Origin of the sequence: Ralstonia mannitolilytica, assembly GCF_905397375.1 — a bacterium.
Classification (GTDB): domain Bacteria; phylum Pseudomonadota; class Gammaproteobacteria; order Burkholderiales; family Burkholderiaceae; genus Ralstonia; species Ralstonia mannitolilytica.
Window position 1 is genome coordinate 111,403 of record NZ_CAJPVG010000007.1, and the last position, 56,326, is coordinate 167,728.

At 66.1% G+C, this 56,326-nt stretch carries 54 protein-coding genes; 33 read left to right on the plus strand and 21 right to left on the minus strand.

Annotation, left to right across the window (positions count from 1 at the left end; translation table 11 throughout):
- Positions 1-561: 561 nt before the first annotated feature.
- From KHN96_RS14585 to KHN96_RS14600, 4 genes are all read left to right on the plus strand, one after another.
- Complete coding sequence (locus tag KHN96_RS14585; RefSeq protein ID WP_004628548.1) at positions 562-840, plus strand: HU family DNA-binding protein; 279 nt, start codon at positions 562-564, stop codon at positions 838-840.
- 143 nt (positions 841-983) lie between these two features.
- A complete protein-coding gene (locus KHN96_RS14590) occupies positions 984-1,931 on the plus strand; it encodes a DUF2272 domain-containing protein (RefSeq protein ID WP_062737676.1) in 948 nt (315 codons plus the stop codon).
- A gap of 112 nt (positions 1,932-2,043) precedes the next feature.
- Positions 2,044-2,868, plus strand: coding sequence for a class II aldolase/adducin family protein (locus KHN96_RS14595; RefSeq protein ID WP_062737675.1), 825 nt, complete (start codon positions 2,044-2,046; stop codon positions 2,866-2,868).
- A 4-nt stretch (positions 2,869-2,872) separates the two neighbouring features.
- Complete coding sequence (locus KHN96_RS14600) at positions 2,873-3,850, plus strand: 2-dehydropantoate 2-reductase (protein ID WP_062737674.1); 978 nt, start codon at positions 2,873-2,875, stop codon at positions 3,848-3,850.
- A 14-nt stretch (positions 3,851-3,864) separates the two neighbouring features.
- Here KHN96_RS14600 and KHN96_RS14605 read toward each other — a convergent pair whose 3' ends face one another.
- The 5 genes from KHN96_RS14605 to KHN96_RS14625 form a co-directional block, all read right to left on the minus strand.
- On the minus strand, positions 3,865-4,872 hold the full coding sequence (locus KHN96_RS14605; RefSeq protein ID WP_082062828.1) for a fimbrial protein: 1,008 nt from the start codon (positions 4,870-4,872) through the stop codon (positions 3,865-3,867).
- Positions 4,873-5,113: 241 nt separating this feature from the next.
- On the minus strand, positions 5,114-6,127 hold the full coding sequence (locus KHN96_RS14610; RefSeq protein WP_062737673.1) for a fimbrial protein: 1,014 nt from the start codon (positions 6,125-6,127) through the stop codon (positions 5,114-5,116).
- Between the two features lie 110 nt (positions 6,128-6,237).
- Positions 6,238-7,161, minus strand: coding sequence for a fimbrial protein (locus KHN96_RS14615; RefSeq protein ID WP_181817417.1), 924 nt, complete (start codon positions 7,159-7,161; stop codon positions 6,238-6,240).
- A gap of 310 nt (positions 7,162-7,471) precedes the next feature.
- Positions 7,472-8,275: a tetratricopeptide repeat protein gene (locus KHN96_RS14620; RefSeq protein WP_062737671.1), complete on the minus strand. Its 804-nt coding sequence runs from the start codon at positions 8,273-8,275 to the stop codon at positions 7,472-7,474.
- Positions 8,276-8,290: 15 nt separating this feature from the next.
- On the minus strand, positions 8,291-10,357 hold the full coding sequence (locus tag KHN96_RS14625; protein ID WP_062737704.1) for a bifunctional 2',3'-cyclic-nucleotide 2'-phosphodiesterase/3'-nucleotidase: 2,067 nt from the start codon (positions 10,355-10,357) through the stop codon (positions 8,291-8,293).
- Positions 10,358-10,666: 309 nt separating this feature from the next.
- On the opposite strand from KHN96_RS14625, the gene minC reads away from it, so the two are divergent.
- The 6 genes from minC (at position 10,667) to ppk2 (ending at position 15,916) form a co-directional block, all read left to right on the plus strand.
- A complete protein-coding gene (gene minC / locus KHN96_RS14630) occupies positions 10,667-11,425 on the plus strand; it encodes a septum site-determining protein MinC (protein WP_045785325.1) in 759 nt (252 codons plus the stop codon).
- A 31-nt stretch (positions 11,426-11,456) separates the two neighbouring features.
- Positions 11,457-12,275, plus strand: a complete 819-nt coding sequence (minD, locus tag KHN96_RS14635; RefSeq protein ID WP_045785326.1) for a septum site-determining protein MinD — start codon at positions 11,457-11,459, stop codon at positions 12,273-12,275.
- 14 nt (positions 12,276-12,289) lie between these two features.
- Positions 12,290-12,544: a cell division topological specificity factor MinE gene (gene minE, locus KHN96_RS14640; RefSeq protein ID WP_024977189.1), complete on the plus strand. Its 255-nt coding sequence runs from the start codon at positions 12,290-12,292 to the stop codon at positions 12,542-12,544.
- Positions 12,545-12,557: 13 nt separating this feature from the next.
- Complete coding sequence (locus KHN96_RS14645; RefSeq protein WP_062737670.1) at positions 12,558-13,955, plus strand: CoA transferase; 1,398 nt, start codon at positions 12,558-12,560, stop codon at positions 13,953-13,955.
- 60 nt (positions 13,956-14,015) lie between these two features.
- Positions 14,016-14,873 carry a 23S rRNA (adenine(2030)-N(6))-methyltransferase RlmJ gene (locus KHN96_RS14650; protein WP_045785328.1) on the plus strand — a complete coding sequence of 286 codons (858 nt, stop codon included), beginning with the start codon at positions 14,016-14,018 and terminating at the stop codon, positions 14,871-14,873.
- 140 nt (positions 14,874-15,013) lie between these two features.
- Positions 15,014-15,916: a polyphosphate kinase 2 gene (ppk2, locus tag KHN96_RS14655; protein ID WP_045785330.1), complete on the plus strand. Its 903-nt coding sequence runs from the start codon at positions 15,014-15,016 to the stop codon at positions 15,914-15,916.
- A gap of 33 nt (positions 15,917-15,949) precedes the next feature.
- Here ppk2 and KHN96_RS14660 read toward each other — a convergent pair whose 3' ends face one another.
- The gene (locus KHN96_RS14660; RefSeq protein ID WP_045785331.1) at positions 15,950-16,237 is read right to left on the minus strand and encodes an acylphosphatase; all 288 of its coding nucleotides are present in this window, start codon (positions 16,235-16,237) and stop codon (positions 15,950-15,952) included.
- Positions 16,238-16,520: 283 nt separating this feature from the next.
- Between KHN96_RS14660 and KHN96_RS14665 the strand changes: the two genes are divergently transcribed.
- From KHN96_RS14665 to KHN96_RS14710, 9 genes are all read left to right on the plus strand, one after another.
- Positions 16,521-18,290: an ABC transporter permease gene (locus KHN96_RS14665; RefSeq protein ID WP_062737669.1), complete on the plus strand. Its 1,770-nt coding sequence runs from the start codon at positions 16,521-16,523 to the stop codon at positions 18,288-18,290.
- An 88-nt stretch (positions 18,291-18,378) separates the two neighbouring features.
- Entirely contained in the window at positions 18,379-19,743 is a 1,365-nt protein-coding gene (locus tag KHN96_RS14670; RefSeq protein WP_045785333.1) for an ABC transporter ATP-binding protein, read from the plus strand.
- 712 nt (positions 19,744-20,455) lie between these two features.
- Positions 20,456-22,537, plus strand: a complete 2,082-nt coding sequence (locus KHN96_RS14680; RefSeq protein WP_238587540.1) for a TonB-dependent receptor — start codon at positions 20,456-20,458, stop codon at positions 22,535-22,537.
- Positions 22,538-22,611: 74 nt separating this feature from the next.
- Positions 22,612-23,667, plus strand: a complete 1,056-nt coding sequence (locus tag KHN96_RS14685) for a dienelactone hydrolase family protein (RefSeq protein ID WP_062737667.1) — start codon at positions 22,612-22,614, stop codon at positions 23,665-23,667.
- 54 nt (positions 23,668-23,721) lie between these two features.
- On the plus strand, positions 23,722-24,684 hold the full coding sequence (locus KHN96_RS14690) for a chromate resistance protein ChrB domain-containing protein (protein ID WP_062737703.1): 963 nt from the start codon (positions 23,722-23,724) through the stop codon (positions 24,682-24,684).
- A 38-nt stretch (positions 24,685-24,722) separates the two neighbouring features.
- Positions 24,723-25,895, plus strand: a complete 1,173-nt coding sequence (locus KHN96_RS14695) for a chromate transporter (protein WP_062737666.1) — start codon at positions 24,723-24,725, stop codon at positions 25,893-25,895.
- 317 nt (positions 25,896-26,212) lie between these two features.
- Positions 26,213-27,019 (plus strand): MetQ/NlpA family ABC transporter substrate-binding protein, encoded by an 807-nt coding sequence (locus KHN96_RS14700; RefSeq protein ID WP_045785337.1) that lies wholly within the window; start codon positions 26,213-26,215, stop codon positions 27,017-27,019.
- 895 nt (positions 27,020-27,914) lie between these two features.
- Positions 27,915-29,129: an EAL domain-containing response regulator gene (locus KHN96_RS14705; protein ID WP_045785338.1), complete on the plus strand. Its 1,215-nt coding sequence runs from the start codon at positions 27,915-27,917 to the stop codon at positions 29,127-29,129.
- Between the two features lie 299 nt (positions 29,130-29,428).
- The gene (locus KHN96_RS14710) at positions 29,429-30,076 is read left to right on the plus strand and encodes a response regulator (protein WP_045785339.1); all 648 of its coding nucleotides are present in this window, start codon (positions 29,429-29,431) and stop codon (positions 30,074-30,076) included.
- On the opposite strand, the gene KHN96_RS14715 is transcribed toward KHN96_RS14710, so the two are convergent.
- Together KHN96_RS14715 and KHN96_RS14720 are read right to left on the minus strand one after the other, a co-directional pair.
- Positions 30,073-30,867 carry an aquaporin gene (locus KHN96_RS14715; RefSeq protein WP_082062832.1) on the minus strand — a complete coding sequence of 265 codons (795 nt, stop codon included), beginning with the start codon at positions 30,865-30,867 and terminating at the stop codon, positions 30,073-30,075. The genes KHN96_RS14710 and KHN96_RS14715 overlap by 4 nt on opposite strands.
- 118 nt (positions 30,868-30,985) lie before the next feature.
- The gene (locus KHN96_RS14720; protein WP_062737665.1) at positions 30,986-32,446 is read right to left on the minus strand and encodes an MFS transporter; all 1,461 of its coding nucleotides are present in this window, start codon (positions 32,444-32,446) and stop codon (positions 30,986-30,988) included.
- A 125-nt stretch (positions 32,447-32,571) separates the two neighbouring features.
- Between KHN96_RS14720 and KHN96_RS14725 the strand changes: the two genes are divergently transcribed.
- Positions 32,572-33,408, plus strand: a complete 837-nt coding sequence (locus KHN96_RS14725) for a helix-turn-helix transcriptional regulator (protein WP_045785341.1) — start codon at positions 32,572-32,574, stop codon at positions 33,406-33,408.
- On the opposite strand, the gene KHN96_RS14730 is transcribed toward KHN96_RS14725, so the two are convergent.
- Together KHN96_RS14730 and KHN96_RS14735 are read right to left on the minus strand one after the other, a co-directional pair.
- A complete protein-coding gene (locus tag KHN96_RS14730) occupies positions 33,405-34,004 on the minus strand; it encodes a hydrolase (RefSeq protein WP_062737664.1) in 600 nt (199 codons plus the stop codon). The two genes, KHN96_RS14725 and KHN96_RS14730, sit on opposite strands and share 4 nt — an antisense overlap.
- A gap of 23 nt (positions 34,005-34,027) precedes the next feature.
- Complete coding sequence (locus KHN96_RS14735; protein WP_062737663.1) at positions 34,028-34,462, minus strand: PaaI family thioesterase; 435 nt, start codon at positions 34,460-34,462, stop codon at positions 34,028-34,030.
- A gap of 288 nt (positions 34,463-34,750) precedes the next feature.
- On the opposite strand from KHN96_RS14735, the gene KHN96_RS14740 reads away from it, so the two are divergent.
- Complete coding sequence (locus KHN96_RS14740) at positions 34,751-35,878, plus strand: porin (RefSeq protein WP_027678765.1); 1,128 nt, start codon at positions 34,751-34,753, stop codon at positions 35,876-35,878.
- A gap of 18 nt (positions 35,879-35,896) precedes the next feature.
- Here the strand turns inward: KHN96_RS14740 and KHN96_RS14745 are convergent, their stop codons facing one another.
- Complete coding sequence (locus KHN96_RS14745) at positions 35,897-36,946, minus strand: ABC transporter substrate-binding protein (RefSeq protein ID WP_062737662.1); 1,050 nt, start codon at positions 36,944-36,946, stop codon at positions 35,897-35,899.
- 147 nt (positions 36,947-37,093) lie between these two features.
- Between KHN96_RS14745 and KHN96_RS14750 the strand changes: the two genes are divergently transcribed.
- Positions 37,094-37,774 carry a response regulator gene (locus KHN96_RS14750; protein ID WP_062737661.1) on the plus strand — a complete coding sequence of 227 codons (681 nt, stop codon included), beginning with the start codon at positions 37,094-37,096 and terminating at the stop codon, positions 37,772-37,774.
- Positions 37,752-39,206 (plus strand): sensor histidine kinase, encoded by a 1,455-nt coding sequence (locus tag KHN96_RS14755; RefSeq protein ID WP_062737660.1) that lies wholly within the window; start codon positions 37,752-37,754, stop codon positions 39,204-39,206. The genes KHN96_RS14750 and KHN96_RS14755 overlap by 23 nt, the downstream gene beginning before the upstream one ends.
- Before the next feature lie 128 nt (positions 39,207-39,334).
- On the opposite strand, the gene KHN96_RS14760 is transcribed toward KHN96_RS14755, so the two are convergent.
- The 4 genes from KHN96_RS14760 to KHN96_RS14775 all read right to left on the minus strand — a co-directional run bounded on the left by KHN96_RS14760 (position 39,335) and on the right by KHN96_RS14775 (position 41,132).
- Entirely contained in the window at positions 39,335-39,541 is a 207-nt protein-coding gene (locus KHN96_RS14760; RefSeq protein WP_062737659.1) for a hypothetical protein, read from the minus strand.
- Positions 39,542-39,565: 24 nt separating this feature from the next.
- The gene (locus tag KHN96_RS14765) at positions 39,566-40,108 is read right to left on the minus strand and encodes a DUF4142 domain-containing protein (RefSeq protein WP_045785349.1); all 543 of its coding nucleotides are present in this window, start codon (positions 40,106-40,108) and stop codon (positions 39,566-39,568) included.
- A gap of 25 nt (positions 40,109-40,133) precedes the next feature.
- On the minus strand, positions 40,134-40,526 hold the full coding sequence (locus KHN96_RS14770; protein ID WP_045785350.1) for a DUF2795 domain-containing protein: 393 nt from the start codon (positions 40,524-40,526) through the stop codon (positions 40,134-40,136).
- 123 nt (positions 40,527-40,649) lie between these two features.
- Complete coding sequence (locus tag KHN96_RS14775) at positions 40,650-41,132, minus strand: RrF2 family transcriptional regulator (protein ID WP_062737658.1); 483 nt, start codon at positions 41,130-41,132, stop codon at positions 40,650-40,652.
- A gap of 213 nt (positions 41,133-41,345) precedes the next feature.
- Between KHN96_RS14775 and KHN96_RS14780 the strand changes: the two genes are divergently transcribed.
- From KHN96_RS14780 to KHN96_RS14800, 5 genes are all read left to right on the plus strand, one after another.
- Positions 41,346-42,551, plus strand: coding sequence for a globin domain-containing protein (locus KHN96_RS14780; protein ID WP_062737657.1), 1,206 nt, complete (start codon positions 41,346-41,348; stop codon positions 42,549-42,551).
- 21 nt (positions 42,552-42,572) lie between these two features.
- Entirely contained in the window at positions 42,573-43,793 is a 1,221-nt protein-coding gene (locus KHN96_RS14785; RefSeq protein WP_062737656.1) for an NnrS family protein, read from the plus strand.
- 45 nt (positions 43,794-43,838) lie between these two features.
- A complete protein-coding gene (gene pdxR / locus KHN96_RS14790) occupies positions 43,839-45,296 on the plus strand; it encodes a MocR-like pyridoxine biosynthesis transcription factor PdxR (protein WP_062737655.1) in 1,458 nt (485 codons plus the stop codon).
- 86 nt (positions 45,297-45,382) lie between these two features.
- A complete protein-coding gene (locus tag KHN96_RS14795) occupies positions 45,383-45,820 on the plus strand; it encodes a carboxymuconolactone decarboxylase family protein (protein WP_045785354.1) in 438 nt (145 codons plus the stop codon).
- A gap of 49 nt (positions 45,821-45,869) precedes the next feature.
- Positions 45,870-46,298, plus strand: coding sequence for a hypothetical protein (locus tag KHN96_RS14800; protein WP_045785355.1), 429 nt, complete (start codon positions 45,870-45,872; stop codon positions 46,296-46,298).
- Positions 46,299-46,301: 3 nt separating this feature from the next.
- Here the strand turns inward: KHN96_RS14800 and KHN96_RS14805 are convergent, their stop codons facing one another.
- Together KHN96_RS14805 and KHN96_RS14810 are read right to left on the minus strand one after the other, a co-directional pair.
- The gene (locus KHN96_RS14805; protein WP_062737654.1) at positions 46,302-47,594 is read right to left on the minus strand and encodes an MFS transporter; all 1,293 of its coding nucleotides are present in this window, start codon (positions 47,592-47,594) and stop codon (positions 46,302-46,304) included.
- Between the two features lie 168 nt (positions 47,595-47,762).
- Complete coding sequence (locus KHN96_RS14810) at positions 47,763-48,647, minus strand: LysR family transcriptional regulator (protein ID WP_045785357.1); 885 nt, start codon at positions 48,645-48,647, stop codon at positions 47,763-47,765.
- 113 nt (positions 48,648-48,760) lie between these two features.
- Between KHN96_RS14810 and argC the strand changes: the two genes are divergently transcribed.
- Together argC and KHN96_RS14820 are read left to right on the plus strand one after the other, a co-directional pair.
- The gene (gene argC / locus KHN96_RS14815) at positions 48,761-49,693 is read left to right on the plus strand and encodes an N-acetyl-gamma-glutamyl-phosphate reductase (RefSeq protein WP_062737653.1); all 933 of its coding nucleotides are present in this window, start codon (positions 48,761-48,763) and stop codon (positions 49,691-49,693) included.
- 138 nt (positions 49,694-49,831) lie between these two features.
- The gene (locus tag KHN96_RS14820; protein ID WP_062737652.1) at positions 49,832-50,668 is read left to right on the plus strand and encodes a bifunctional allantoicase/(S)-ureidoglycine aminohydrolase; all 837 of its coding nucleotides are present in this window, start codon (positions 49,832-49,834) and stop codon (positions 50,666-50,668) included.
- 86 nt (positions 50,669-50,754) lie between these two features.
- Here KHN96_RS14820 and tam read toward each other — a convergent pair whose 3' ends face one another.
- On the minus strand, positions 50,755-51,534 hold the full coding sequence (tam, locus tag KHN96_RS14825) for a trans-aconitate 2-methyltransferase (protein WP_062737651.1): 780 nt from the start codon (positions 51,532-51,534) through the stop codon (positions 50,755-50,757).
- A 101-nt stretch (positions 51,535-51,635) separates the two neighbouring features.
- Here tam and KHN96_RS14830 point away from each other — a divergent pair, with 101 nt between their 5' ends.
- Positions 51,636-52,532, plus strand: coding sequence for a LysR family transcriptional regulator (locus KHN96_RS14830; protein ID WP_062737650.1), 897 nt, complete (start codon positions 51,636-51,638; stop codon positions 52,530-52,532).
- A 53-nt stretch (positions 52,533-52,585) separates the two neighbouring features.
- On the opposite strand, the gene KHN96_RS14835 is transcribed toward KHN96_RS14830, so the two are convergent.
- Together KHN96_RS14835 and KHN96_RS14840 are read right to left on the minus strand one after the other, a co-directional pair.
- Positions 52,586-52,894: a hypothetical protein gene (locus KHN96_RS14835; RefSeq protein WP_062737701.1), complete on the minus strand. Its 309-nt coding sequence runs from the start codon at positions 52,892-52,894 to the stop codon at positions 52,586-52,588.
- Between the two features lie 217 nt (positions 52,895-53,111).
- Positions 53,112-54,221, minus strand: a complete 1,110-nt coding sequence (locus tag KHN96_RS14840) for a nickel/cobalt efflux protein RcnA (protein WP_062737649.1) — start codon at positions 54,219-54,221, stop codon at positions 53,112-53,114.
- 101 nt (positions 54,222-54,322) lie between these two features.
- Here KHN96_RS14840 and KHN96_RS14845 point away from each other — a divergent pair, with 101 nt between their 5' ends.
- Both KHN96_RS14845 and KHN96_RS14850 read left to right on the plus strand, forming a co-directional pair.
- Entirely contained in the window at positions 54,323-54,595 is a 273-nt protein-coding gene (locus KHN96_RS14845; RefSeq protein ID WP_062737648.1) for a metal/formaldehyde-sensitive transcriptional repressor, read from the plus strand.
- A gap of 373 nt (positions 54,596-54,968) precedes the next feature.
- A complete protein-coding gene (locus KHN96_RS14850; protein WP_062737647.1) occupies positions 54,969-55,832 on the plus strand; it encodes a DMT family transporter in 864 nt (287 codons plus the stop codon).
- A gap of 71 nt (positions 55,833-55,903) precedes the next feature.
- Here the strand turns inward: KHN96_RS14850 and KHN96_RS14855 are convergent, their stop codons facing one another.
- Positions 55,904-56,293, minus strand: coding sequence for a hypothetical protein (locus tag KHN96_RS14855; RefSeq protein ID WP_062737646.1), 390 nt, complete (start codon positions 56,291-56,293; stop codon positions 55,904-55,906).
- Between the last annotated feature and the right edge of the window lie 33 nt (positions 56,294-56,326).

Genomic DNA, 56,326 nt, shown 5'->3' on the forward strand with positions numbered 1-56,326 from the left:
CAACCCGACACGTGCCGCCGCCCTGTCTCGCCGCTCGATGTGGATAACCGGGCCTGCGGCTGTGGATAACTACCGGCAAAGCCTGTTGGCTGTCTGTGGCTGCCCTGTCGATGGTGTGGGCACAAGTGACGCAGCTGCCGATGGAGCGTGGATGCAAACCAGCGATCCATCCACGCCGGGGCACACGCTGTACCAGCGGTTTTGCTTTCAACAAGTGCTTGAACCGGAAGCGATTTTCCGAGTTATCCACAGAAAGGGCGCGGCTTTATTTACTACTACTATCTGTATACATAAAGAAAAAGGTAAACCCATCGATCGACTTGCGTCGATCCTATCGACGAGCGAACACATCAGGCACAAGCCGATGCCTTCAACAGCCTGCCGATGTGATGGGACCGCCTCGCAATGCAAGCCCGATGCGGGTTTACGGAACCCGCTCGCGATACGTCGTTACAAAGCTCACGTGCCGGCGCCAATCGCATGCCGGTATCATGTCGCCCTTGGAGCCGCCCCCCGGAGGCTCTGATGTGTGTGTTATCTACTCTTGAAGGGAGTCAAGCAATGACGAAAACCGAACTGATCGACGCCATCGCCAGCGGCGTAGACGGTCTGACCAAGGCCAAGGCCGAGCAGGCACTGAACGTGACCCTGCAGGCCATCATGGAATCCGTTGGCAAGGGCGATGCGGTCAGCCTCATCGGCTTTGGTACCTTCAGCCAAGGTGAACGTGCCGAGCGCATGGCCCGCAATCCGCGCACCGGCGAAGAAATCAAGGTCGAAGCTGCCAAGACCGTCAAGTTCAAGGCTGGCCAGAAGTTCAAGGACGCCGTCAACGCCTGACGCAATGACGATCCTGGCGTAGCCAGCCCTGTCTGCTGCGCCCACGACGTGGCATGCCATTGCATGCGTGAATCGACCGCAGCATTGGCGTACCACGTCGGAAGGCCTGCCTCCCCGTCAGGCCATCCCTTCCCTCCTCTTTCATGCCCCGCCCTCTTCTGCGCAATTCGCTCGTTTTGCGTATTGCCCTGCCGATCGTCCTGATCGCACCGGTCCTTTGGTTCGCCGGCTGCACCACGCCGCCCGCGCGTCCGCAGGCCGAACCGCTGCCCGACAACGAAGTCGTGCAGACGCGGCCGGGCGCCACGCCGCGCGAGAAGATGATCGAGATCGCCCTCACCGAATGGGACCGGTGGGGCCGTCAGGTCGTGCGGGTGGGTCGTGACGATACGTATTGCGTGACCGGCGGCGGCTTTCCCGATCAGCCCCAGGGCCGCTGGCTGACGGCTGACGACCCCACCCCTGCCCCGGTGGACGAAGAAGGGGGTGCCGACATGCCGCTGCCCAAAGCGGTTGCGACGCCCGCTGCTCCTGCTCCTGCCCCTTGCCTGCGCTATCCCGACGGCACGGGCGGTGAAGCCACCGCGCGCGGCTGCGTGCTGGCCAAGCGCTACTGGGCCATCGTCGGCAAGACGCCGAGCTGCCACCAGCTGACCACCGGCGGCTGGGCGTGGTCGGCCGTGTTCATCTCGTGGATCATGCGCAAGGCCGGCCTGCAGAACGACCAGTTCCTGACCGGCGCCACGCATGCGGAATACGTCACCGATGCGCGCGACCATCTGCTCAAGCATCCCGCCTTCGTGCTCGAACGCACGCCGGCCGTGCCGCGCCCGGGCGACCTCATCTGCACCGCACGCGGCGCCGATCGCTTCATGACGGACCCGGCCGAGATCCAGGCCGGCAGAACGCCCATGCACTGCGACCTCGTCGTTGAGGTGGACCCGGTGCGCCATGAAGTGAAATCGATTGGCGGCAACGTGCAGCAATCCGCGTCGATGAGCATCACCGAGTTGAATGACGCCAACCAGCTCGATCCGTACACGAATTCGGTCATGCAGTGGTTGGTGATCCTGCGCAACCAGTTGCCCTAGCAGACGGCAGATGTAACGTTGTTTGACGCCCGGCGCAAATTCATTAACATGTGAATCACTTAAGCGCCGGCAACCCGACCGGCGCATGGCCCCTGCGATCAGGAGACAGGTCATGACGGTGCTTTCGCTTTCACCCGACGCCGGATCGAGCATCCAGGCCCATCGCCCGGACTGGTGCGGCCCACATGAATGGGCCGCGCGCGTGAAGCTGGCGGTGTGCTACCGCATCTTTGCGCAGCTCGGCTGGACGGAGCTGATCTACAACCACATCACGCTGCGCCTGCCACCCGAAGATGGCCGCGCCGACGATGGCGGCCCGCATTTCCTCATCAACCCGTTTGGCCTGACGTATGCCGAAGTCTGCGCGTCGAACCTCGTGAAGATCGACCTGCAGGGCAATGCGCAGCGTGCGCCGGGTCAGCCGGACTGGCCCGTCAACCCCGCCGGTTTTACCGTGCACGCCGCCATTCACGCCGGCATTCCGGGTGCGCATTGCGTGATGCACACCCACACGACCGCCGGCATGGCCGTGGCCTGCGCGCGCGATGGTCTGTCGATCAGCAATTTCTATGCGGCGCAGCTGCACGGCAAGGTCGCGTATCACGACTTTGAAGGCATTACCGTGCATGCCGATGAAGGGCCGCGCCTGGTCAAGAACATCGGCGACAAGCCTGCCGTCATTCTGCGCAACCACGGGTTGCTGGCCTGGGGCGATTCGATTGCGCGGGCCTTTGCGGTGTTGTGGCTGCTCAACCGCGCGTGCGAGATCCAGCTGGCTTCCACGTCGATGGGCCCAGTGCTGGAGATTCCCGAAGCGATTGCGCGCAACTGCACGCGCGATTCGTTGCAGTTCAACCCGAATTTTGGCGCTGGCGAAGACGTGTTTGCCGCGCTCACCCGCACCATCGACCGCATCGACCCTTCCTACCGAACCTGATCACATGACACGCATTTGCATCGTGGGCGCCGGCGCGGTCGGCGGCTATCTTGGCGCGAAGCTCGCGCTGGCCGATCAACCCCTCAACGTGTTGGCACGGGGCGCGACGCTTCAGGCGCTGCAGGTCGAAGGGCTGCGACTGACCGAGGACGGCAACACACGCTCTGTGCCGGTGCACGCGAGTGACGATGCGCATGCGCTCGGTGTGCAGGATGTCGTGGTCGTGGCCGTGAAGGCGCCGGCCATGGAAAGCGTGGCGCAAACCATCGGCCCGCTCATCGGCCCGGAGACTTCCGTGGTGGTGGCAATGAACGGCGTGCCGTGGTGGTTCTTTGATCGACCTGGCCCGCTGGAAGGTCTGCGCCTGCAATCGGTGGATCCGCACGGCCGCATCGCGCAGGCCATTCCAACGAAGAGCGTGCTCGGCTGCGTGGTGCATCTGACCTGCTCGACCGCTGCGCCTGGCCACGTGCGCCACGGGTTCGGCAAGCGATTGATCATCGGCGAACCTGCGGGCGGCACCTCACCGCGCCTCGATGCAATCGGGGCGCTGCTTGAACGCGCCGGTTTGCAGATCGAACGCAGCGAAGCCATCCAGCGCGACATCTGGTTCAAGCTGTGGGGCAACATGACGATGAACCCGGTGTCGGTGCTGACCGGCGCGACGTGTGACCGCATTCTCGACGACCCGCAGGTCAGCGCGTTTTGCCTCGCCATCATGGAAGAAGCGAAAGCGATCGGCGCGCGCATCGGCTGCCCGATCGAACAGAGCGGTGAAGAACGCAGCGCCGTCACGCGGCAGCTTGGCGCGTTCAAGACGTCGATGCTGCAGGATGCGGAAGCCGGGCGCGGCCCGCTGGAGATCGATGCACTGGTGGCATCGGTGCGGGAGATCGGTCAGCACGTCGGCGTGCCGACGCCGCAGATTGATGCGTTGCTGGGCCTGGTGCGACTGCATGCCCAGACCCGTGGGCTCTATTGAGCGGCCAGGCCGCGTTACTGATACGTGAGCGTGAAGGTCGCGCTGCCGTTGGCAGCGCCGGGCGTGATGCTGCTGTCCGTCTGTACGTAGCGGGCCTTGAGCGGAATGGCGTACGTGCCGTCTTCGCTGGCCGTCTGCCACTTGAAGCTTTTCGCCAGCTCGACGGGCTGGTCGTCATACAGCAATTGAATGGCGACGCCCTTCGCTGTGTCGCTACCTTCTTCCAGCTTCAACATGCCGTTCTTCGCGTCATACGCTGTGCCGTCGAGCTTCAGGTTGATGCTGGCACCCTTGGAACAGGTGAGCGGAATGTCGAACGCCTTCGTCCGGGCGCTGTCGGGCCAGGTACCCACACCCTTGAATGCGCCAACCGGCACGTCGCCCATCTTCACATTGATCGCGGTGCTACCCAGCGTGCAAGACAGCGTGCTCACGCTAAACGAAGCAATGCTGATCTTGGGTTCCGGGGAGACCCACGTACTGCGGTTGTTTTCCAGGATGAAGGAACCCACCTGCTTCGCATCAACCGAGCCCACACCGGTGTTGCGTGCTGTCTTGAAGAACTTGATCACGGCTTTGGCCTTCATAGGCTGCGATGGGAGAATGCCGTTGTTTGAGCAGTACAGGTTCTGGTCGATGTTGTCTGGATTACCCCCCGTTACATAGAACGTTGCACCTGTAGCGCACCCGTTCATCGGCGTGATTCCAACGGCATAGCCAATGCCTTCGATGTTGGTCTTCCACACGCGTTTCCCATTGAAGTTGCCTGCGTACTCACCGTATCCCTTGATGCCTGCTTGCTGAAACTTCAAAGCTGGCGCCTCATTGGAACAATGGAAGGTGGTCACCACATCAGACACCACCTCGCTAATCAGCGACCCCACCGGCAAGTCGCGCTGGACAGCCAGGGCCTTGGGTTGAATGATGATGTCGCTCGTCACCGTCTGGCAGGTGTAAGCGCACGCCCCTTTTGCGGCTATCAACGTCAGGCCTGCCGCGAGGCTCGCAGTCCATACGCGCATGTCGTGCTCCGTTGTTATCGTCGGGCAACATAAAAACACATGCGTCAAACGCCGTGATTAGGAATCGTCTCATTCTGGCCGACGCAAAGGAAGCGGAGCACTCCGCTTCACGTGAAATGTCACCTCCGGTACATCGGGGTGCCCGGCTGTCAGCGGGAGAGCGTTGCGAAGGGACGCGCCGCCGCCTGGAACGGCGGCGCGAGCAGGGGGTGGCAGGCTTTATCGAGACCGCAAGTGCGAACTACCGGTATGTCAGCGTGAACGTCGCACTGCCGTTGGCGACGCCCGCCCTAACGCTGCCAGCGATCTGCACGTAGCGCGCCTTCAGGGGAATCGAGTAGTTGCCCTCTGCATCGGTGACCTGCCACAGGAACCGCTTGGCGAGCTGGACCGGCTTGTCGTCGTAGAGCAACTGGATGGCCACGCCGGTGGCTGCCGTTGGACCCTCGTTGACCTTCAGCATGCCCTGCGTGGCGTCATGTGCCGCCCCGTCCAGTTGCACGTTGATGCTTGTACCTTTTGCGCAGTTCAGCGGAATGCTGAAGGCCTGCGTCCTCGAGGGCGGCGAAGTCCCCGGCCCTTTGAACTCACTGACGGGCACATCGCCGAGTTTCACCGGAATCAACGTGTTCTTCACCGTGCATGACATGGCACCGACCTTGAATGTGCCGATATAGATGGGGAACTCATATGGCCAGAAGTCTTGGTTTCGCAGGATGAAACCACCCGCCTGCATTATCGGCACCGACCCAGCGCCGGTGCTTTCGGCTGTCTTGTAGAAGCGGATCAGCGCTTGGCCTTGTCTTGGAAGCGCGCTGAACGGTCCTCCGTTCGCTGTGCAGTAAATGTACTGGTTCGGGGTCTCCGGGTTGGATCCGTCAATCCAGTGCGTTATGTTGGCGCATGGTCCCCATCCGCTATCCGGTGCTGACTTTATGCCAACCGCATAACCGATTCCCTCAACGTTCGTCTTGTAGATGCGCTTGCCATCGAAGTCTGCAACGTGTGTCCCAACCGCCCTGATGCCGACCTGCTGCGTAAGGATCCGGGGCTCCGTGTTCTTGCACCTGAAGGTCGACACCACCCCCGTTGCCACCTCGGCAATGACCGAGCCCACGGGCAGATCACGCGGAACGGTCAAGTCGTTCGGTTGAACCGTGATGCCGTTATTCTCTGTATAGCAGATGTAAGCAAATGCCTCCTGTGTCGCGATCAACATGAGCCCCGTCGCAAACCCGACGTACGTCGCACGCATGTCCAGATACCTCCAGTTTTTTTGAAAAGGGTCATCTGAACACACCCACTGTCGGTTTTTGCTAGGACTAATCTGATACCGCGCGCTTTCACGTACGCAGCGAAGCTGCTTTACTGATACGTGAGCGTAAAAGTCGCACTGCCGTTGGCAGCGCCGGGCGTGATGTTGCTGTCCGTCTGTACGTAGCGGGCCTTGAGCGGAATGGCGTACGTGCCGTCTTCGCTGGCCGTCTGCCACTTGAAGCTTTTCGCCAGCTCGACGGGCTGGTTGTCATACAGCAATTGAATGGCGACGCCCTTTGCTGGGTTCGTAGCTTCGTCCAGTTTCAACATGCCCTTCGTCGTGTCATACGCCGTGCCATCGAGCTTCAGGTTGATGCTGGCACCCTGGGAACACGTGAGCGGAATGTCGAACGCCTTCGTCCGGGCGCTGTCGGGCCAGGTACCCACACCCTTGAATGCGCCAACCGGCACGTCGCCCATCTTCACGTTGATCGCGGTGCTGCCCAGCGTGCAAGACACCGAGCTGACGTCAAACGCGCTGATGCTGATCTTCGCTTCCGGTGTGAACCACGTACTTTTATCGTTCTTCAAAATGAAAGAACCCACCTGCCTGGCTGTAATGGTGCCCGTACCCGTGGTCGCGGCCGTCTTGTAAAAGCGGACGACCGCTTTGGCTGTCATCGGCTGAACGCCGAACATGCCGTTCACTTTGCAATAGACGTTGTGGTCGACGTTGGTTGTTTCAATTCCGTCGACCCAGTAAGTCTTACCGGCACACTGACTGATTGGCGTTCCGGCAACGGCGTAGCCAATGCCTTCAATATTGGTGCTGTAGACGCGCTTACCATCGAAGTCGCCGACGTAGGTGCCAAAGGCTTTGACGCCGGTCTCCTGAAAGCTCAATCGGGGCTCGCTATTCGTGCATCTGAAGGTGCTTTTGACGTCCGACACAACTTCAGCAATGACGGAACCCACAGGCAAATCGCGCTGGACTGACATGGCCTTGGGTTGAAGCAGTGTGTCGCTGGTCACCGTTTGGCAGCTGTAGGCAAAGGCACTCTTTGCCCCAATGCACAGCAGACTCGCTGCGAGTCTTGCGCACCATACGCGCATGTTTTTGCTCCCTGGTTATCATCGGGGCAACATAAAAACACATGCGTCAAACTCTGTGATTAGGAATCGTCTCATTCTGCAGCCTCCTGACATGCAGACGTGGCGCTGCGTTACCACCGGCTGTCCAGCGTCGTGCAAACACGTCGCAATAGGACGAACACGATCCATCGCCATGCCAGCGAGGATCGTGTCGAGCCGGGAGGAACAGGAAGGCGGAGGACGGTAGCGCTTACGGCGCGAGCGCCGGATGCTTCAGCGCATGCGCCGTTTCGATCCACTGCTGGTGGTAAGCAGCGTCGTCCCGTTTGAGGCCGAGCTCGCCGTTCTGGTAGGCCATTGCCAGCGCCTGCACCGCTTCGGGCAATTCGTGTTCGGCCGCCTCCTGGTACAGCGCCAGGGCGCGCGCTTCGTCACGCGGCACGCCCTCGCCTTCGCGATACGCATTGGCCAGCATGAACATGGCCGATGGAATGCCCTGGTGCGCCGCGCGATCGAACCAGCGCGCGGCCTGTGCGGGGTCGACGGGCGTGCCATAACCACTGCGGTGCATCAGGCCCAGGTAATACGCGGCCGCCGCATCGCCCTTGTCGGCGGACTGGCGCAGCAGATGCAGTGCACGCGGATAGTCGCGCGCGATGCCGCCCGTGCCGAGCAACAGCGCCTTGCCGAGCGACAGTTGCGCGCGCATGTCGCTCGGCGCGGCAGCCTCGAGCCAGCGCATGCCTTCGTTGCGCAATGCGCCGTCGTGCGCGTTGAGCAGTGCTTCGCCCAACGCCGATTGCGCAGGCACCGAGCCGCTGCGTGCGCGTTGACGCAACTGCTGCAGCGCCTCGGGCGCCATCGCCTGCACGACCATCGCACGCCACGCTTCGAGCTGCGCGGCATCGACGTCGGGGGGGCGGCGCGTGTGCGACAGCCAGCCGCCCGCGGCCACGATCACCGCCAGCGCGGCAGCCACCGTCAGCATCGGCACCGATTGCCTCGGCGACTCGATGGCCGGCGCACCGGCCCACGCAGAACGAAGAGAAGGCATGGCCGGGGCTCCTGCTTACTGCGTCAGGTCGATCTGGTACACCGCCAGGCCCTTGCCCGAGCCGTCATCGGCCGCCACCTGCGTGACGTTCGTGATGCCCGCAGCCGTGGCATCGGCAATCCGGTTGGGTGCCGACGTGAACTGCACCTGCGCCACCGAGCTCGCCAGCTTCGTGAAGCGCCAGCTGCGCTGCGAGCCATTGGTGGCGCGCTTCACGCTGCCGATCTTCTTGATGTAGCTGATCAGCACATCGCGGTTGGCATCCGGCGACGCATAGATTGTCTTGCTGCCGTCCAGGCCCGGGAAGTTGCCGCCGCCGCTGGCGCGGTAGTTGTTGGTGGCGACGATGAACTGGCCGGCCGGGTCGATGGCCGCGCCCTTGTACTGCAGGTTCTTGATGCGGCTGCCCACGGGCTGCGTCACGTCGATTTCATACGTCAGGTCCGGCGTGGTGAACATGTCGAAGTTGTAACCCGGGAACGTGCTCACCAGCTTCTGCACCGTCGCGCTGTTGGGGTCGATGGTGTTGAAGCGTTTTGCGGCGGTTTCGAGCCAGTTCTTGATGTCGGCACCGCTCACCTTCACGGCGTAGACCGTGTTCGGATACAGGTACAGGTCGGCCGCGTTGTTGATCGCCAGCGGGCCGGCCGCCACATCGGTGAAATCGGTCCCGCCACCAAAGCCGCTCTTGAACGGCGCGCTCACCGACAGCACCGGCAGCGACGCATACTGCGGCAGGTTCGCCTGGATGTAGTTCGACACGTAATCGGCCTGCGCCTGGTTGACGATCTCGATCGCGCCCGGGTCGCCCACGTCGGCAAAGAACGTGCTCATGTGGAAGTCCGTGCTGCCCACCGGCGTCTTCACGTAGTTGATCGTCGCCTGGTGCTCGGCGGCGATGGCGGCGGAGACCGTGGGGTCGGCGGCCACATACGTCTTGTCGGCGTTCTGGATCGAGCGCGCTTCGACCGTGGTCTGCGTCTTGTCCACGTTCCAGGTCTTGCCGTCAAACGTCAGGCCGAGCTTGATGACGCCCAGGTGCTTGCCCCAGTAGTTCGCCATCACGGTCGGCACGCCGTTGACCGTGCCCTTGACCTTGTCCACGCCGGGCAGGTTGAACTGGCTCACCGTGCTGTTGGCATCGGGGAAGAGCTGGTGCGAGTGGCCGATCAGCATGGCATCGATGCCCGGCACGGTGGAGAGCCACCAGCTGCCGTTTTCCATCGTCGGCGAATACGTCGAGTTGTCGAGCCCGCCGTGCGAAATCGCCACCACGAGGTCAGCGCCCTTCGCACGCATTTCCGGGATGTACTTGGCCGCCGTTTCCTTGATGCCGACGGTGTAGACCTTGCCGTCGAGCCAGCGCTTGTCCCAGCTCGTGATGGTGGGCGGCGTAAAGCTGATGATGCCGACCTTGACCGGCGCGCTGACCGTGCTGCCGTCCGGCGCCGTGGCCGTGACTGTCTTGGTGATGATCGTGTACGGCTGGAACAGCGGCGCGTTGGTCTTCGCGCTCATCACGTTGGCCAGCACCTGCGGGAAGGCCGGGCCCGCGCATTTCTTCTGCAATGCCGGATCGGGCAGGCCGTCCACGTTGAACGTGTTGCCCGTGACCTGCGACAGATACGGCAGGCCGTAGTTGAACTCGTGGTTGCCGATGCCGCCGCCGTCGTACTTGGCCGCGTTCATCACCTTGTAGATCGCCAGCGTCTGGTCGCACGTGACGGGGCTGACCATGGCCTGGTAGTCCGACAGCGCGGTGCCCTGGATGGTGTCGCCGTTGTCCAGCAGCAGCGTGTTGGGGAATTGAGCACGCGCCTGGTTGATGAGGGTGGAAACACGTTCGAAGCCGAACGAATTGTCGGCGGCCAGCTTGAAGTAGTCGTACGACAGCACGTTGGTGTGCAAGTCGGTGGTCTCCAGCACGGCCAGCGTGGCCTTGGTGCCGGCGGGTGCGGCCGTCGCGGCCGGCGTGCTAGCCCCGCTGGACGGGCTATCGTCACTGCCGCCGCAGGCAGCCAGTGACAGCGACAAAAACGCGGCAAGCGGCAACGCCGCCGAACACAACGGTCGGACTCGCATGAACTTCTCCCTGAAGATCTTCTTGTGGTCTGCGAACGGCAAACTGCGGACTACGAACTGCCGAGCGTGTGCGCGATCGTTTGCGCAGCACGAAAGAACTGCGGGCTGGGCCGGGGCTCAGAAGCGGGGAGTATCGGAAGCGCGCATGACGGTGCCGTGACCATCGGATGACATTTGCGCGCGGGGCGGCGTGGCCGAAAAGGGCACCGGCCGGCGCTCTCGGCCAGACGGGGGATCGGCGGGGGCAAAAAATCCTGGACGTTTCGTCAACAACGTTAGAATGAGCCCATTTTTCCGCGTAGCCGTTCTATGTCTCAAAAGAAAGCGCCGCTGTTCGAGATCCGCAGCGGCACCGTCGATGCCCTGCTGCTGTCGCCGCGCACCGCCGACATGGACGCCCTGGCCGCCGAACTCACGCGACGCTTTGCCGACACGCCGGAGTTCTTCTCCAACGACGTGATCGCCATCGACGTGCGCCGCCTTGCCGAAGACGAGCGCCTGCCCATCGACCGTCTGGTCGAGACCCTGGCAGGGTTGCACGCCCGCGCGATCGGCGTCGTGGCCAGTCCCGAGCAGGCCGAGTGGGCCCAGGGTTTTGGCCTGCCGCTGCTCGACAGCCACGGCCGTCGCCCGCGCGGCGAGAAAGACGCCAAGGACCCCGAGCACGCCCAGGCGTCCGATACCGCCGCGCCCGCCCCTTCTGCACCACCCGCCGAAGCCGTGGCCATGCAGCCCGGCACCATGATCGTCGACCGCCCGCTGCGCTCCGGCCAGCGCATCTATGCGCGCGGCGACCTCGTCGTGCTGGATCTGGTGAGCGACGGCGCCGAGGTGATCGCCGAGGGCAACATCTACGTGTATGCCACGCTGCGCGGCCGTGCGCTGGCGGGCGTGAAGGGCAATCTGGACGCGCGCATCTTCTGCACGTGCCTGGAGCCCCAACTGATTTCCATCGCCGGCATCTACCGCACCGGCGAAACCCCGTGGCCCGACGCCTATGCCAGCAAGCCTGCGCAGGTCCGGCTCGCGGACAACACGCTGGTTTTCGAACCGTTGCGGATGAAGTAACCGAGCGATTTAACTTACAGATATACGAGCCATGACCAAGATCATCGTAGTCACCTCCGGCAAGGGCGGCGTCGGCAAGACGACCACCAGTGCGGCATTTTCTGCCGGCCTTGCGCTGCGCGGCCACAAGACCGCCGTCATCGACTTCGACGTCGGCCTGCGCAACCTCGACCTCATCATGGGCTGCGAGCGCCGCGTGGTGTATGACCTGATCAACGTGATCCACGGTGAGGCCAACCTGAACCAGGCCCTCATCAAGGACAAGAAGTGCGAAAACCTCTTCATCCTTCCCGCCTCGCAGACGCGCGACAAGGATGCGCTCACGCGTGAAGGCGTCGAGAAGGTGATCGAAGGCCTGAAGGAAATGGGCTTCGAATACATCGTCTGCGATTCGCCGGCCGGTATCGAGTCGGGCGCGCTGATGGCGATGTACTTTGCCGACGAGGCCATCGTGGTGACGAACCCGGAAGTCTCTTCGGTGCGCGACTCCGACCGAATCCTGGGCATCCTGTCGTCCAAGTCGCGCCGCGCGGTGGAAGGTAAGGAGCCGATCAAGGAACACCTGCTGCTCACGCGCTACAACCCGAAGCGCGTGTCCGAAGGCGAGATGCTGTCGCTCACCGACATCCAGGAAATCCTGCGCATCAAGCTGATCGGCGTGATTCCGGAATCGGAGGCCGTGCTGCAGGCGTCCAACCAGGGCCTGCCTGCCATCCACCTCGAAGGCACGGACGTCGCCAACGCCTATCACGATGTGATCGACCGCTTCCTCGGCAAGGAGAAGGAGCTGCGCTACGTCGAATACAACAAGCCGGGCTTCCTGCAGCGCCTGTTCGGCGGCGGAAAATAAGGAGACGCACATCCATGTCGATTCTGTCTTTCCTGCTGGGCGAGAAGAAGAAGACTGCAACCGTCGCCAAGGAACGCCTGCAGATCATCCTCGCCCACGAACGCACCGCCAGCGGTGCGCCCGCCGACTACCTGCCCGCCTTGCAACGCGAGCTGGTGGCCGTGATCTCGAAGTACGTGAAGATCGGCAACGACGACATCAAGGTCAACCTCGAGCGCCAGGACAACCTGGAAGTGCTCGAGGTGAAGATCGAGATTCCGCAGGCCTGATCTTCAGGACACCGTGCAACCCGTGACAGCCGCCGATGCGCTTGCCCAGCTGTGGGCGGCGCTCGGTCAGCCGGCGCAGGCGTTGTCGCGGGTCAGCCTGACGGGCGCCGAGCCCGCGCTCCCCTCATCCTTTGCGGTCGGCACGCTCGCGCAGAGCACCATCGCGGCCGCCGCCCTGGCCGCCGCGCACGTCGATACGCTGCGCACCGGGCGCGAGCAGACGGTGTCGGTCGACATGCACCACGCCGCGCTGGAGTTCCGCTCCGAGCGCTACTTCCGCGTCGACGGCCAATTGCCGCCCGAGCCATGGGACAAGATCGCCGGGCTCTACCGCTGCGGCGACGGGCGCTGCGTGCGCCTGCATACCAACTTCCCACATCACCGTGACGGCGTGCTCAAGCTGCTCGGCTGCGCGTATGACCGCGACGCCGTGGCCGCTGCATTGAGCCAATGGAAGGCCGAAGCGTTTGAAGACGCGGCGGCGCAGGCGGGCATGGTCGTCACCGCGGCGCGTACGTTTGAAGAGTGGGACGCGCACCCGCAAGGCATCGCCGTCGCCAGCCAGCCGCTGATGACAATCGAGCGCATCGGCGATGCGCCACCGCAGCCATTGCCCGCACATGCCCAGGGCCGACCGCTCTCGGGCGTGCGTGTGCTCGATCTCACGCGCGTGATTGCCGGGCCCGTCTGCGGGCGGACGCTCGCCGCGCATGGGGCCGATGTGCTGCTCGTCACGGGGCCGCATCTGCCCGCCATCCCTCCGCTGGTGATCGACACCGGGCGCGGCAAGCGCTCCGCGCAACTCGACTTGCACGATGCAGCCGCTGCCCAGCAACTCCGCACGCTGCTGCGCGACGCCGATATCTTCGTGCAGGGCTATCGACCGGGCGGCCTGGCGGCGCTGCAGTTTGGTCCCGAGCAGGTTGCCGCACTGCGCCCCGGCATCGTCTACGTCAGCCTGTGTGCATACGGCTATGACGGCCCGTGGGCCAATCGCCGAGGCTTCGACTCGCTCGTGCAGACCGCCAGCGGTTTCAACTGGGCGGAAGCCCAGGCGGCGGGCGACGCCAGGCCGCGTGCATTGCCCGCGCAGGCACTGGACCACGGCGCCGGCTATCTGATGGCCGCCGGCGCGATGGCAGCGCTTGCGCGCCGCATGACCGAAGGGGGGAGCTGGCACGTGCGCGTGTCGCTCGCGCAGACGGCGCACTGGCTGCGCGGCTTCGGCCGCGTCTCCAACGGCTTTGACGCGGCCGACCCGCGCTACGAAGACATCGGCGCGTACCTCGAGACGACGCCGTCCGGCTTCGGCGCCCTCACGGCGTTGCGCCACGCGGGGCAGCTTTCCGACACGCCGCCGCACTGGGCGCTGCCCAGCGTCCCGCTGGGGACGCACCCGGCGCGGTGGTAGGATTCGCGCCTACCGTTTTCTCTGCCCGCGCCTGATACTCCGGGCGCACATGGCCCGCCGATGCTCAGTTACCGTCACGCCTTCCACGCCGGCAATCACGCCGATGTCCTCAAGCACGCTGTGCTTGTGCAGATGCTCGATTACCTCACGCAGAAGGACAAGCCGTTCTGGTACATCGACACGCATGCTGGTGCCGGCCTCTACGCGCTGGATCACGAATGGGCGCAGAAGAAGGCCGAGTTCGACACGGGCATCGGCCCCTTGTGGCGCGCGGCCGAAGGCGGTGAAACGCTGCCGCCGTTGCTCGATGCGTACCTCGACCAGGTGCGCGAACTGAACCCGAACGGCGAACTCCGGCACTACCCCGGATCGCCGTGGCTGGCGTGGCAGATGCTGCGCGACGCCGATCGCCTGCGCCTGTTCGAGCTGCACAGCTCCGAAATCAAGGTGCTGTCCAACAACTTCCGCGGTGCAGGCCGCAAGGTCATGCTGTACGACGGCGACGGCTTTGCCGGCATCAAGGCGATCCTGCCGCCGCCGCCGCGCCGCGCGCTGGTGCTGATCGACCCGTCCTTCGAAGACAAGCACGACTACGCCCGCACCGTGCAGGCCGTGCAGGACAGCCTGCAGCGCTTTGCCACCGGCATGTATGCGATCTGGTATCCGCAGGTGCAGCGGCGTGAAGCGGCGCAGTTTCCGGCGCGCCTGAAGCAGTTGCGGCTCACGGACTGGCTGCACGTCACGCTCACCGTCAGGCGCCCCGTCGAAGGCGGCCTGGGCCTGCACGGCAGCGGCATGTTCATCGTCAACCCGCCGTGGACGCTCAAGGCGCAACTGCAGGAAGCCCTGCCCACGCTGGTGCGCCTGCTCGGCCAGGACGACGGCGCCAAGTTCATGCTGGAAGGCGAATCCAGTTGAGCCTTTGGGCGGTGTGACGCCCACATGTCACTCCCCTGCCACATGCCCGTGCTACCTAGTCGGGCTTAGACTTGCACTGCGCTGTCCGTGCGCAGCGCCCCTCCCGGCACTCTCGGCAAGATCGGCAGGAGCAACACACCATGAGCGAACGCGACGCAGCGCGTCAGGCGCGCCTGCAGGAAGACCTCCTCGACACGCTGGACGAGGAGCTGGAGATGGAAATCGACGACCACCTGCTCGGCGGCGGCGAGGGCATCAGCGAGGAAGCGCGCGAAACGCGGCGCATGTACTTCCGCGAGCTGTTCCGCCTGCAGGGCGAACTCGTCAAGCTGCAGGACTGGGTGATCGAGACCGGCCACCGGCTCGTCGTGATCTTCGAGGGCCGCGACGCCGCCGGCAAGGGCGGCGCCATCAAGCGCATCACGCAGCGGCTCAACCCGCGCGTGTGCCGCGTGGCCGCGCTGCCGGCGCCCACCAACCGCGAACGCACGCAGTGGTATTTCCAGCGCTACGTGGCGCACCTGCCGGCCGCCGGCGAGATCGTCCTGTTCGATCGCAGCTGGTACAACCGCGCCGGCGTCGAACGCGTGATGGGCTTCTGCACCGACGAGGAATACGAAGAGTTCTTCCGCTCGGTGCCGGAGTTCGAAAAGATGCTCGTGCGCTCCGGCATCCAGATCGTCAAGTACTGGTTCTCCGTTACGGATGAAGAGCAGGAAGTGCGGTTCCAGAGCCGCATCGACGATCCGCTCAAGCAGTGGAAGCTGAGCCCGATGGACCTGGAGAGCCGCCGCCGCTGGGAAGCCTATACACAGGCCAAGGAGGCGATGCTCGAGCGCTCGCACATTCCGGAATCGCCGTGGTGGGTGGTGCTGGCCGACGACAAGAAGCGCGCGCGCCTGAACTGCATCCACCATCTGCTGGGCCAGGTGCCGTATCACCCCGTGCCGCATCCGGCGGTGGTGCTGCCCGAGCGGGTGTATCACGCGGAATACATCCGCCACCCCGTGCCGGAAGAGATGATCGTTCCGAACGTCTACTGACCCGCCGCCGGCCTGCCCCGCGGCCGGCGCCGCTCATAGGGTCGGACGCACCTCGAAGCCGGGCGGCAGGGTTTCGCCATGGGCGCTGGCCACCTCGACTTGCGTGACCTGCGCGGCGTCGGGCCCTTCCCACATCCATTCGCGCATGCGGAGCACGTTCGGCGCGGGGCCGGCCAGGAATGCCTCGACCGTCCCGTCTCGGCGGTTGCGCACCCAGCCGCGCAGACCGAGCGCGCGGGCCCGCTCGGCGCAGGCCGCGCGATAGCCGACGCCCTGGACGCGGCCCTGTACGGTAACGATCACTTGCGCAATGGCGGACATGGAGGCTCTCCGGGGCAAAAACGCAGGCGATGTGTTGGGCGGAGCATGACAAGGCCGGGTTGTCGCATCTCTGTCACATTTCTGGAATGTGACGTCGTCAGACTGACAACCGCGCGGCGGGGTCCGACGTTACGCAAGGTAAACTAGGCGGCTTGCCGCCGGGTGCCAAGCAACGCTTGTGAAAGCGCTGCGGTCTACCGCGCTCACCACGTACTGCGCCAACTTCCGGCTCGCGCGCCGCTATTGGGTTTTTGGCCCGCGATCCTCGTCCCGGTCATCCACGATGCAGCAAAACGACAACGAAACCACCATCCGGGGCCGCTTCGGTACCAACCTGGGCGTCAATTTCGGCAACCTGCTGACCGCGCCGCCCAACCGGTTCGACCTGGCATTGCTGCCGATCATCCTGGCCGCCATCGTGCTCGTGGCCTATGCGGCCCGGCAGATGAACGTGCCGTACACGCCCGGCGAGCCGCTCGACGTGAGCCTGGACGTGGCGCAACTGCCCTACTACCTGCTGCGCACCAGCATCCGCATGCTGCTGGCGCTGGGTGCGTCGTTGGCGTTCTCGTTTGCCTTTGCGGCCATCGCATCGAAGAACCGCACGGCCGAGAAGGTCATGGTGCCGGCGCTCGACATCCTGCAGTCGATCCCGGTGCTCGGCTTCCTGTCGATTACCGTCACGGGCTTCATTGCGCTGTTCCCCGGCAACCTGGTGGGCGTGGAATGCGCGGCCATCTTCGCCATCTTCACGTCGCAGGCGTGGAACATGGCGTTCTCGCTGTACCAGTCGTTCCGCACCATCCCCACCGACCTCGAAGAGGCGGCCACGGTGTTCCGCCTGTCCAAGTGGCAGCGCTTCTGGCGCCTGGAGGTACCGTTCGCCATGCCGGGGCTGCTGTGGAACATGATGATGTCGATGTCGGGCGGCTGGTTCTTCGTGGTGGCGTCGGAAGCGATTTCGGTGTCGGGCCACGACATCAAGCTGCCGGGCATCGGCTCGTACATCTCGCTGGCGATCCAGCAGCAGAACCTGCCGGCCATCGGCTGGGCGATCGTCGCCATGCTGATCGGCATCATCCTGTATGACCAGCTGCTGTTCCGCCCGCTGATTGCCTGGGCAGACCGCTTCCGCTTCGATGCGATGTCTTCCGAGCGCGAGCCGCAATCGTGGCTGCTGGATCTGCTGCGCCGCTCCGAGTGGGTCAAGGCGATGCTCGAACGCGGCGCCGCGCTGGCCGAGCGTACGCTCGCCTGGGGCGCCGACCGCACGCGCCCGACCGCCAGCGCCGGCAGCAGCTTCGTGCGCTTTCCGTGGTCGCACCGGCTGGCCGACGTCATCATCGTCATTGCCGCGCTGGCGGCGGTGGCGCACGTGCTGCAGTTCGTGCGCTCCGAAGTCGGCTGGGCCGAAGTGGGCCACGTCTTCTGGCTGGGCTTCCTGACGATGGTGCGGGTGATCGTGCTGATCGCCCTGGCGGCGCTGGTGTGGGTGCCGATCGGCATCCGCATCGGCCTGAACCCGAACGTCGCGCGCATCGCGCAGCCCGTCGCGCAGTTCCTGGCGGCCTTCCCGGCCAACCTGATGTTCCCGCTGGCGGTGATGCTGATCGCGCGCTTTGCGCTGAATCCCGAGATCTGGCTGTCCCCGCTGATGATCTTCGGCACGCAGTGGTACATCCTGTTCAACGTGATCGCCGGCGCGTCGAGCATCCCGACCGAGCTCAAGCTCGCCGCCCGCAACTTCGGCCTGCGCGGCTGGCTGATGTGGAAGCGGTTCCTGATCCCGGCGGTGTTCCCGAACCTGCTCACCGGCCTGGTGACGGCCGCGGGCGGCTCGTGGAACGCCAGCATCGTCTCCGAATACGTTTCGTGGGGCGACCGCACCCTCACGGCCACGGGCCTGGGCAGCTACATCGCCGAGATGACGGCCAAGGGCGACTTCCCCCGCATTGCATTGGGCATTGGGGTGATGAGCCTCTTCGTGGTCGGTTTCAACCGGCTGCTGTGGAACCGCCTGTACGACATCGCTCAAGAGCGCACCCGCCTCTAAGAACACGCTCAGGATCGTGGCGCTCGCTACGGATCTTGAGCACGTTCCCAGGCGACCTTACCAAGCACAGATAGCAGAGAGCACCAACATGGCAACCACCGGCACGAACAGCGAAAGCGTCATCGAGCTGCGCGGCGTCTCGAAGATTTTCCGCACCGCAGACCACACCGACCGCGCCGTGCTCGAAGGCGTGGACCTCAACCTGCGCCAGGGCGAGATCGTCGCCATGCTGGGCAAATCGGGCTCGGGCAAATCGACGTTGCTTCGCATCATGGCGGGCCTCGTGCGCGCCGATCGCGGCCAGGTACTGTTTCGCGGGCGCGAGTACACCGGCCCCGTGCAGGGCATTGCGATGGTGTTCCAGTCCTTCGCGCTGTTTCCGTGGCTGACGGTGCAGCAGAACGTGGAGCTGGGCCTCGAAGCGCAAGGCGTGCCCAAGGCCGAGCGCGAAGAGCGCGCCGAACAGGCCATCGACCTGATCGGCCTGTCCGGCTTCAACAGCGCCCTGCCCCGCGAACTCTCGGGCGGCATGCGCCAGCGGGTGGGCATTGCGCGCGCGCTCGTCACCGAGCCTGACCTCCTGCTCATGGACGAAGCGTTCTCCGCGCTCGACGTGCTGACCGGCGAGAACCTGCGCGACGAAATGCTCGACCTGTGGGAAGACCGCCGCACCAACATCAAGAGCATCCTCATCGTTTCGCACAACATCGAAGAGGCGGTGATGATGGCGGATCGCATCGTGATCCTGTCGAGCGATCCGGGGCGCATCCGCGCCGAGGTGCGCGTGCCGTTCCCGCGCCCGCGCAACCGCGATTCCGCCGCCGTGCGCAACCTCATCGACGAGGTCTATGGCCTGATGACCTCGCCGCAGCGCGTGGGCGTGCATCTGGGCGTGGAGCCGGCCGCCGAGCAGCTTGCCTACCGCCTGCCCGACGCCGAGATCGGCCAGATGGAGGCCATTCTGGACTTGCTGGTCGAAGCGCCGTTCAACGGCCGCGCCGACCTGCCGCACCTGGCAGAAGAAGCCGGCGTGACCGACGACGACCTGCTGCCCGCGTGCGAAGCGCTGTCCCTGCTGCAACTGGCCACCATCGAGCGCGGCGACATCATCGTCACGCCGTTCGGCAAGACCTACATGGAAACCGAACCGCCCGAGCGCAAGGTGCTGTTCGGCCAGAAGCTGCTGGAGCGCGTGGCCCTGGCCGCGCACATCCGCGCCGAGCTGGAAGCCAACGAAGACGGCGAGATCCGCGAAGAGCACGTGCTGCGCGAGCTGGAGGCGTACCTCAAGCCCGAAGAAGCCGAGCGCGTGCTCAAGATCGGCATCGAATGGGGCCGCTACGGTGAGGTGTATGAGTACGTCTACAACACCGGCATGCTGACCCTGCCCCGTGAAGAGCGCGAGGAACGCGAAGAGCGTGAGGCGCAGGAAGGTGGGGATAACGTGCAGTAAGAGCACGTTGCCACTGACGTCAGAAGAGCCGCTCGATGCGGCCCTTTTTCATAGTCGCTACCGTTTGCAACGCCCGTCAACGCTGCCGCGAACCCCGCCGTTTTGCGTGTGCGGGCGGCCATTCTCGCAAGCCCGATCGCTCCAGCCTCCCTCGCCAGCCGTCCTTTGCCGCCCCGTCCCGGAGGTCGAAATGCGTCGTGCGTACATTCGAACGTTGTTGGCCGTTTCGCTGGCCGTCGGCGCAGGCTTCGGCCTGGTGCATGCAGTCCGCACCTGTCCAGACGATCGACCCACCCGGCTTTTATGACGACGCGGCCCGCTATGCGCGCGACGTGAAACCGATGCGCAATTTCATCGCGCACCTCAACGCCTCAGCCGACAAGGGCGATTGGACCTGCGTCCGGAGCCAGCTGCGAACCTGGGCCGATGCCGACGCGCTGATGGGCAAGATTTCCCCGGCTATCAGGCCACTACGAGCGGTCGTGGGCCGGAACGGATTTCGCCATGGTGCTGCTGCGCATGCCGAGCGACATCCGCAGGCGAAACCAGGCGCAGGTCGATGCCACCGCACAGCGTTTGTCCCGTACCGGCCATCCCCTCGCCCCCTAAGCCCCGCGCCCATCGACATGTGGTATGAGGCTTGCATAACACTTCGCAAACAACATCCGGGGCAAAAGGGGGCCGTGGTATGCAGGCGCGTTACGCGTGGTCGATGGGGGCACTGTGGGGCCTGTGCTGGACATGGGGCCATTCAGGCATCGCTCATGCAGGCGGTCTTCAGCAGCCGGAATTTCAGCTTGAGGCCGTCACGGTCAGTGGTTCTGCAGGCGCCGCGTCCGCCACGGACGAGGCCGCCAACCAAGGCTATGTGCCGCGCGGCCAGTTGGAGAACCGCCCCCTGCTGCGGCCGGGCGAATTGCTGGAGAGCGTGCCCGGCCTGATCGTCACGCAGCACAGCGGCGACGGCAAGGCCAACCAATACTTCCTGCGCGGCTTCAACCTCGACCACGGAACGGATCTCGCCACCACGGTGGCCGGCATGCCGGTCAACATGCGTACGCACGCGCACGGCCAGGGCTACACCGATCTGAACTTCGTCATCCCCGAACTGGTAGACGGCATTGCCTACAAGAAAGGCACCAGCTTTGCGGAAGAAGGCGACTTCTCCGCCGCCGGTGCGGTGCGCATGGACTACGTGAGCCATCTGCCGCAGGGCATCGCGCAGCTGGAGCTGGGCGAGCACAACTACCGGCGCGGCCTGCTGGCCAACTCCAGCACGGTCGGCACCGGCACGCTCCTCTATGGCTTCGAATGGCTGGGCGAGAACGGCCCGTGGACCGTGCCCGAAGGCGTGCACAAGCTCAATGGCGTGCTGCGCTACACCGTGCCGTTGGGCGGGGGCGAGCGCATCAGCGTGACGGGCATGGCGTACAAGAACGCGTGGCAATCCACCGACCAGGTGCCGTTGCGCGCCATCAACGAAGGGCTGATCCCGCGCTTTGGCGCAATCGACCCGAGCGATGGCGGCGCGGCGTCCCGCTACAGCCTCTCGGCCGACTGGCTGCGGCCGCTTGCCGATGGGGTGTTCAAGGCCAACGCCTACGTCATCAAGAGCCGGCTGCAGCTGTTCTCCAACTTTACGTATGCGCTCAACAACCCCGAGCAAGGCGACCAGTTCGAGCAGTTCGAGAACCGCGTCACCACCGGCGTGAATGCATCGCGCACGTGGCTGGGCAGCGTTGCCGGGCGTGAGAGCGAAACGGAAGTCGGCTCGCAGACGCGCTTTGACCGGCTGGACCCGATCCGCCTGACCAACACGCAGGCGCGGCAACCGTACGCGCTGGTACGCAGCGACACCGTGAACGAAACCAGCACCGCGCTCTACGTGCGCAACAGCACGCAGTGGCTGCCGTGGCTGCGCACCATCGCCGGTGTGCGGGCCGATCAGTTTTGGTACAGCGTTGCCAGCAGCAACCCGCTCAACTCGGGCAATGGAACGGACCACATCGTGAGCCCCAAGCTGAGCGTCGTGCTGTCGCCCACGGCGCGTACCGATGTGTTCATGAACTGGGGCCGCGGCTATCACAGCAATGACGTGCGCGGCGCGACCACCACCGTTGATCCGGTGAACGCAGACCCAGTGCAGAAGGTGTCGGTGCTCGTCCCCGCCACCGGCTACGAGGTCGGCGTGCGTACGCGGGCGCTTGCCCCCAACCTGCAGCTTTCCGCATCGTTGTGGCGATTGGACATCGGCTCTGAACTCGTCTTCTCGGGCGACACCGGCACCACCGAACCCAGCCGCCCGAGCCGCCGCACGGGCGTGGAACTCGCGGCCTACTACACACCGCTGCCCGAACTGATTCTGGATGCGGATGCGGCCTTCTCGCGCGCGCGCTTTCGCGACAGCAGCCCGGCAGGCGACACCATCCCAGAGGCCATCCAGACCACCGCATCGGCCGGCGTGTCGTGGGTGCACGACCGCTGGATGCTTGGCGCACGGCTGCGCTACTTCGGCCCGCGCCCGCTCGTTGAAGACAACAGCGTGCGATCGGCATCGTCGTTCCTGGTCAACCTCAAGCTGGGCTACCGGCTGCAGAAGAACGTGCGCGTATTCGTCGAGGTGCTCAATGTGCTCAACAAGCAAGTGAACGACATCGACTACTACTACGCCTCCCTGCTCAAGGGCGAGGCGTCACCGCTGGATGCCAATGGCGTGGCGACGGGCATCAATGACCGCCACATTCATCCCGCCGAGCCACGCACCGTGCGCGCCGGTGTGGTGTGGAATTTCTAGATCGACAAAGATGGCTGCGCCTGCCGTCGCCCCGCGGCACAATCAGCGCTTCAACTTCATCGCCAGGAATCCTCATGAGAAGGCGTTCGACCGTCGGCTTGTTGCGTCACCTGTTCCTTGTTGCTACCGCCGTTGCCGCCGTGGCGTTGGCGCTGCCTGCATCGGCGCAGCAAATCGTCAGCGATCTCTCGGCACAACCCACCGGCCGCATTCACTTCAACAGCGCCACGCCCAAGAGCAAATGGGAGCTGGTGCATCGCAAGTTCGACAAGACGCCCACGCCCATCTGGGGCACGCTGTATCTGCCCGAGAACTTGCAGGGCCGGGTGCCGGCGATGGTGATTTCGCATGGCTCGGCCGGACCGCAGCAGAAAGATGTCGACCGGTGGGTGCGGCTCTTCAACCAGATGGGCATGGCCGCGTTCGTGGTGGATTCGTATGGCCCGCGCGGCATTGCCAACACGATGGACAACCAATGGCAGCTCAACCCCGCCGCCAATGATGCCGATGCGCTGTTCGCGCTCAAGCTGCTGAGCACCGACCCGCGCATCGACCCGAAGCGCATCGGGCAGATTGGTTTTTCGCGCGGCGGCGGTGTGGCACTGGACATGACGCTCGATGCATTCCGCAAAGGCGTCATCGATGACGACACGCGGTTTGCGGCGCTCATCGGCTTCTACCCCGGGTGCTCGGCGCTCTGGTGGGAGATCCCGCCGCCGCCGCTGTCCGGCGCCCCGCTGATGCTCGCGCTGGGCGAGAAGGACGACTACACACCCGCGCAGCTCTGCCGCAACGCGGCGGAGGTCATGCAGCGTGACGGCCAGACTGTCGATGTGCATGTCTACCCCGGCGCGTATCACGACTTCGACAGCACGCGTGCGTACTTCAAGTACTTTCCGGGTGCCACCACTGCGCGCGATTGCCCGCAGACCATGATCGACGTGCAGCACGATGCGTACTACCGGCTGCAGAGCGGCGAGAAATACCCCAACCTGCAGGCCATGGAGGCCGACTACAAGCGCTGCACCGTGCGGGGCGTTTCCACGGGCGCCAACCTGCAGCAAGCTGAGCGCGCCGAGGCGGACGTCAGAGCGTTCCTGACCAACGCCATGAACCTCCCGCCGCGCTGATGTAGGAACCTCTACAAGATTGCAGCGGTTATGACGGACGCCTATGCTGCCGTCATGACCGCCTCCCCCGATTCCTGGCTGCTGCTGATCGTCAGCCTGCCCACCGCCCGCGCCACCGCGCGCATGCGCATCTGGCGCGCCATCAAGGCGATCGGCTGTGCGGCGCTGCGCGATGGCGTCTACCTGCTGCCTGCGCGCGCCGAGCATGCCGCCCAGCTCAACGACCTGGCAGACGAGACGCTGCAGGAAGACGGCCAGGCCTGGGTGCTGCGCGTGCAGGCCGGCGACGCGGCGGAAGACGCGGCCTACCGCGCCCTGTTCGACCGGTCACCCGACTACGCCGAGTGGCTGGCCGAGCTGTCCGAAGCGCGCAAGACGCTCCCCGACCTGCCCGCCGCCGAGCGCAACCGGCTGCTGCGCCGCCATGCCCGCGCCTACGAGGCCATCCGCAAGATCGACTTCTTCTCCAATGAAGCGACCGTGCGTGCCGATGCGCAATGGCGCGACTTTGCCGCGGCGGTCGAAGCCACACACTCGCCGGGCGAACCGCGCGCCGCCGCGGGCAGCATCCCCCGCCGCGACCGCACCCAATATCAGGGCCGCCTGTGGGCCACGCGCCGGCACCTGTGGGTGGACCGCGTTGCCAGCGCCTGGCTCATCCAGCGCTTCATCGATCCGCACGCCCGCTTCCTGTGGCTCGACAGCCCGGCCGATTGCCCCCCCGATGCGCTCGGCTTCGACTTTGACGGTGCCGCCTTCACGCATGTTGGCGAACGCGTTTCGTTCGAGGTGCTCGTCTCCAGCTTCGGGCTCGACGACGATGCCGGCCTCGCGCGTCTGGGCGCCATGGTGCATGCGCTCGATGTGGGCGGCGCGGCCACGCCGGAGGCCGGCGGGTTCGAAGCCATCCTGGCAGGCGCCCGCAAGCGCGTGGCGGACGACGATGCCCTGCTTGCAGAGATCGGCTCCGTGCTCGATTCGTTGTATGTGCATTTTTCCGGCAGCCGCAAGCCGTGACGGCTGTCACCCCTTGCAGCCACCCCTTTAGGTCACCCATGAACACTGCCCTTGAACGCCCCACCTACACGCTGCGGCAACTGCTGCTGTATTTCCTCCGGCTTGGCGCATTGGGCTTTGGCGGCCCCGTAGCGCTGGCCGGCTACATGCGCCGCGATCTGGTCGATGCCCGTCAGTGGATTACCGAAGCGGACTACAAGGAAGGCCTCGCGCTGGCCCAGCTCGCACCGGGGCCGCTGGCCGCGCAACTGGCCATCTACCTTGGCTATGTGCACTACCGCATCGTCGGCGCCACGCTGGTCGGCATTGCATTCGTGCTGCCGTCGTTCCTGATGGTGGTGGCGTTGGGGTGGGCCTATACGCGCTTTGGCGGCCTGACGTGGATGCAGTCGGTGTTCTACGGCGTGGGCGCAGCGGTGATCGGCATCATCGCCATCAGTGCGCACAAGCTCACCACCAAGAGCGTCGGCAAAGACAAGCTGCTGTGGGCCATCTACCTCTTGCTTGCGGCGGTGACGGTCGTGACGGAATCCGAAGTGGCGTGGCTCTTTCTGGCCGCCGGTGTGCTGGTGTGGTTCTGGCGCACACCGCCCCGGTGGTTGCGCCAGGGCCGCACGAACGCCATCGCGGCTGCCCCGGTCGCGGCCGCCAGCAGCCTGCTGGGCACGGTGGACTGGCCGCTGCTCTCGCAGCTGGGCGCGTTCTTCGCCAAGGCCGGCGCATTCGTCTTCGGCTCGGGGCTGGCCATCGTGCCGTTCCTCTACGGCGGCGTGGTCACGGAGCACCACTGGCTCAATGAAAAGCAGTTCGTCGACGCGGTGGCCGTGGCAATGATCACGCCCGGCCCGGTGGTCATCACCGTCGGCTTTATCGGCTACCTGGTGGCGGGCCTGCCCGGTGCGTGCGTGGCCGCGCTCGGCACGTTCCTGCCGTGCTACCTCTTCACCATCCTCCCGGCGCCGTACTTCAAGAAATACGGCAAGCTGCCCTCCATCCTCGCGTTTGTGGACGGCGTGACGGCGGCCGCCGTGGGCGCCATTACCGGCGCGGTCATCGTGCTGGCCAAGCGCTCCATCGTCGATGTCCCGACGGCGCTGCTGGCCGTGGCGACGGTGCTGCTGCTCGTGAAGCTCAAGAAGCTGCCCGAACCGATGATCGTGGCGGGGGCGGCGTTGCTTGGCCTGGCGCTGTATCCGCTGCTGCATCGCTGATCCGGGGCCGCGCGGTAACCCGCGAAGCGTGGAGTGGCAGAGAGCGGCGCCCCGCACTCAATGCCGGTGCCCGGCGCGGACAATGCCCTGTCCCCAGTTGCCGTGCTGGCGCCCCACGCGTCTGCGCGCCGACGCGCCGACCTGCCTGTGGCGGCACCTCCCGCAGCGAGGTGGCTCGCTGCACCATCGCGGGGCATATGCACATGCCGAAAATATCGTTCGATTGCGGCCTCGCCTGTGACAGGATCACGTCACACGCCCGCTACCCGCGGGCGGATTTCATTCCCGCATCCACGAAAAATCCACGAGGTTTCTCCATGTCCCTGTTCACCCGTCTCGCCCGCGCGGCCGTACCCGCCGTCGCATTCGCCGTGGCCGCCGCCGCCCATGCCGACACCAAGCAGATCAAGCTCGGCACCATGAGCGGCCCCGACGCGCAGATCTGGGAAGTCGTGCAGAAGGTCGCCAAGAAGGACGGCCTGGACGTCAAGATCATCGAATTCAACGACTACGCCCAGCCCAACCCTGCCCTCGACGCCGGCGACCTTGACGCCAACGGCTTCCAGCACCAGCCCTTCCTCGACAGCCAGATCAAGGCGCGCGGCTACAAGATCGTCAACGTCGGCCTGACCTACGTGGCGCCGATGGGCTTCTACTCGAAGAAGGTGAAGTCGCTGGCGCAGCTCAGGGAAGGCGCCAAGGTTGGCATCCAGAACGACCCATCCAACGGCAATCGGGCGCTGCTCCTGCTGCAGAAGGCCGGCGTGATCAAGCTCAAGGCCGGCGTCGGCACCAACGGCAACAACGCCACGCCGCGCGATGTGGTCGAGAACCCGAAGAAGATCAAGCTGGTGGAGCTGGACTCGGCGCAGCTGCCGCGCTCGCTCGATGACCTCGATGCCGCTTCCATCAACACCGACTACGCCGTCAAGAACGGTCTGACCCCCGCGAAGGACGCGATTGCGCTCGAAGACCGCCAGGGCCCGTACGCCAACCTGATCGCCGTGCGTGAGAAAGACAAGAACCAGCCGTGGGTGAAGACGCTGGTGCATGCGTACCAGTCGGAGGAGGTGCGCAAGTTCATCGACACGCAATTCAAGGGCGCGATCCTGCCTGCGTTCTGATCGGCGCTGAAAAAGTAAGCGAGTACTTCGTACCCGATTTGTTTCAGCTGTGGCGAGCCGGTGGGCAAGGCATTCCCAGGGCCCGCCGCGCTGTTTGTTGCGTTGCGCCATGGTGTGACTGTTGCGATCGTTTCCGCCCTCCGTGGCGCCTTGACAACGCTTTGCTCCATTACGTAGTTCTACGTTATTGCAACGCAGCAAACGATTCGCTATAGTAGGAACTGTCTCCTCCACCCTCCTTGGTGGATTGTGGCCCGAGCACCTGGTGCTCGGGCTTTTTTCTTTGCGGCGGCGGATGCCGCTGCCTTGTCTTCTCGCCGGTTCCGGCTACGCTGTCTCTCATCACTCAATGCCCGCACCGTTGCCGGATCGCAACGCGCACGACCGTTCAAGCGGGTGCTTTGAGCCGCGCTTCCAATGTCGGCGCTGACGGCGCGGGCAGCTGCCGGAAAGCGGTTCGTGCGTCACTCAAATGTTGTGAATCGGTGTTTATCCACGGCGTTCATGCGCCTAACATCGCGGAACTGCGTCGGTTTTTGTCCTACAAGCGATTCGGCCGCATCCGGACAGTCCGACGCCTTCCCCTCCACTACACTTCATCTTGCTCTCTCTTTAGAGAGCACTCCCCCCCTTTTGAGCCCGCCCCTGTTGCGGGCTTCATTTTTTTCGGGCACGATTTCCTGCATCTTGGCGCCGTCGACACCGGCGCCGGAGCTCAAAAGGTTGGGGGAAATCGCTCAAGGCCCGCGCAGTTGAAAAGCTGCGCGGGCTTTGTTTTTTCTGACCCTTGCGCCTGACAAGGGCGTCGCGCAGTGCTTCAATGGCGGATCACGGCGGACGCTGCACGGCGCAAACGGGATGGGCCCCGCCATATCGACAAGAACGAGGACGGCCGATGGAAGGTTTCGCGCAACTCGCCGTGCTGGTGGTCGACGACCATCCGGTACAACGGGCCGCCGCCCGGCAATTGCTCCATACGCTTGGCGTGCAGCAGATCCTGACCGCATGCGATGGCCGCGAGGCGCTCTACCTGCTGGAACTCTGTCACGTCGACCTCGTGCTGTGCGACATCGACATGCCCGGCATGAACGGCCCCGAACTCATGGAGCAGATGCGCCTGCGCCAGGGTCGCGTGTTTCCGCGCCAGGCGCCCGTGTGGGCGTGGGTGAGCGCCATGGACGCGCCGATCGTCGAATCGCACGTGAGCCTCGCGGATGCCGTGGGCCTGGCCCAGACGCATGGCATCCACAAGCCGCTGCGGCCCGCGCATGTGCTGCCCCTGCTGGAGGCCGCCGCCGCGCGCGAGCGCGATCCTGCGCCGCCGGCGCCCGCGGCCGTGCCACGTTTTTCCGACGACGAACTCGCCGCGCTGATCGGTGAGACGCCCGAGCAGATCGAGCTGGTGCTGCAGCCCCAGCATGATCTCGCGAGCAACCAGATCGTCGGGGCGGAGGCGCTGTGCCGCTGGATCCATCCGACACACGGGCGCGTATCGCCCGCCGCCTTCGTGCCGCGACTGGAGGCGCTGGGCCTGGCCGACGGCCTCTTCTTTCACATGCTCGAGCGGTGCGTGCGCGTGCAACAGGCGCTCGCCGCGCAGGCGCACGGGGTGTCCATTGGCGTGAATGCGTCCGCCGCGACGCTCGGCCGCGCCGGCACCGTGGACCGCATCGAGGCGACCGTGCGCGGAGCGCGCATAGCGCCCGGCGCCATCGCCATTGAACTGACCGAGGATTCCCTGGTGCCCGACGCGACGCAGCTCACCATCGCGCTGAACCGGCTGCGCCTGATGGGACATCCGCTTGCAATCGATGATTTTGGCGTCGGGATCGCCACGCTCAAGCTGCTGGCCGACCTGCCCTTCAACATCCTCAAGATCGACCGCTCGTTCACGGCAGCGGTGGACCAGAGCAGCCAGCGCGGCGTGATCTGCCGCACGATGATCGAGCTGGCGCGCGCGCTGCAGCTCGAGTGCATTGCCGAAGGCGTGGAGACCGAAGCGCAGCGCCAGACCTTGCGGGCGTTGGGCTGCGCGACGGGCCAGGGGTATCTGTGGGCCGCGCCGCTGTCGGTGACGGCATTTCTTGCGCATGTGCAGGCGGCCGGCTAGCCGATGGCGGCATCGCGTTTAGTTTTGTGCAGCCCTGATTGAAACAGCTTCTGCCCCGAAACGTTACGACGGGGCCAAAGTAGGACTGGTCTGATCCCGAGCGGTGCGCGGGCTCAGTAAGGTACCGGCACTCCTTTGCCGCTTCACCTGATTCCATGACGGCCCCAGTCCGCCCCTTCCCTCTGCTGGCCCAGCGCCATGCACGAGCGCAGGCCGTAGCGCCTGCCCAGGCCGATTGCGCTTGCCGCCGCCGTGCACGGCGGTGCCCGCTGTCGTGCGGGCACGGTTGAGGGCCCGCCATGTCTGCGTTCCTGTCGATCGTGGCGGCCGATGATCATCCGGTGATCCTCATGGGGCTGACCGCCGCCCTGGCGCGGTTTCCGCAACTGCGTGTCGTGGCGCAGGCCCATGACGGGCGCGAACTCCTGCAGGTGCTCCGCCATATCGACTGCCAGGTCGTCGTCACCGACTACAACATGGGCGGCGACCCGGCCTGCGATGCCATGCGACTGCTGACCCGCCTGCGTAAGCTGCAGCCCAGGCGTGCCGTCGTGGTCTGCACGATGGTCGACAATCCCGCCCTGCTGCGTGCGATGCAGGATGCCGGCGTGATGGGCCTCGTCAGCAAGAACGACGACCTGATCCACGTCGGCCACGCCGTCATGGCAACGGCGCGCGGCGTGCGTTACTACAGCCCGGGGATCGCCCAAGACGTCCGCCTGGGCTCCAGCGTGCAGGAGGCCTACGGACGACTGAGCGTGCGCGAGCGCGAAGTCATTCAACTGTACGCGCGCGGTATGGCCCTGTCGGAGATTGCAAAGCAGCTCGGCTCGAGCATCAAGACCGTCAGCTCGCAGAAGACCATGGCGCTGCGCAAGCTCGGCCTGGCGCGCGACACCGAGCTGTTTCAGTACATGCGGACCCAGGCCATCTCGCTGGTCCGCTAAGCGCTGCGCCCGGTAGCCTGGCGGCGCATCGGCAGCGCGTCGGTCCGGGCCGCGACGGGGCGGGGAGCCCGCGCCGGTTCTGCCCCCGCCAACCAGCGGAACAGCGGTGTCGCCAACAGCGCGCCGGCCAGTTGCGCCAGCATGTAGCCGGGCACGTCTTCAGGGCGGATGCCCGAGGGGCCGTCGGTCAGCGCGCACGCGAACGCCAATGCCGGGTTGGCCAGCGACGAAGACGACGTGAACCAATACCCCGCCGCGATATAGGCGGCCACCACCGCCGGCAGGTGCCGGGGCGCATGACGCCCGCACGCAATGCCCGCCCCGATGAGGCCGAAGGTTGCCAACGCCTCACTCCACCACAGCGCGCCGCCCGTGGCCGCATGCGTGCCTGCCGACCACACGGCCATGCCATACATGGCATGCATCGCGGCCACCCCGAGCGCCGCGCCCACCGTCTGCGCCGCGACGTACGCCAACGCTTCACGCGCGCGCAAGCCGCCCTGCAGTGCCGCCGACAACGTCACCGCCGGGTTCAGGTGCGCGCCCGACACCGGCGCAAACACCGTCAGCAGTGCCAGCAGGCCCGCGCCGCCGGCCAGCGATTGCGCCAGCAGCGTCCACGTGGCATCGCCGCTGGAGATGCGGTTTGCGTGGATGCCCGTGCCGATCACCACCGCGATCAGCAGCGCCGTGCCCAGCGCCTCAGCAACGACGCGGCGCGCCAGCGAAACGGCGGACGGCGCCGGAGAACTCGCCGACGCAGCGGCGCGAAGCGGGGAAACGGTAGCCATGAGCGGGGGAAGGCGGACGATGCCAAATGCATCGCGCGGGAGTGTGGAACCTTCGCCCATGCCGATCAATGCACGCCGGCGCGTTTGTGCCGCGCGCCGGAGTATCGAATGCCCCGGCTCAGGCCGGGTTTGCCGCGCCGGCGGCAGACAGGCGGCGCTGGTGCGCGCCCAACCGTGCAAAGCCGATCGCCGCCGCCGCCAGGGCGGCCAGCATGGCGACGCAGCCGGCGATGGTGCCGCGCGCGATACCCGCGCCGCCGTCTGCGGCGAACGTGAAGTACAACCCGCCGATACACGCGACGCCCAGCGCGCCTGCCACCTGCTGCGTGGTGATGAGCAACCCCGCCGCGGCCCCCGCCTGCGCCCGCGCTACGCCCGTCAGCACCAGGCCGATCAGCGGGACCACGACAAGGCCTTGCCCCGCCCCGTACAGCGCCACGGCAATGCCGATCAGCGTCATGCCCGGCGCAGCGGGATGCGACCAGTCAGCGCCAAAGCCGGACACCAGCACCAGCAGGCCCAGCGCCATCAACGCGAGCCCGCCCAGCATGGCGCGCACGCCGTGGCGCCGTACCAGCGCGTTGGCCACCCGCGACGTGCCCAGGAACGCGATCGCCAGCGGCAGGATCGCCACGCCCATCTGCAGCGCAGACAGCCGCCGCCCGTTCTGCAGATACAGCGTCAGCACCAGGAAGAACGCCATCATGCCGATGTAGTGCAGGCCCGACGCCGTCAGCCCCGTCATGAAGGCGCGATGCTGCAGCAACGCCGGCGGCAGCAGCGGCGTGCCGCCGGCGCGGTCGACGCGCGCTTCGAGCCGCTGGAACGTTGCCACGCCGAGTACGCCCGCGGCGAGCATCGCCAGCGTCCACCCCGGCCAGTGCAGCTCACGGCCGAACAGCAGCGGTACCAGCACGGCGGCCACGCTCGCGGCCATCCAGGCGACGCCGGCGGTGTCCAGGCGCACCGGCGTGGTTGCCGCCGGTCGCGGGATCCAGCGCCAGCCGAGCAGCGCCGCGGCCAGCCCCACCGGCACGTTGATCAGGAAGGCTGAGCGCCAGCCCAGCCCTGCGATATCTGCGCTGGTGAGCGCGCCGCCCACCAGCAGCCCGGCCGCGCCGCCGGTGCCCATCACCAGCCCGAAGATCGACAGCGCGCGGTCGCGCTCCGTGCCGGCAAAGAGCGCCTGCACGCTCGCCAGCACCTGCGGCACCATCATCGCGGCGGACAGACCTTGCGCAAAGCGCCACGCGATGAGCGCGGCCGCGCTGGCCGCCAGCCCGCAACCGGCCGAGGTGGCGGTAAAGGCGATGAGCCCGAGCAGGAACACGCGCCGCCGCCCGAACAGGTCGCCCAGCCGGCCGCCGGTGATAAGCAGGATCGCGTAGCCGAGCTGGTAGACGGCCAGCACCGCCTCCAGTTGCGCGGGCGTGGCGTGCAGGCTCGTGCGGATGCTGGGGATCGCCACATTGGCGATGAACGCATCGACGATGAACATGAATTGCGCCGTCACCATCACACCAAAGGCAAGCCAGCGGCGCGGTTCCGATGCGGAAGAGGAGGAAGAAACGTGGGTCACGATCGGCTCCGGAAAAGAGAGGTGATCGCAGCGTAGGCGCCCGTGCCGATTCGATGCAGAGCTAGGATTAACCTAGGATTGGGCTGTCCCTCCCACCTTCGCGCGCGCTTGTGTGTAATACCGTCATGGACGATTTCACTGCAGACCTGGCTCCCTTCCCCGCCTCGCCGCGCAACGAGCTCGGCGAGTTCCTGCGCAGCCGCCGCGGCCAGTTGCGCCCGCAGGATGTGGGATTGCCCGAGGGGGGCGGCCGCCGCCGCACCGCCGGCCTGCGCCGCGAAGAAGTGGCGCAGCTCGCCAACATCAGCATCGACTGGTATGTGCGCATCGAACAGGGCCGCGACGTGCGGCCTTCGGTGGCCACGATCGAGGCGATCGGCCGCGCCCTGAAGCTGTCGTCGGACGAGCGCGCCCACATGCGCGGGCTGGCGCGGGCCGAATCGGTCTTCCCGGGCACCCCGGTGCGCTCATTGATGGAGGATGTGCCCGACGTGCTGCGCCGCGCCGTCGCCGGCATGGCCCTGCCCGCGCACGTGCGCAGTTACCGTACCGACCTGCTGTGCTGGAACGATGCCGCGTCGCAGCTGTTCATGGATTTCGGCACGATGCCGCCGGAAGACCGCAACGCGCTGGTCTACATGTTCCTGTATGCCAACGCGCGCGAGCGCTTTGTCGAGTGGGAGAGCGAGGCGCGCCGCATGCTGGCGAAGTTTCGCGCGGTGTACGACCCGCATGCCGACGACCTCGTCCTCGTGGCGCTGGTCGACCGGCTGCGCACCGAGAGCCGCGAGTTCGACACCTGGTGGCGCCAGCATGAAGTCCGCGCCGCCCGCGCCGAGCACAAGCTGATCCGCACGCCGGGCGGCAAGGTCGTCCGCTACGACTACATCGGCCTGCCGGTGATGGAAGACCCGCGGCTGCGCCTCGTGATGTATGTACCGAGGGAAGACGGCGGCGCTTAATCCGTCAACGCCGCGAGGATGGTTTCGGTGCTGCGCACCCGGCCCAGGCGCGGAAAGACGTGCTCGACCGACGAACGGTGCAGCGCGGCATCGTTCGAGCTCATCGCATCTTCGGCCAGCACCAGCGCGTAGCCGTGTTCCCATGCGGCCCGCGCGGTCGATTCCACGCCCACATGCGTCGAGATACCGCCCAGCACGATGGTAGTGACGCCGCGGCGGCGCAATTGCAGGTCGAGCTCGGTGCCGTAGAACGCGCCCCACTGGCGCTTGGTGATCTGGATGTCGGTGGCTGCGACTTCCAGCTCGGCGGGCTGTTCCCACCATTGCGGCGGCAGGCCGCCCGGCTGCGTGGGTGTGGGGCGGTCGACGGGCTGGCGCGGCGCATCAGCGTAGTCGGCCGCCCAACCCACGCGCACGAGCACCACGGGCGCACCCAGCTCGCGAAAGCGCTTGGCCAACTTGGCGGACGCGCCCAATACCTGCTCGGCCGTATGCGGCCCTTGCGCGAACGGCAGGATGCCGCGTTGCAGGTCGATCAGCACCAGCGCGGTGGTCTTCGCAGACAAGGCAGGCAGGGTTTGCAGCGGTTCAGACATCAGGTGCTCCAGGTCAATTCGATTTACGGACGGCGGATGACACAGGTTGCCGTGGCGTGCGCGAGCAACGTGCCGTCCTGCGTCTTGAGCGTGCCCTCCGACACGCCGATCGTGCGCGAGACATGCAGCACGCGCCCAACGGCCACCAGCGGTGTATCCACCGGTACGGCCTTCACCATCTTCACGTTCAGGTCGACCGTGCCGTAGCCGACGCCGGCTTCCAGCATCGAATGCACGGCACAGCCCGTCACGGAATCGAGCACCGTCGCCGCAAAACCGCCGTGCACACCGCCCAGCGGATTGAGGTGGCGCTTGTCGGCCTGGGCAGTGAAGTGCACGGTGCCTGCTTCGATGGAATCCATCGTCATCGGGATGGTTTCGCTGATGGACGCGCGCGGCAGCTCGCCGCGCGACATGGCCTGCAGCAATTGCAGGCCGGTCATTTGGGACGGATGCATGGGGAAGGTCTGGTGGAGTTGGGGTGAGGTGACTCGACACTCTACCGCGAGCCTGATTGCCGGGGCTGCAATGGGTTGCATTGGACGACGCAACAACGCGCGCCTACCCATGCCCCAATGCGGGTAGACCCTAACGTTGCGCGCACGCCGACGCGAAAGGCTCCAGAAAGGTGGCCCCTTCTACGCTCGCCCAGCGATTGCATCGGCGGCCTGACCCACCGCCGTCGCGCGTTTTCCGAAGCCGGCACCACGACCGGACACCATCACCCACAAAGGAAGGAGACTTCAATGTCCCGCATCAAGTTTGCCCTTGCGGCAACAGCAGCTGCGGCGGCCACGCTGGCCACCGGCGCCCACGCCCAGTCGTCGAACGTGACGCTCTACGGGCTGATCGACACCACCATCAGCACCGTCAACAACGCCAATGCCTCGGGCGCGCGCCTGACCGGCTTCCAGGTGCCCTGGTTCTCCGGCAGCCGCTGGGGCCTGACCGGTAAGGAAGACCTGGGCAACGGTCTGTCGGCCATCTTCAAGCTGGAATCGGAATTCGAAACGCCCACCGGCAACATGGACACCCCGGGGGTGCTGTTCAACCGTGATGCGTGGGTGGGTTTGTCGAGCGAATCGCTCGGTAAGCTGACCTTTGGCCGCCAGAACGCGATTGCGCGCGATGTGTCGGGCATCTACGGCGACCCGTACACCAGCGCCACCGTCACGCTGGATGAAGGCGGCTACACCAACGTCAACAACTTCAAGCAACTGATCTTCTACGCAGGTAGCGCCACGGGCACGCGTCTGAACAACGGCGTGGTGTGGAAGAAGCTGTGGGACGGCCGCTTCTTCACTGGCCTGGCCTATCAGTTTGGCGAAGTGCCGGGTCAGTTCACGCAAGGGACCACCGAGTCGCTGGCCCTGGGCTACAACGGCGGCAACTTCAACCTGGCCGGCTTTGCGCAACAGGCCAAGGTGGGCGGCTTCATGGACCGTTCGTATTCGGTCGGCGGCAACGTGATCTTCGGCATGTTCCGCGTCAATGCCGGCTACTTCCACTACACCGGCGAGCAGCCGGCCGCGATCGGCAACCGCAGCGACAACGCGTACACCGTGTCGCTGAAGGTGGCGCCCCCGGGTGCGTTCGACTACGAAATCGGCTACCAGATCATGAAGGCCAACAACGCCGCCTTCAGCGCCGATGGCAACACCCTCAACGCGTATGCCAGCGTCGTGGGCGCCACCGCAGCGGGCAGCGGCCGCAAGAGCACGCTTTACGGCTCGGTGTTCTACCACGTGTCCAAGCGTACGGAGTTCTACGTTGCGGCCGACTACATGAAGCTGAAGGATCAGTACATCGTGGGCGGCACCAACGGCCACAACAGCCAGACGGAGTTCGGCGTCGGTATGCGCACGCGCTTCTAAGCGAGGGTTTGGCTGGAGCTAGCGGCGCTCGCGCACCTGATCGACAAACTTGTTGGTATAGGTGCGCGAGAGGTCGATGTGCTTGTCGCGCGCGTTGGCATTGCTGGCGGCGAGGACGCGCAGGACGGTGGGTGGGCCGTCGTCCGGCATGCGTCCGTCGGGGCTGAAGGTGGGCAACGCGGCGGCAAGCGCTTTTGCGTACAGCTCGGGATGATCGCGCCGGAATTCAGCCGGCATGCGGGCGGCAATGTCTTCCGCGCCATGCGTGTGCATGTAACGCAGGGTGCGCACGAAGGCGCGAGCCAGTTTGGCGGCGATATCCGGATGCGCTTCGAGCCATTCGGTCTGCAGGTACAGGCACGCGGCCGGATACGGGCCGCCCAGCGCGGCGCGCGTGCTTTCCAGCGTGCGCAAGTCGAGCAGCACGCGGGCTTCGCCGCTGTGCACGAGCCGCGTGACCGTCGGGTCGGTGGTCATGCCGGCGTCGATGCGGCCGTTGCGCAGTGCGGTGACGAAGCTGCGGTCCGCGCCGACCGGCAGCATGGTGTAATCGCCGGCCGACAGCCCCTGCTGCGCCATCAGGTAGCGCGTGAGAAAGCTCGTCGATGCGCCCAGCCCCGTCACGCCCAGCGTGCGGCCGCGCAGGTCACGCATCGATTGCACGGCTGCCGGCAACCGTGTCGAGACGACTTCCGCTTCGCCCGGCACCTGGCTGAATACGACGATGGCACGCACTTCCTTGCCCTTGGCCTGCAGGTCGATGGTGTGGTCATAAAAGCCGACCACGCCTTGCGCAAAGCCGGTGAGCAGTTCGCTCTCGGCATCGACGCCGGCAGGCTGCGAGAGCAGTTCCACCTCGAGCCCCTCGTCGCGGAAATAGCCCAGGCGCTGCGCCAGCGTCGCGGGCAGGTAGATCATCTTGGCGGTGCCGCTGACCATGAGCGTCAGTCGCGTCGGGTCTTGGGCGAGGGCGTGTGAGGCTGCCACTGCCAGCAGGGCAGCGAGCCACGGCGTGATCCAGCCCCGGAGGCCGCGTGCGCGGGCGCTCCTGCAGGTAAAAACACCCATTGAGTTGTCTCCGGCTCTTTTGTAGATATCGGTATCGCGCGGTCCGGAGCTGGTGAGTGATGCCTCCGGCGCGCGTAGGCAGCCGCCACCATTCTAGGAAGCGGCAACCCACAAATCGCTTTCATTTTTCGGACGCGCTGTTTTCGCATGAAGCTGCTCCTGATCGAAGACAACGCCCCGCTGGCGCACTGGCTGTCTGAAGCCCTGCGCCGCGCCCATTTCACCGTGGATCACGCCACCGATGGCGAATCCGCCGACACGTTGTTGCTCACGCAACACTACGACGTGGTCCTGCTCGATTTGCAATTGCCCACGTTGTCGGGGCAAGGCGTATTGCAACGTTTGCGCGGACGGCGCAACGCCGTGCCGGTGCTGATCCTCACGGCCAGCGGCGGGATCGACGACAAGGTTGCATGCCTGGGTGCCGGCGCCGACGACTACCTCGTCAAGCCGTTCGAGATTCGCGAGTTGATTGCGCGGATCCAGGCGCTGGTGCGGCGCAGCGCGCCCGACCAGTCCGTCGAGCTGCAATGCGGCGACCTGACGTACCACACCGGCAGCCGCACCTTCAATCTGGCCGGCCAGCCTCTGGTGCTGCCTGCGCGCGAGCACACCGTGCTGGAAATCCTCATGCTCAAGCTGGGCCGCACCGTTTCGAAACCGGCGCTGGTGAACGGCGTGTTCGGGATGGACGACGAAGCCAGCCCCGAGGCCATCGAAATCTACATCCACCGCCTGCGCAAGAAGCTGGAGCATTCCGCTGCCACCATCGTCACGCTGCGCGGCCTCGGTTACCTGCTGCGCGATGCCTCCGCTGCGCAGTCCTGATCCAGCGCCAGCGCAGTCCGGCCCCGCCCCCGCGCGAGCGCACAGCCTGCGTGCGCGGCTGGTGTTGTGGCTGGCACTGCCGCTGGTCGTCTATGTGGCGGCGGACGGCTGGCTGGACTTGGCGGCCGCACGCCACAACGCCGATCTCGTGCACTTTCATGCGCTCGACACGGCCGCGCAGATGATCAGCGGCCAGGTCGAATGGGACGACGGCCGCTTGCGCGTCTCGGTGCCGCCGGCCGCGCTGGCGGTGTTTGCCGCGCCCGAAAGCCCCGTGCGCGACCAGGTCACGTACCAGGTCAGCACCGAGCATGGCCGGCTGCTGGCCGGGCGGCTCGACTTCGGCACGCGCCCTGCGTTTGATGCGGCGGGCCTGGCGGACGCCGGCACCTACACCGATACCGTAGAGGGCCGGCCTGTGCACGTGGCCGCCGTGGTGCGCACCATGTACGACGCCGGCCGCACCGAGCGCGTCGTCACGCGCGTCGCGCAAACCACGAACGGGCGCGACGCGATGATCCGCCAGTTGTGGTGGCCGGCCACGGTACGCCAGCTTGCGCTCGTGGGCCTGGCGCTGGCGATGATCCTCATCGGCCTGACGCTGGAGCTGCGACCGATCTTGCGGCTGGCCGGCAATGTGTCGGCACGCGCGCCCACCGACCTTGCGCCGCTCGACCCCGACGGCCTGCAGCACGAACTGCAGCCGATTGCCGGCGCGTTCAACCAGTACCTGCAGCGTATTGCCGACAACGCGCTCACGCAGAAGCGCTTCATTGCCGATGCTGCCCACCAGATGCGCACGCCGCTGGCGATTCTCGATACGCAGATGCAGGTAGCAGCGCAAACCAACGCCGATGCCGCGCTCCACGAAGTCCTGAAGGCCGCGCGCACCAGCACGCGCAATCTGGCGGATCTCATCAACGACTTGCTGCTCTTGTCTCAGGCCGAAGCCTCGGCCGCGACGAGCGAGGTGGTGGACCTCTCACAGGTGGCGCGCACCGTGCTGGAAGACCTCGCGCTGTTGGCCGATGGCCGCCGTATCGATCTGGGCATGGAGCCGGCCGAACAGCCGGTGTGGACAGTGGGCAACCGCACGCTGATCGCCGCCATGCTGTTCAACCTCGTCGATAACGCCGTGCGTTACACGCAGGAAGGTGGCCGCGTAACGGTGCAGGTTTCGGCGGACTACGGTTGGGCCATGCTGACCGTGATCGACAACGGCCCTGGCATTCCGCCCGAGGCCTATGCGCGCGTGTTCGAGCGGTTCACGCGCCTCGCGGTCCACACGCAAGGTAGCGGCCTCGGCCTGGCGATCGTGAGACAGATCGTCGACCGCATGGGCGGGCAGATTGCGCTCGCACCCGGCCCGGGCGGCCAAGGCCTTGCCGTGACGGTGTGGCTACGTCGCGCCGACGTGCCGCCGGTCGCATGATCCGCACCGCTGCGTGACTGCACCGGCACCAATGGCAGATCCGGACAGAGCCGCGCCACCGTGCCGCAGCCAAAACAAACGGCCCTGCAAAAGGGGGCCGCTGTCCGGCTGATGCATGCACGCCCAAGTCAGGGCGCGTCCTTGGAAGACGTATCGCGTTCTTCCTCGCCGACCGGTTGGTGGTGCGATTTGCGGCCGCCCACCTCGCTCATGTCGCGCGCGCGCACTTCGGCTTCGCGCACGGTGGTGCCTTCTTCATCGGTTTCGGACACGTCGGTCAGATACGTGTCGTCGCCGGGCGGGTGCCCAGCGCCCTTCTGGTGTCGGCTGTTCATGATGGCCTCATCTCGGTGGGGTGACTACTTGGCGGGCTTCAATTGCTGCGCCATCTGCAGGTGCTCGCGCAGCGCCGGCAGGTTGTGCGCGAAGAACGCCTTGATATCCGGATCCTTCGCGTTCTTGGCGGCCTGGTCGAACAGGGCCACGGCCTCCTTGTGGGCCTTCACGCCGATCTCTTCGGCATAGGCCTTGTCGAACTTCGCGCCGTCCATCGCGCTCAGCTTGTCGACCTTGGCGCGCTCGTCCGGGGGCAGCGAATCGGGCACGGTGATGCCCTTCTTGCCGGCCAGGCTCTTCAATTCGTCGCCGACGGCGGTGTGATCCTTCACCATGCGCTGCGCGAAGGCGCGTACGTCTGGGTTGCTTGCCCGCGTGATGGCGGTCTGGCTGGCCTGCACTTCGAGCATGCCGGCCGCTGCCGCCTTGGTGACGTACGTGGTGTCGGCCTTGTCGGTGGCCGCCCCGGCCGCGCCCAGCGCGCCAAAGAACCCGAGGCTGCCGGCCAGGCATAGCGCCGCGATGCGTCGGGCGCCGAAGCGGTGCGTTGATGTGCTGTTCTGCATGGAATCGTCCTCCTGTGCGTGGCTGTCACATTTCGTGGCCGATGGCCTTGGAAACGGCTGCCGGCGTGTCGTACTCGTCGTCCGGCATGTCGCGCAGGGTCTGCAGGGTGCTGTCGTCTGCACCGTTGGCCTGCGCCGTTTCCAGCAGGTCTTGCTTGCGCGCCGGGTACGAAGCCCCCTTCAGCGCCTTCTGGATGCCGATGGGCGAATGCTTGGCATGCTCGCGGGTGCCGCTGCCGCCATGTGCGCCGCGCTCGTTGGACTTGGCGCCCGCGCGTTCGCTCGATTTGCCGTGGCTGGCGTGGCTGCTGCGCTCCTTCGACGCGTCCTTCGATGCGCTGCTGTGCTTGCCGTGGGACGTCGATTTGGCATGCGATGCGTGCTTGCTCCTGTCGCTCTTGTCGCGAGTCGATTTCATGACACCTCCGCTGATCTGTTGAACGGGCCGACACCGGAATGGCGCGGCCGACAGCGGTTGTGCAGCACCGAACATGCCTGCCCGCAGGTCAGGAGGCAGACGCCGCAGCGGAGTGAGACGACGCTACGCGCGCGGCACCGCCTTGCCGGGCCCAACTGGCATGGGCAGCGGTATGGCAGCTCCCAGCACACGGCTCACAGCGCGGGGCTTGTCGACGAGGTCCTGCAGCGAATAGCGATCGAGCACATCAAAGTACGCCTGCAACGCCGCGTGCAGCACGCCGCGCAGGCCGCACACGCGCGTGATGACGCAGTGGTTGTCGTCGGCATGGAAGCACTCGACCATGCGGAAGTCCGGTTCCGTGGCGCGCACCACGTCGCCAAGGTTGATCTCGGCGGCAGGCCGACCCAGCGTGATGCCGCCGGCGCGGCCGCGCACGGTGCGCAGGAAGCCGTCCTGCCCCAACTGCTGGACGATCTTGATGAGGTGGTTTTTCGGAATGCCGAAGGTGTCCGCGATGCGCTGGATCGTGACGAGCTCGTCCGGATGCACGGCCACGTAGATGAGCGTGCGCAGGGCGTAGTCGGTGTAGTCGGTCAGTCGCATGGCGGGCTGCGGAAAACATTCAGAAGAGCCGAATCTTATCGGGGAAGCCGCCCGGGCGATGCGCCGCTTTGCCGCAGTTCATTTTGTTGTATTAAAAATGCATCTTTAATAGAATCCAACGCAAGCGGTTGCCTGGTTCGCGGGCACGTCGGCACGCAGGCTGGCGCTTCCGCGTTTTATTTGATGCATCTACTACGCATATTTGGAGCCAGCATGCTGTCCGAAAAATCCCGGCCTTTCATTGACGCCAGTGTTCCCGTCCTGCGCCAGCACGGGCTGACGATCACGCAGACGTTCTACCGCAACCTGTTCGCCAGCCATCCGGAGCTGACGAACGTGTTCAACATGGGCAACCAGGCGAACGGGCTGCAGCAGCAATCGCTGGCGTCTGCCGTGTTTGCGTACGCCGCCAACTACGGCAACAACGCGGCGCTTGCGCCGGTGGTCAACCGCATCGTGCACAAGCATGCTGCCGTGGGCATCAAGCCGAGCCACTACCCGATCGTTGCGCGCCACCTGCTTGGCGCGATTGCCGAGGTGCTGGGCGACGCCGCCACGCCCGAGCTGATCGCCGCCTGGGACGAGGCGTACTGGCTGCTGGCCGCCGAGCTGATCGCCGCCGAAGCACGCCTGTACCAGCACAGCGGCAGCGGCCCGGACCACCGCCAGCCCGTGCGCATTGTCGAACGTCGCGAGCAGGCGGTCGACGTGGTCTCGCTCACGCTCGAAGCCGTGGGCGATGCCCCGCTGGGCGATTTCCTGCCGGGCCAGTACATCTCGGTGCAGGTGGAGCTTGCGCCGGGCGTACTGCAGCAGCGCCAGTACAGCCTGTCGGATGCGCCGAACGGCCGCACGTGGCGCATCTCGGTCAAGCGGGATGCCGGCGATGCAGACCGCCCTGCCGGGACCGTGTCGAACTGGCTGCATGCCAACGCGCGCGAGGGTGAGGTGCTGCTCGTCAGCCGGCCCTATGGCGATTTCGTGCCGCAGCTCGCCACCGGCAATCCCATCGTGCTGATGTCGGCCGGCGTCGGCATCACGCCGATGATCGCGACGCTGAACACGCTCGCGCAGCAGAACAGCGCGCGCAGGGTCGTGTTCGGCCATGCCGACCGCGCCGCATCGCACGTCGCCCACGCCGACGATCTGGAGCGTGCCGCGCAGGCGTTGCCGGCGTTCGAGGCGCATGTGTTCCTCGAATCGGGCGAGGCCGTCGAGTTTGCCGCGCGTCCGGCGCAGCCGGGCCGCATGGCGGTCGACGCCTTCCTGCGCGATGACACGACCGATGCGGATTTCTACCTCTGCGGCCCGCTGCCCTTCATGCAGGCGCAACGCGCGGCGCTGCTCGCCAATGGCGTGCCGGCCGAGCGCATCCACCGCGAGGTGTTCGGGCCCGACCTGCTTGACGACATCCTTTAAGTGCGCCCGCCGCCCAACACCATGTCCCGCCCAGCCCCGGTGCAACGGATCCTTGCCGGCCAGCCCGCCGTGGACGGCCGCCCACGTTACGCGGGGCCGCCCATCCTGGCGCTCGGCTTCCGGCCGTTCTATCTGCTGGCGGCAGCGTTTGCCGCGCTCGGGATGGCGCTGTGGGCGGGGTCGCTGCTGGGGTGGCTGCCCGCGGCGCTGGGCCCGTCGACGATGGCGCCGCTGTTCTGGCACGCGCACGAAATGGTGTTCGGCTTTGCTGCTGCCGTGGTGGTCGGCTTCCTTTTCACCGCCGGCAAGAACTGGACGGGGCTGCAGACGCCGCGAGGCATGCATCTCGCCGCGCTTGCCGCGTTGTGGCTCGCCGCGCGCGTACTGATGTGGACGGGCCCTGCGCCCTTGGCTGTGGCGGTGGACGTGGCCTTTCTGCCGCTGTGCGGCGTGACATTCCTGCGCATCCTGCGGCGCGCGAAAAGCGTGCGCAACTACGGCCTGGCGATTGCGCTGCTGGTGCTGGGCACCATCAACGCCGGCTTCCATGCGGCGCTCCTCTGCGGCGAGCCCCTCGTCGCGCTGCGTTGCCTTGACGCGGCGGCGGGCCTCGTCTGCGTGTTCGTCACCGTGATCGGCGGGCGCGTGTTCCCGATGTTGACGGCCAACGCCATCCCGGACGTGCGCGTCCGCACCGTGGTCTGGGCGGAGCGCGCGATCGTGCCTGCAACGGCCCTGGCCGTGGTGGTGCTGGCGGCGCCTGTGGAAGGCATCGTGCCGGCCATTGTGTTCGCCGCGGCGGCGGTGCTTCACGGCGCCCGCTGGAGCGGCTGGGATACGCGCCGCACGTTGCGCACGCCCATGGTCGCCATCCTGCATGTGGCCTATGGGTTCTTGCCGATCGGCTTTGCGATGCTGGCGGCCGCGGCGCTTGGCTGGGGCAGCCGCTCCACCGCGCTGCATGCCCTGACCGCAGGCGCGATCGGCTGCGCCATCGTCGGCATGATCACGCGCACGGCACTGGGCCACACCGGCCGGCTGCTGCGCACGGGCGGCGCCGAGAACTTCGCCTACGCCGCCATCGCGCTGGCTGCCATCGTGCGCGTTGCCGGGCCGGCGCTGCTGCCGCGCGGCGTGTGGATCGGCGCGGCCAGCGCGTTGTGGGTCGCCGGGTTTGCGGCCTACCTGTGGCGCTACACCCCGTGGCTGATGACCGCGCGCGTGGACGGCCGCGAGGGCTGAACGTCGCCGTAGAATGGCGCAGCCCACTCGCCCACTGCGCCCACGATGGATGTCCATCTGACGATCCACGGCCGGCATGACCTTGCCGGCCAGCTCTATCGGCAGCTCCGCACCGCCATCCTCGATGGCCGGCTCGTGCCGGGCGAGCGGCTACCCTCCACGCGCGACCTTGCGCTGCAGATCGGCGTATCCCGCAAGACGACGCTGGACGTGTTCGAGCGTCTGGTGGCGGAGGGCTACCTGCAATCGCGCCCCGGCTCGGGCACGTTTGTCGCCGAGGCCGCCGAAGGTTTGCGTGCGCGCACGCCGCCGGCATCGGCCGCCGCCCAGCTCGGCTCGCCCACGCTGCCCGTGCGCCGGTTTGACACGCCGTGGAACGAGGTGCCGGCCGTGCTGCCGATGCCGCGCGCCAACGTGGTGTACGACTTTGCCGGCGGCGTGACCGAGAAGCGCCTCTTCCCCTTCGACGCATGGCGCCGCTGCGTGGCGCACGCCCTGCGCCAGCAGGCACGCGGGCGCGGCGGCTATCACGATCCGGGCGGGGACCAGGCGCTGCGGCTGGCGGTTTCGCGCTATCTCGCCTTCAGCCGTGCGGTGGTGTGTGCGTGGGCGGACATCATCGTCACGCATGGCGCGCAGCAGGCCATCGACCTCATCGCGCGGGTGCTGGTGCGCCCCGGCGATACGGTGGCGGTGGAGGACCCCGGCTATCCGCCCGTGCGCATCGCTCTGCAGGCGCTCGGCGCGAACGTCGTGCCGGTGCCGGTGGATGCGCAGGGCTTGGTCGTCGAGGCACTGCCGCCGCAGGCCAGGCTCGTCTACGTGACGCCATCGCACCAGTTTCCGCTCGGCATGCCGATGAGCCTCGCGCGCCGCGCGCAACTGCTCGACTGGGCGCAACGTCATGACGCGCTGATCGTCGAAGACGATTACGACAGCGAATTCCGCTTCGACGGCCGCCCGATGGAATCGCTCAAGAGCCTCGATGCCGCCGGCTGCGTGGCCTACGTGGGGACGTTCTCCAAGACGATCTTCCCGGAGCTGCGCATCGGCTACATGGTGCCACCGGGCTCCCTGGTGGCGCCGCTGCGGCACGCCAAGCAGGTGGCCGACTGGCACAGCGAATCGCTCATGCAGGCGGCGCTGGCCAAGTTCATGCTCGATGGCGATTTCGCCAAGCACCTGCGCCGCATGCACAAGGAATATGCGGCCCGGCGCACGGCGCTGCTGCGGCATCTGCGAGGCCCGCTGGCGCCGTGGCTGGCACCGTTGCCGTCTGCCGCGGGCATTCACATGGCGGCGCGCGTGCAGGCGCGGCTGCCGGAAGCGGAGCTGCTCCAGATCGCGCACAGCGTTGGCGTGGGCCTGTACGGCACGGCGCGGATGTTCGTGGCGCAGCCGCCGCAGCCCGGCCTGCTGCTCGGCTACGGGCATGTGAACGTGGCGGAGATCGACACGGCGCTCGGCAAGCTGGCAGAAGCGCTCGGCAAGGTGGCTACCTGATATTCACGCCGATTGGCGATTCCACGGCGCCACGGTGGACCCTAGACTGCCTTCGATCCTCCAGCACGAAACCCCAGGAGCCCGCCATGGAACCCCGCCTCGATTTCTACCAGAGCAACCCCGCCGCCATCCAGGCCGTCATGGGCCTCGAAAAAGCCCTGGGCAAAAGCTCGCTCGAAAAACCGCTGACCGAACTCGTGCGCCTGCGCGCCTCGCAGATCAACGGCTGCGCCTATTGCGTTGACATGCACAGCGCCGATGCGCGCAAGGCCGGCGAAGACGAGCGGCGCCTGGCCGCGGTGTGCGTCTGGCAGGAGACGCCGTTCTTCACCGACCGCGAACGCGCCGCGCTGGCGTGGACCGAGGCCGTCACGCGCGTCGGCGAAACGCGCGTGCCCGACGACGTGTGGCAGGCCGCGCGCGCGCAGTTTTCCGACGCCGAGCTGGTCGACCTGACGCTGCTGGTCTGCACCATCAACACGTGGAACCGCCTGGCGGTCAGTTTCCGTAAACTGCCGGCCTGAGCGCCGCCTATACTGCCCGGCACCGGCGCGCGCCGCACACGGAGGCCTCATGCTGCACAACGTCCGCACCCTGAGCATCAACGTCGAACGCCACTTTGACGACGTGGCCGCGTTCCTCGCCGAGCCGCTGAATTTCCCGATCTGGGCGACCGGCTTGTCCGAAGGGCTCGCACCCGGCACGCAGGGTTCTGGCGCGGCGCCTGACGAATGGATTGCCAAGGCGCCTGCCGGCACCGATGGCAACGTGTTCATCCGCTTCAGCCCGCCCAACGACTTCGGCATCGCCGACCACTGGGTGCGGATGCCCGACGGCAATGTCGTCTATGTGCCGCTGCGCGTGGTGCGTAATGGCCCCGGCACCACGGTCTCGCTCACGCTGTTTCAGCAGCCCAACATGGACGACGCGCAGTTCGAAGCCGATGCCGAATGGGTGCAGCGCGACCTGGTGAAGCTCAAGACGGTGCTCGAAGCCGAGTAGCGCTCAGGCCTTCTCCGCCTGCGGGGCTTGCGGCACCGGGTGCGGCGCAGACGGGCCGGCCGGCGCCGCCAGCGACGGATCGCCGCGCTCGTCGGAGCCTTTCACCTGGCTGATCCAGAACACGCAGAACAGGCCGGCCGCCACCGCCAGCCAGCCGTTCAATCCGTAACCCTCGATGTGGCCCGCCGCGCCATTGCTGAGCAGCAGGCCGCCCAGCCACGCACCCACGCCCGTGCCCACCGACATCACGGCGCTGTTGGCCGACAGGAACGCACCGCGCACCTGCGGGTTCGGCACCGTCGTCATCAGCGCCTGCATCGGCACCATGCGGCTGGACAGCACCACCATGAAGCATGGGAAGAACAGCAGCATGCCAACGAAGGGCCAGTCGGGCAGATGTGTCATCACCAGCACGGGAATGCAGGCAAGCAGCGTGGCCGCCACGAACACGCGGCGCCGGCCGTAGCGGTCGGCCAGCTTGCCGACCGCGCGCGACGTGAAGAACGACGCCGCACCACCCGCCACGTACAGCCACGACAGATCCTGCGGCGCCACGCCATGGTTGGCCACCAGCACCGGCGAGATGAACGGGATCACCAGCATGTGCGAGCCCATCATCACGAAGGTCAGCACGAACGCGCGCAGATGGCCCGGATTGGTCAGCAGGCGCCACAGGTTGACGAGGACATCGCCGAACGTCTGGCTGCGCTTGTCGGCGAGGTGTCCGGCCAGCGGCGGAACGGTCTGACGCGCGCCGAGCCAGATCAGCACCGTGAGCGCCGTCAGCAGGAAGAACGGCGCCGACCAGCCGAAGTGCGCGCCAATCGCAATGCCCACGGGCACGCCCGCCATGGCTGCCAGCGCAAACGACGACATCACCACGCCCGTGGCCGCGCCGCGCCGCGCGGGCGGAATCACGTCGGAGAGCACGGCCAGGATGATCGACCCGAGCACGCCGCCCGTGACGCCCGCAAACGCGCGTGCAAACAGCAGCATGGCGTAGTTGCCGGACAGCGCGCACGCCATGTTGGCGAGCGTGAACAGGCCATAGACCGTCAGCAGCAGGCGTCGCCGGTCGAAGCGGTCGATGTACGTGGCCGCCAGCAGGCCGGAAGCGCCCGAGCACAGCGAATACACCGACACGGCCGTGGCGAACGCCGCCGGGCCGATGCCAAACGTATGCATGATCTGCGGACCAAGCGGCATCATCACCATGAAATCCATGATGACGGTGAACTGCGTGAGCGCGAGCAGCCAGAGCAACCGGCGCTCGCGGGAGGCATCAAGTAGAGGCATGAGGGCGAAGAAAGAAAGGGAGGAGGCGGCGCGCGCGGCTCGGAATGGGCAGCCAGGCTCGCCGGGTTGTGTCGAAAAACATATCGTACGATAGTTGTCACGACACAAGAAGTCAAACTTTATTCATCGGATTCTCCGCCTCGTCACGGTGCCAAGGCGCGCAATGCGCTATTTCGCGCGCAGCATCCAAAGCACGTCGAGCACATGCTGGGTCGATCGCTCGACGTGGCCGGCCCGGTGCGCGATGCCAAGTTCGCGCCACAACGCAGGCCGCAGCGGCCGCATGGTGATGCGCACATCCGACGGTGCGGCGGACGCCTCGTGCGGGAGCAGTGTGGCGCCATAACCGGCGGCGACCAGGCTCTTGATGGCGTCGTTGTAGTTGAGCTGGATGCGCGGCACGGGGTGATAACCGTCCGTGGCGAACCACTCGGTCGTCTGGCGTGACAGACGCGTGGTGGCGTCGTTGAGGATCAACGGCTGCGCGCTCAGCCAAGCCGGCGTGATGCGCGCGGGGCTCGTCCAGTGCGCCGGCAGGAACGCCATCACCGGATCGCGCCGCCATGGCTTGATGGCGAGCCCCGCCACCTGCGATTGCGGCAGTGCCACGAGGCCAATGTCGAGCGCGCCATCGGCGAGCCTCGCCAGCGTTTCCTGCGACGTGAGCACCGCCACCTGCACGTCGATGCCGGGGTGGTCTTGCCGCAGCACCTCCAGCGCCTGCGGCAGCAAGTGGGCGATGGCGCCGGTGGACGCGCCCAGCCGTACGCGCCCGCTCAGTCCCTGCACCTGGCGTTGGATGTCGTCCAGCGCCTGCTCGGCATCGGCCAGCAGCTTGCGGGCGCGCTCCACCATCACCTCGCCGATGGCGGTGGGCTGCACCTGCCCGCGCTTGCGAGAGAGCAACTGCGCGCCCACGCGATCTTCGAGTTCGGCAATGTGCAGGCTGACGGTGGGCGCCGCCAGATGGAGCGCCCGCGCCGCGTCGGCAAACGAACCGCGCTGGGCAACTTCGACCAGCGTGCGCAGGCGGTCCAGGCTGATCTCTCGCATGATTCAGAAAAGCTGAATGTGACGGTTGTGAAATTCAACTTTTCATATTCTAGGTCGCGCCCGAAGATGGGGCTTGCATTCACCACCATCTTCTTTCCCTGGGAGCGCCCGCCATGTCCACGCCCCTCGTCTTCATCGACGGCGACCAAGGCACCACCGGCCTGCAAATCCACGAGCGTCTGCGCGGCCGCGTCGAGCGGCAAGACCTGAAACTGCTGACGCTTCCCGCCGACGCCCGCAAAGACGCGCAACGCCGTGCCGAAGCCATCAACGCCTGCGATATCGCCATCCTGTGCCTGCCAGATGCGGCCGCGCGCGAGGCGGTCGCAGCCATCGTCAACCCGCGCGTGCGCGTGATCGACGCCAGCTCCGCGCATCGCACCACGCCGGGCTGGGTCTACGGCTTTCCGGAGATGAGCGACGAGCAAGCTCAACGTGTTGCGGGCGCGTCGCGCGTGACCAACCCGGGCTGCTACCCGACCGGCGCGATCGGGCTGCTGCGCCCGCTCGTGCAGGCGGGCCTTGTGCCGGCGGATTACCCGATCAGCATTCATGCCGTGTCCGGCTATTCGGGCGGCGGGCGCGCCGCGGTGGAAACGTACGAGGGGCCGGAGGCAGCAAGCGCCCTGCCGTTCCAGGTGTACGGGCTGGGTCTGGCGCACAAGCACACGCCCGAGATCCAACTGCACGCCGGACTCACGCAGCGGCCGATGTTCGTCCCGGCCTACGGCGCGTATCGCCAGGGCATTGTGCTGACGGTGCCGCTGGAGCTGCGTCTGCTCAACGCCGACGTTGATGCGACGGCGCTGCACGCATGTCTGGCTGACCACTACGCCGGTGCGCAGCATGTGGAGGTGATGCCGCTGCAGGTGCCGTCCGCCGTGCCGCATCTCGACCCGCAGGCGCTCAACGGCACCAACGACATGCGGCTGGGCGTGTTCGCCAACGACCACGGCCAGGTCCTGCTCACGGCAGTGTTCGACAACCTCGGCAAAGGCGCCTCAGGCGCAGCGGTCCAGAACCTTGATCTGATGCTGGCGCGGTAGTGGCAAATCGAATGGAAGTTATCGGAACATTTAATTGGTCGATTGTGGGCGACTTCGCTATCGTCAACGCCGCCCGCGTACGAACCGCCTGTTGCTGTTTGCGCTCGGGGCCGGACCAACCCATTGCCTGAATGCAACATGTCTAAGACCACGTATTACGCGCCGCATGGCGGCCATCCGCCGCAGACGGATCTGCTGACCGATCGCGCGATGTTCACCGAGGCGTACGCGGTGATCCCCAAGGGGGTGATGCGCGACATCGTCACGAGCTGGCTGCCGTTCTGGACCCAGACGCGCCTGTGGGTGATCGCCCGCCCGCTGTCGGGTTTTGCCGAGACCTTCTCGCAGTACATCGTTGAAGTGAGCCCGGGCGGCGGCAGCGACAAGCCCGAGCAGGACAAGAACGCCGAAGCCGTGCTGTTCGTCGTTGAAGGCGAAGCCGAGCTGACGCTGCAGGGCAAGAAGCACACGCTCACGCCGGGCGGCTACGCGTTCATCCCGCCGGGCGCCGATTGGACGCTGCACAACGTCAGCGACGCCGCGGTGCGCTTCCACTGGATCCGCAAGCACTATCAGGTCGTCGATGGCATTCCCCTGCCGGAAGCCTTCGTGACGAACGAGCAGGACGTCGAGCCGATCCCGATGCCGGGCACCAACGGCGCGTGGGTGACGACGCGCTTTGTCGACATGAGCGACATGCGCCACGACATGCACGTCAACATCGTCACGTTCGAGCCGGGCGGCGTGATTCCGTTTGCCGAAACCCACGTGATGGAACACGGCCTGTACGTGCTCGAAGGCAAGGCCGTCTATCGCCTCAATCAGGACTGGGTCGAAGTGGAAGCCGGCGACTTCATGTGGCTGCGCGCGTTCTGTCCGCAGGCCTGCTATTCGGGTGGCCCTGGCCGCTTCCGTTACCTGCTGTACAAGGATGTGAACCGTCACATGAACCTGACCCTGAACCCGTCGCGCTAAGCGACGCAGAGGTCGGATAAAAAAGCCCGCCGGTATTTGCCGTCGGGCTTTTTTTCATGGCGGCGTTCCTGCTTCTGCGATTGCGCCTACTTGCGCGTCGCCACGATGAATAGGCGCGGAAACGGCAGCAGTACCGTGCCGTCGTCGAGTGCCGGATAGGCCTGGGCAATCGCGTCGCGATAGCGGGTGAGAAATGCGGGGCGCTCGTCCTCGTTCAACGCCGCGAGGAAGGGTCGCAGGCCGGTTCCCTTCAGCCATTCCACCACCGCATCCGCGCCACCCCGCAGAGGGTGGTAATACGTGGTGCGCCATACGTCCACCCGACTGCACAGCGGTGACAGCATGGCGTAGTAGCGGCGTGGGTCAAACCGCTCCGTGCGTTCGACGCCCTTGAGCTCGCCGGCCCACGGACCGTCGGCAGCCACCTCGCGCATCAGGCGGTGCGTCGGCTCGTCCAGGTTGTCGGGCACCTGCACCGCCAGGTGGCCGCCCTGCGTCAGCTTGCCGATCAATTTCGGGAACAGCGTGCCGTGATCGGGCAACCATTGCAGCACGGCGTTCGCCAGGATCAGATCGAACGGTTCGGGCGGGTTCCACGTCGCAACGTCGGCGATCTCAAAATCCACGTGCGGCAGGCGCTTGCGCGCGGCCTCGATCATGTCGGCCGAAGTATCGAACCCGCGCACGGCGGCGCCGGGCGCGCGCGCCATCAGTGCCTCGGTGGAATTGCCTGGCCCGCAGCCGATGTCGACGGCGCTGCGGATGGCCGTTTGCGGCACGGCGGCCAGCAAGTCCCGGGCAGGCCGCGTGCGTTCTTCTTCAAACCGGACGTACTGATCTGCGCTCCAATCGTGCTGCGTGGTCATGCTGGTTCTCCTTGCCGGGGTTGCGATCGAACACGGGCATTCTGTGGCGCGGCAGGAGATCAGTAAAATGAATTCATTGCTGGAATTCATTCATTTATCTGATGAAAATCGATACGCTCGGCGTGCAGGCATTCGTGGCGATTGCGGAGAGCGGCAGCTTTACGCAAGCCGCCGATACGCTGCACGTGACGCAGACCGCCATCACGCAGCGCCTGCGCAAGCTGGAGGCGTTTCTTGGTGTGGCGCTGGTGGAGCGCACCACGCGCCGGACCGAGCTGACCGAAATCGGTCAGCGCTTTCTGCCGCAGGCGCGCCGGCTGCTCAATGAGTTGTCCGATGCGCTCACGGAGATTCGCGAGACCGGCCTGAGCCAGCGCGGCGACATCACCATCGCATGCGTGCCGACGGTGGGCGTGCACTACCTCCCGCGCATCCTGCGCGCGTTCTCCGAGCACCGCCCGCACGATCGCGTGAAGATTCTCGACCACGCCTCGGCGTCCGTGCTGCAGGCGGTGCTGCGTCGTGAGGCCGAGTTCGGCATCAGCATTGCGGGCGACCAGCATCCGGAACTCGTGAGCGTGCCGCTGACGAGCGATCCGTACGTCCTCGTCTGCCGCGACGATCATCCGCTCGCCAAGCGGCGCCGCATCCGGTGGCAGGCCCTGCAGCCGCACCCGCTCATCTTTGCCGGCGAGGTCAGCGGCAACCGCAGCCTGCTCGACGGCGCACTCAAGGCGAGCGGCGTGACGCTGCATTCGTTCTATGAAGTGCAGCGCAGTTCAACGGCGCTCGGGCTGGTGGCCGAAGGCCTGGGCGCAGCGGTGGTGCCGCGGCTGGCGATGCAGAAGAACGCGTATCCGATGATTCGTACGGTGGAGCTGGTCGAGCCCGAAGTGTCGCGCACGCTGGTGCTCGTCACGCGCAAGGCAGCGCAGTTGTCGCCTGCAGCGCGTGCCCTGTATGACCGGATCGTCGACGGGGCAACATCGACGACGTGAGGCTCGCGTGGAGGGCCGCGCTTACACGGTCCCTCTCACGCCATGCCGGCCCGTCACGCGCGAGCGCCGTCCGTGCTGCCCGGGTAGCTCGTATCGCCGCGCCATGCGAGCACGTCGTGTGCGCTGGTTTGCCGATCGGCACCTTGCGCATATGGATCGAAACGATCGTACTTCCACGACAGATAGCCATAGGTGTCGGCCTGGCGATCAGCGCCCTGCGTGAACGGGTCCGTCTTGTCGATGGCGCCTTGCGTGTACGGGTCGTACTTGGCCTGCGCGGCTGAAGCCGGTTGGGCGATGAACAGTGCAGCGGAAGCGGAAAGCGTGGCAAGCAAGGCCAGGGTAAGGCGGCGGGTGTGCATGATGAACTCCTCGTGCGGTGAACGTGCCGCCGGAGGCGGCATCCATTGGATCGCTAGCGGCGCGTGGCCGCCCGGATCCCACAGGTTGGTCGCGGTGCGCATGCAAACCTGACACTGCATCGACGAAAAACATGCCGCACCAGCCTCAGCCTGTACCTGCAGATACGCAGGCCATGCGGCAATGGATGCAGCCTTGTCACACCAAACGCAGACGTTGCTACGGCAGTTGCAGCACCCCATGCACGCCCTGCCAGCCCACGTACAACCCCACGAGCGCAATCAGCACGCCTGACAGGTACGGCGCCTTGCGTGCAAATTCACCAAAGCCGCCCCAGTGCCGGGAGACGTGCTTCACGCTCAGCGCCGCCAGCGCGCCCGAGGCCACCAGCGTGAGGGCCAACCCGATGCTGAAACACAGCACCAGCGCCGCGCCCAAGGTGATCTTCTTGAGCTGCAGGCACAACAGCAGCACGGTGATCGACGCCGGGCAAGGAATCAGTCCGCCCGTGAGCCCGAACACGATGATCTGGCCGGTGGTGACTTCACGGTTGGCGAAGCGGCGGCGGATGTCGTTGGCGTGCGCGCGTTCGTGGGCGTCCTGGTATTCGGCAGATGAAACATCGAGGCCGCCATGGCTGTGATCATGCTCGGAGAACGTGACGTCGTAGTCATGCCGATGGTGTTCGTGCCCGAGCGACAGGCGCGCTACGAAAGCATGCGGCTCGGGAACGACGTGCTCCGATTCGAGAAAACCGTCGCGCTGGACGAAGCCGAAGGTTTGCTGGCTGCCGTCGGGCCGCTCGGTGACGACCCGCACCTGCTCGGCTGACCATGCGGTGCCGCGCGTGCCCTCGCGTGTCAGCCGGAAGCGCGGCGGCACGCCATCTTCGAAGATGGCGAGTTGCACGACGCCATGGCCGGTGTCGACGCGTTGGATGTCGTCATGGCTGTGATCGTGGTGATGATGATCGTGGTCGTGCGCCGCGTGCGTGCTGCGCCAGGTGCGCCACATCATCCATGCTGCCACGGCCACGATCAGCACGGCCGACACCATCTGAAAATACGGCTCGGTCGTTTCTGCGTTCCAGTTGCGGCCGAAGTACAGCCCCGCCATGGCCACCGCCCACACCACCGCCGTATGCGACACCGTGGCCGACAGCCCGAGCAACACCGCCTGCGTGAGCGTGCCGCGGATCGCGACGATGAACGCCGCCATCATCGTCTTGGAATGCCCAGGCTCCAGGCCATGCAGCGCACCGAGCAGGATCGCACTGGGAACGAACAGCCAGGCGTTGCCTTGCTGCAGCAGGGTGGTGAACGCGGTCATGGGGAAGGCAGTGAAATCGGGTAGGCGAAATATACTCCCCCCTAGTATAGTGATGCTACCCTCCCGCGTCGTTCACCTCACCTCACCTCGATACCCGACCCATGGCTCATACCATCCGCGACAAAGCCAAGCTGCTGGCGCGCGTGCGGCGCATCCAGGGGCAGGCCGCTGCGCTGGAAAAACAACTCGCCGACGAGGGCGATTGCACCGCCATCCTCCAGCAGATCGCGGCGATTCGCGGCGCGGTCAACGGACTGATGGCAGCGGTCATCGAGGGCCACCTGACCGATCACGTCGTGAAGGAGCCTGCCGAGGCGCAACGCCAGGAAGACCTCGATGCGGTGATGCAGGTGATCAAGTCGTACCTGAAGTAACCGTAACGCGCCGCCCTTGCGCCCAGCGCGCGATCCCGATAGTCTGCTCAGACGCCATCGGCCAATTCCGATTCATCGCCTCTCTGATTCTCTGAATCTTCGTCTTCATGTCCCGACTTCACGCCACCCTCCTCGCCGCCGGCCATCGCGCCCGCGTGGATGACGTGTGCGTGCAGCCGGGGCCCTTCCCGCCTCCTGTCGTCTCCTGGGGCTACGACGCGGTCGCTGCACAGCCGCCGCCGCCTCCGCCCGCTCTCGGCTGATTTCCAGCCGCTTCGTTTCCGGTTGACCTGAACCAGGCTCGGGCACGCGCCCGAGGCAGGCGCTTGCCTGCGCGCCGGAACCCGACATCTCTTTTCGACAGGTGAGTGGAATGCGTTCCATGCAAGCCGCGCTGGCAGGGTCCGGCGCGACGGTTCTTTTCGTGCTGCTGTGGAGCAGCGGTGCAATCTTTGCGGAGATCGGGGTGCAGCATGTCCCGGCGTTCGCGTTTCTGGTCGGGCGCTTTACGCTCGCGTCTTTGGTGCTGGCGGGCCTGGGCCTGCGGCGCAGGCGGTGGTGGCCGGCGCCGGGTTCGCGGCTGAAGGTGGCCGCCATCGGTGCCTTGCTGACCGGCGGCTATTCGATCTGCTATCTGCTCGCGCTGGACCGCGGCCTCACGCCCGGGCTGTTGGCCACGGTGCTCGGCGTGCAGCCGCTGCTGACGCTGCTCGTGACTGAACGTATCTGGTCCGCACCGCGGATGGCCGGCCTCCTCCTCGCGCTGGGCGGCCTTTCGCTGGTGGTGGGCGGCGCCGATGCGCACCAGGTGCCGATGGCCGGTCTCGGCTATGCGCTGGCCGCGCTGTTGTGCATGACGGTCGGCGCCATCGGGCAGAAGCGGCTGAACCAGTCGCCCATCGATACGCTGCCGTTGCAGAACGCGGTGAGCCTCGTGCTGTGTGCGGCGTTTGCTTTCGCGCTGCCTGCGCAATCGCTGGCGCTCGCGCCAAGCTTGCCCGGTATCGCCGCCTTGCTGTGGATGGGCGTGGTGATGTCAGTGGGAGCGCAGTTGCTGTTCTACCGGCTCATGCAGCGCGGCAATCTCGTCAACGTGACGAGCCTGTTCTACCTCGTGCCGGTGGTGACGGCGCTGCTGGATGACCTCGTGCTCGGCCATCGCCTGGCGCTCCTGGCGATGGCGGGGATGGTGATGATTCTGCTGGGGTTGGCGGTGGCGTTTCGGGCGGCCCGCTGAGTGCAGCCGGTGGGCGAGCCGCCGGATCGGGGCGGCTCGCCCGCGCTACAGGCTGCCCGGTAGCCGATGCCTTACTGCGCCAGCCGCCGCAACTTCCATTCGCCGCTGGGCTGCTTGCACAGCCACGCCGTCCACTGCTCCTTGCTGCTGCCGCGCGTCAGTTCGCTCTGCAGGCGGCGGCACGGCTGGCCGGCGTCGGTCCTGGATTCCAGCGGTGTGATGGTCGCGTCGACGGCAGGCTGCTTGCCTGTGGCGGGCGAGGTCCATTGCGTGGGCGCGTTGTCGGCGCTGCTCTTCAGCACATCGCCGATGGCCTTGCTGAACGACTTCAACTCCGTCGGGCTCATCGAGCCGATGATGGTGCTGGCGAGCACGTTGCGGAAATAGGCGAACGACGGCGTGGCGCCAGCAAACAGCGCGGCGCCCGCACAAGCGAGCGCAAGACGGCGGCGATGCGACATGGGTCCCCCAGGATGTGACGAAAAGGAGCCTTC

Coding starts and splice junctions, on each gene's coding strand:
- KHN96_RS14620 (WP_062737671.1), bottom strand. CDS start 8,275: ATGCCTTCTCTTCGTTCTGCGTGGGCCGGTGCGCCGGCCATCGAGTCG.
- KHN96_RS14780 (WP_062737657.1), top strand. CDS start 41,346: ATGCTGTCCGAAAAATCCCGGCCTTTCATTGACGCCAGTGTTCCCGTC.
- KHN96_RS14850 (WP_062737647.1), top strand. CDS start 54,969: ATGCGTTCCATGCAAGCCGCGCTGGCAGGGTCCGGCGCGACGGTTCTT.
- KHN96_RS14855 (WP_062737646.1), bottom strand. CDS start 56,293: ATGTCGCATCGCCGCCGTCTTGCGCTCGCTTGTGCGGGCGCCGCGCTG.
- KHN96_RS14730 (WP_062737664.1), bottom strand. CDS start 34,004: ATGTCTGAACCGCTGCAAACCCTGCCTGCCTTGTCTGCGAAGACCACC.
- pdxR (WP_062737655.1), top strand. CDS start 43,839: ATGGATGTCCATCTGACGATCCACGGCCGGCATGACCTTGCCGGCCAG.
- KHN96_RS14745 (WP_062737662.1), bottom strand. CDS start 36,946: ATGGGTGTTTTTACCTGCAGGAGCGCCCGCGCACGCGGCCTCCGGGGC.
- KHN96_RS14740 (WP_027678765.1), top strand. CDS start 34,751: ATGTCCCGCATCAAGTTTGCCCTTGCGGCAACAGCAGCTGCGGCGGCC.
- minD (WP_045785326.1), top strand. CDS start 11,457: ATGACCAAGATCATCGTAGTCACCTCCGGCAAGGGCGGCGTCGGCAAG.
- KHN96_RS14650 (WP_045785328.1), top strand. CDS start 14,016: ATGCTCAGTTACCGTCACGCCTTCCACGCCGGCAATCACGCCGATGTC.
- KHN96_RS14680 (WP_238587540.1), top strand. CDS start 20,456: ATGGGGGCACTGTGGGGCCTGTGCTGGACATGGGGCCATTCAGGCATC.
- tam (WP_062737651.1), bottom strand. CDS start 51,534: ATGACCACGCAGCACGATTGGAGCGCAGATCAGTACGTCCGGTTTGAA.
- KHN96_RS14830 (WP_062737650.1), top strand. CDS start 51,636: ATGAAAATCGATACGCTCGGCGTGCAGGCATTCGTGGCGATTGCGGAG.
- KHN96_RS14585 (WP_004628548.1), top strand. CDS start 562: ATGACGAAAACCGAACTGATCGACGCCATCGCCAGCGGCGTAGACGGT.
- KHN96_RS14595 (WP_062737675.1), top strand. CDS start 2,044: ATGACGGTGCTTTCGCTTTCACCCGACGCCGGATCGAGCATCCAGGCC.
- ppk2 (WP_045785330.1), top strand. CDS start 15,014: ATGAGCGAACGCGACGCAGCGCGTCAGGCGCGCCTGCAGGAAGACCTC.
- KHN96_RS14705 (WP_045785338.1), top strand. CDS start 27,915: ATGGAAGGTTTCGCGCAACTCGCCGTGCTGGTGGTCGACGACCATCCG.
- KHN96_RS14670 (WP_045785333.1), top strand. CDS start 18,379: ATGGCAACCACCGGCACGAACAGCGAAAGCGTCATCGAGCTGCGCGGC.
- KHN96_RS14775 (WP_062737658.1), bottom strand. CDS start 41,132: ATGCGACTGACCGACTACACCGACTACGCCCTGCGCACGCTCATCTAC.
- KHN96_RS14625 (WP_062737704.1), bottom strand. CDS start 10,357: ATGCGAGTCCGACCGTTGTGTTCGGCGGCGTTGCCGCTTGCCGCGTTT.
- minE (WP_024977189.1), top strand. CDS start 12,290: ATGTCGATTCTGTCTTTCCTGCTGGGCGAGAAGAAGAAGACTGCAACC.
- KHN96_RS14750 (WP_062737661.1), top strand. CDS start 37,094: ATGAAGCTGCTCCTGATCGAAGACAACGCCCCGCTGGCGCACTGGCTG.
- KHN96_RS14840 (WP_062737649.1), bottom strand. CDS start 54,221: ATGACCGCGTTCACCACCCTGCTGCAGCAAGGCAACGCCTGGCTGTTC.
- KHN96_RS14735 (WP_062737663.1), bottom strand. CDS start 34,462: ATGCATCCGTCCCAAATGACCGGCCTGCAATTGCTGCAGGCCATGTCG.
- KHN96_RS14765 (WP_045785349.1), bottom strand. CDS start 40,108: ATGCAGAACAGCACATCAACGCACCGCTTCGGCGCCCGACGCATCGCG.
- KHN96_RS14690 (WP_062737703.1), top strand. CDS start 23,722: ATGACCGCCTCCCCCGATTCCTGGCTGCTGCTGATCGTCAGCCTGCCC.
- KHN96_RS14795 (WP_045785354.1), top strand. CDS start 45,383: ATGGAACCCCGCCTCGATTTCTACCAGAGCAACCCCGCCGCCATCCAG.
- KHN96_RS14685 (WP_062737667.1), top strand. CDS start 22,612: ATGAGAAGGCGTTCGACCGTCGGCTTGTTGCGTCACCTGTTCCTTGTT.
- KHN96_RS14590 (WP_062737676.1), top strand. CDS start 984: ATGCCCCGCCCTCTTCTGCGCAATTCGCTCGTTTTGCGTATTGCCCTG.
- KHN96_RS14785 (WP_062737656.1), top strand. CDS start 42,573: ATGTCCCGCCCAGCCCCGGTGCAACGGATCCTTGCCGGCCAGCCCGCC.
- KHN96_RS14695 (WP_062737666.1), top strand. CDS start 24,723: ATGAACACTGCCCTTGAACGCCCCACCTACACGCTGCGGCAACTGCTG.
- KHN96_RS14610 (WP_062737673.1), bottom strand. CDS start 6,127: ATGCGTGCGACGTACGTCGGGTTTGCGACGGGGCTCATGTTGATCGCG.
- KHN96_RS14770 (WP_045785350.1), bottom strand. CDS start 40,526: ATGAAATCGACTCGCGACAAGAGCGACAGGAGCAAGCACGCATCGCAT.
- KHN96_RS14800 (WP_045785355.1), top strand. CDS start 45,870: ATGCTGCACAACGTCCGCACCCTGAGCATCAACGTCGAACGCCACTTT.
- KHN96_RS14665 (WP_062737669.1), top strand. CDS start 16,521: ATGCAGCAAAACGACAACGAAACCACCATCCGGGGCCGCTTCGGTACC.
- KHN96_RS14605 (WP_082062828.1), bottom strand. CDS start 4,872: ATGCGCGTATGGACTGCGAGCCTCGCGGCAGGCCTGACGTTGATAGCC.
- KHN96_RS14660 (WP_045785331.1), bottom strand. CDS start 16,237: ATGTCCGCCATTGCGCAAGTGATCGTTACCGTACAGGGCCGCGTCCAG.
- KHN96_RS14760 (WP_062737659.1), bottom strand. CDS start 39,541: ATGAACAGCCGACACCAGAAGGGCGCTGGGCACCCGCCCGGCGACGAC.
- KHN96_RS14725 (WP_045785341.1), top strand. CDS start 32,572: ATGGACGATTTCACTGCAGACCTGGCTCCCTTCCCCGCCTCGCCGCGC.
- KHN96_RS14755 (WP_062737660.1), top strand. CDS start 37,752: ATGCCTCCGCTGCGCAGTCCTGATCCAGCGCCAGCGCAGTCCGGCCCC.
- KHN96_RS14715 (WP_082062832.1), bottom strand. CDS start 30,867: ATGGCTACCGTTTCCCCGCTTCGCGCCGCTGCGTCGGCGAGTTCTCCG.
- argC (WP_062737653.1), top strand. CDS start 48,761: ATGTCCACGCCCCTCGTCTTCATCGACGGCGACCAAGGCACCACCGGC.
- KHN96_RS14820 (WP_062737652.1), top strand. CDS start 49,832: ATGTCTAAGACCACGTATTACGCGCCGCATGGCGGCCATCCGCCGCAG.
- KHN96_RS14700 (WP_045785337.1), top strand. CDS start 26,213: ATGTCCCTGTTCACCCGTCTCGCCCGCGCGGCCGTACCCGCCGTCGCA.
- KHN96_RS14845 (WP_062737648.1), top strand. CDS start 54,323: ATGGCTCATACCATCCGCGACAAAGCCAAGCTGCTGGCGCGCGTGCGG.
- KHN96_RS14600 (WP_062737674.1), top strand. CDS start 2,873: ATGACACGCATTTGCATCGTGGGCGCCGGCGCGGTCGGCGGCTATCTT.
- KHN96_RS14810 (WP_045785357.1), bottom strand. CDS start 48,647: ATGCGAGAGATCAGCCTGGACCGCCTGCGCACGCTGGTCGAAGTTGCC.
- minC (WP_045785325.1), top strand. CDS start 10,667: ATGTCTCAAAAGAAAGCGCCGCTGTTCGAGATCCGCAGCGGCACCGTC.
- KHN96_RS14835 (WP_062737701.1), bottom strand. CDS start 52,894: ATGCACACCCGCCGCCTTACCCTGGCCTTGCTTGCCACGCTTTCCGCT.
- KHN96_RS14805 (WP_062737654.1), bottom strand. CDS start 47,594: ATGCCTCTACTTGATGCCTCCCGCGAGCGCCGGTTGCTCTGGCTGCTC.
- KHN96_RS14710 (WP_045785339.1), top strand. CDS start 29,429: ATGTCTGCGTTCCTGTCGATCGTGGCGGCCGATGATCATCCGGTGATC.